The 56133-nt window shown below is 68.0% G+C and carries 50 protein-coding genes and 1 pseudogene (2 of these 51 only partly in view); 13 read left to right on the plus strand and 38 right to left on the minus strand.

Features of this window, described 5'->3' with window-relative positions; all coding sequences use genetic code 11:
- Nucleotides 1–487: the beginning of a mechanosensitive ion channel family protein gene (locus tag SZ55_RS05720; RefSeq protein ID WP_044402710.1), read on the minus strand. It extends 635 nt beyond the left edge of the window; the window shows 487 of its 1122 coding nt (coding positions 1–487); its start codon is at nucleotides 485–487; its stop codon lies off the left edge, out of view.
- A 239-nt stretch (nucleotides 488–726) separates the two neighbouring features.
- On the opposite strand from SZ55_RS05720, the gene SZ55_RS05725 reads away from it, so the two are divergent.
- The 3 genes from SZ55_RS05725 to metC all read left to right on the plus strand — a co-directional run bounded on the left by SZ55_RS05725 (nucleotide 727) and on the right by metC (nucleotide 2666).
- Complete coding sequence (locus SZ55_RS05725; protein WP_044402713.1) at nucleotides 727–1080, plus strand: hypothetical protein; 354 nt, start codon at nucleotides 727–729, stop codon at nucleotides 1078–1080.
- Nucleotides 1081–1199: 119 nt separating this feature from the next.
- Entirely contained in the window at nucleotides 1200–1394 is a 195-nt protein-coding gene (locus tag SZ55_RS05730; protein WP_044402716.1) for a hypothetical protein, read from the plus strand.
- Between the two features lie 93 nt (nucleotides 1395–1487).
- Entirely contained in the window at nucleotides 1488–2666 is a 1179-nt protein-coding gene (gene metC / locus SZ55_RS05735) for a cystathionine beta-lyase (RefSeq protein ID WP_044402719.1), read from the plus strand.
- A 6-nt stretch (nucleotides 2667–2672) separates the two neighbouring features.
- Here metC and SZ55_RS05740 read toward each other — a convergent pair whose 3' ends face one another.
- The 11 genes from SZ55_RS05740 to SZ55_RS05790 form a co-directional block, all read right to left on the minus strand.
- Nucleotides 2673–3113 (minus strand): anti-virulence regulator CigR family protein, encoded by a 441-nt coding sequence (locus tag SZ55_RS05740; RefSeq protein WP_044402722.1) that lies wholly within the window; start codon nucleotides 3111–3113, stop codon nucleotides 2673–2675.
- Nucleotides 3114–3115: 2 nt separating this feature from the next.
- A complete protein-coding gene (locus SZ55_RS05745; protein ID WP_044402725.1) occupies nucleotides 3116–4678 on the minus strand; it encodes a putative bifunctional diguanylate cyclase/phosphodiesterase in 1563 nt (520 codons plus the stop codon).
- 236 nt (nucleotides 4679–4914) lie between these two features.
- Entirely contained in the window at nucleotides 4915–6777 is a 1863-nt protein-coding gene (locus tag SZ55_RS05750; RefSeq protein ID WP_044402728.1) for an NAD(P)-binding protein, read from the minus strand.
- Between the two features lie 64 nt (nucleotides 6778–6841).
- Entirely contained in the window at nucleotides 6842–7318 is a 477-nt protein-coding gene (locus SZ55_RS05755; protein WP_044402731.1) for an ester cyclase, read from the minus strand.
- A 316-nt stretch (nucleotides 7319–7634) separates the two neighbouring features.
- Nucleotides 7635–9059, minus strand: a complete 1425-nt coding sequence (locus tag SZ55_RS05760) for a gamma-aminobutyraldehyde dehydrogenase (RefSeq protein WP_044402733.1) — start codon at nucleotides 9057–9059, stop codon at nucleotides 7635–7637.
- Nucleotides 9060–9129: 70 nt separating this feature from the next.
- A complete protein-coding gene (locus tag SZ55_RS05765; protein ID WP_044402735.1) occupies nucleotides 9130–9936 on the minus strand; it encodes an ABC transporter permease in 807 nt (268 codons plus the stop codon).
- Entirely contained in the window at nucleotides 9926–10876 is a 951-nt protein-coding gene (locus SZ55_RS05770) for an ABC transporter permease (RefSeq protein ID WP_044402738.1), read from the minus strand. Before SZ55_RS05770 ends, SZ55_RS05765 begins: the two co-directional genes overlap by 11 nt.
- A gap of 1 nt (nucleotide 10877) precedes the next feature.
- Entirely contained in the window at nucleotides 10878–11906 is a 1029-nt protein-coding gene (locus SZ55_RS05775; RefSeq protein ID WP_044402741.1) for an ABC transporter ATP-binding protein, read from the minus strand.
- 219 nt (nucleotides 11907–12125) lie between these two features.
- A complete protein-coding gene (gene ydcS, locus SZ55_RS05780) occupies nucleotides 12126–13271 on the minus strand; it encodes a putative ABC transporter substrate-binding protein YdcS (protein WP_044402744.1) in 1146 nt (381 codons plus the stop codon).
- A gap of 130 nt (nucleotides 13272–13401) precedes the next feature.
- Entirely contained in the window at nucleotides 13402–14856 is a 1455-nt protein-coding gene (locus tag SZ55_RS05785) for a gamma-aminobutyraldehyde dehydrogenase (RefSeq protein ID WP_044402747.1), read from the minus strand.
- Nucleotides 14857–15000: 144 nt separating this feature from the next.
- Nucleotides 15001–15912, minus strand: coding sequence for a LysR family transcriptional regulator (locus tag SZ55_RS05790; protein ID WP_044402750.1), 912 nt, complete (start codon nucleotides 15910–15912; stop codon nucleotides 15001–15003).
- 337 nt (nucleotides 15913–16249) lie between these two features.
- Between SZ55_RS05790 and SZ55_RS05795 the strand changes: the two genes are divergently transcribed.
- From SZ55_RS05795 to SZ55_RS05805, 3 genes are read left to right on the plus strand one after another with little or no spacing between them, the layout of a single operon-like run.
- The gene (locus SZ55_RS05795) at nucleotides 16250–16822 is read left to right on the plus strand and encodes a hypothetical protein (RefSeq protein ID WP_044402753.1); all 573 of its coding nucleotides are present in this window, start codon (nucleotides 16250–16252) and stop codon (nucleotides 16820–16822) included.
- A 7-nt stretch (nucleotides 16823–16829) separates the two neighbouring features.
- Nucleotides 16830–17039, plus strand: coding sequence for a helix-turn-helix domain-containing protein (locus tag SZ55_RS05800; RefSeq protein ID WP_044402756.1), 210 nt, complete (start codon nucleotides 16830–16832; stop codon nucleotides 17037–17039).
- Between the two features lie 31 nt (nucleotides 17040–17070).
- Entirely contained in the window at nucleotides 17071–17460 is a 390-nt protein-coding gene (locus SZ55_RS05805; protein WP_044402759.1) for a hypothetical protein, read from the plus strand.
- A gap of 9 nt (nucleotides 17461–17469) precedes the next feature.
- Here SZ55_RS05805 and SZ55_RS05810 read toward each other — a convergent pair whose 3' ends face one another.
- Nucleotides 17470–18522, minus strand: coding sequence for an alpha/beta fold hydrolase (locus tag SZ55_RS05810; protein WP_052807535.1), 1053 nt, complete (start codon nucleotides 18520–18522; stop codon nucleotides 17470–17472).
- 273 nt (nucleotides 18523–18795) lie between these two features.
- Between SZ55_RS05810 and SZ55_RS05815 the strand changes: the two genes are divergently transcribed.
- The 3 genes from SZ55_RS05815 to SZ55_RS27060 all read left to right on the plus strand — a co-directional run bounded on the left by SZ55_RS05815 (nucleotide 18796) and on the right by SZ55_RS27060 (nucleotide 24488).
- Nucleotides 18796–22935 (plus strand): CHASE domain-containing hybrid sensor histidine kinase/response regulator, encoded by a 4140-nt coding sequence (locus SZ55_RS05815; RefSeq protein WP_236692392.1) that lies wholly within the window; start codon nucleotides 18796–18798, stop codon nucleotides 22933–22935.
- Nucleotides 22928–23863, plus strand: a complete 936-nt coding sequence (locus tag SZ55_RS05820; protein ID WP_044402762.1) for a diguanylate cyclase — start codon at nucleotides 22928–22930, stop codon at nucleotides 23861–23863. Before SZ55_RS05815 ends, SZ55_RS05820 begins: the two co-directional genes overlap by 8 nt.
- Before the next feature lie 100 nt (nucleotides 23864–23963).
- Nucleotides 23964–24488: a DUF4410 domain-containing protein gene (locus SZ55_RS27060; protein ID WP_052807536.1), complete on the plus strand. Its 525-nt coding sequence runs from the start codon at nucleotides 23964–23966 to the stop codon at nucleotides 24486–24488.
- Here SZ55_RS27060 and SZ55_RS05830 read toward each other — a convergent pair whose 3' ends face one another.
- From SZ55_RS05830 to SZ55_RS05930, 21 genes are all read right to left on the minus strand, one after another.
- Nucleotides 24489–25550, minus strand: a complete 1062-nt coding sequence (locus SZ55_RS05830) for a hypothetical protein (protein WP_044402765.1) — start codon at nucleotides 25548–25550, stop codon at nucleotides 24489–24491. It lies immediately after the preceding gene.
- 12 nt (nucleotides 25551–25562) lie between these two features.
- A complete protein-coding gene (locus SZ55_RS05835; RefSeq protein WP_044402768.1) occupies nucleotides 25563–27389 on the minus strand; it encodes a hypothetical protein in 1827 nt (608 codons plus the stop codon).
- A 4-nt stretch (nucleotides 27390–27393) separates the two neighbouring features.
- Nucleotides 27394–28659, minus strand: coding sequence for a hypothetical protein (locus tag SZ55_RS05840; protein WP_044402771.1), 1266 nt, complete (start codon nucleotides 28657–28659; stop codon nucleotides 27394–27396).
- Nucleotides 28660–28677: 18 nt separating this feature from the next.
- Complete coding sequence (locus SZ55_RS05845; RefSeq protein WP_044402774.1) at nucleotides 28678–29610, minus strand: hypothetical protein; 933 nt, start codon at nucleotides 29608–29610, stop codon at nucleotides 28678–28680.
- Nucleotides 29611–29683: 73 nt separating this feature from the next.
- On the minus strand, nucleotides 29684–32020 hold the full coding sequence (locus SZ55_RS05850) for a hypothetical protein (RefSeq protein WP_044402777.1): 2337 nt from the start codon (nucleotides 32018–32020) through the stop codon (nucleotides 29684–29686).
- Between the two features lie 12 nt (nucleotides 32021–32032).
- Nucleotides 32033–33181: a hypothetical protein gene (locus tag SZ55_RS05855; protein ID WP_044402781.1), complete on the minus strand. Its 1149-nt coding sequence runs from the start codon at nucleotides 33179–33181 to the stop codon at nucleotides 32033–32035.
- Nucleotides 33151–34596 (minus strand): alkaline phosphatase family protein, encoded by a 1446-nt coding sequence (locus tag SZ55_RS05860; RefSeq protein ID WP_044402784.1) that lies wholly within the window; start codon nucleotides 34594–34596, stop codon nucleotides 33151–33153. Before SZ55_RS05860 ends, SZ55_RS05855 begins: the two co-directional genes overlap by 31 nt.
- Nucleotides 34589–35806, minus strand: a complete 1218-nt coding sequence (gene eboE, locus SZ55_RS05865; RefSeq protein WP_044402786.1) for a metabolite traffic protein EboE — start codon at nucleotides 35804–35806, stop codon at nucleotides 34589–34591. Before eboE ends, SZ55_RS05860 begins: the two co-directional genes overlap by 8 nt.
- Nucleotides 35803–36687 (minus strand): TatD family hydrolase, encoded by an 885-nt coding sequence (locus tag SZ55_RS05870; RefSeq protein WP_044402789.1) that lies wholly within the window; start codon nucleotides 36685–36687, stop codon nucleotides 35803–35805. The genes eboE and SZ55_RS05870 overlap by 4 nt, the downstream gene beginning before the upstream one ends.
- A gap of 29 nt (nucleotides 36688–36716) precedes the next feature.
- Entirely contained in the window at nucleotides 36717–37475 is a 759-nt protein-coding gene (locus SZ55_RS05875) for an EboA domain-containing protein (protein ID WP_044402792.1), read from the minus strand.
- Nucleotides 37472–38356 carry a UbiA family prenyltransferase gene (locus tag SZ55_RS05880; RefSeq protein ID WP_044403194.1) on the minus strand — a complete coding sequence of 295 codons (885 nt, stop codon included), beginning with the start codon at nucleotides 38354–38356 and terminating at the stop codon, nucleotides 37472–37474. The genes SZ55_RS05875 and SZ55_RS05880 overlap by 4 nt, the downstream gene beginning before the upstream one ends.
- Nucleotides 38356–40233, minus strand: a complete 1878-nt coding sequence (locus tag SZ55_RS05885; RefSeq protein WP_044402794.1) for a 3-dehydroquinate synthase — start codon at nucleotides 40231–40233, stop codon at nucleotides 38356–38358. The genes SZ55_RS05880 and SZ55_RS05885 overlap by 1 nt, the downstream gene beginning before the upstream one ends.
- 467 nt (nucleotides 40234–40700) lie before the next feature.
- On the minus strand, nucleotides 40701–41660 hold the full coding sequence (locus tag SZ55_RS05890) for an aldo/keto reductase (protein ID WP_044402797.1): 960 nt from the start codon (nucleotides 41658–41660) through the stop codon (nucleotides 40701–40703).
- Between the two features lie 11 nt (nucleotides 41661–41671).
- Nucleotides 41672–43288 carry a gamma-glutamyltransferase family protein gene (locus tag SZ55_RS05895; protein WP_044402800.1) on the minus strand — a complete coding sequence of 539 codons (1617 nt, stop codon included), beginning with the start codon at nucleotides 43286–43288 and terminating at the stop codon, nucleotides 41672–41674.
- A gap of 17 nt (nucleotides 43289–43305) precedes the next feature.
- Complete coding sequence (locus tag SZ55_RS05900; protein ID WP_044402802.1) at nucleotides 43306–44397, minus strand: polyamine ABC transporter substrate-binding protein; 1092 nt, start codon at nucleotides 44395–44397, stop codon at nucleotides 43306–43308.
- Between the two features lie 14 nt (nucleotides 44398–44411).
- On the minus strand, nucleotides 44412–45191 hold the full coding sequence (locus tag SZ55_RS05905) for an amino acid ABC transporter ATP-binding protein (RefSeq protein WP_044402805.1): 780 nt from the start codon (nucleotides 45189–45191) through the stop codon (nucleotides 44412–44414).
- A 1-nt stretch (nucleotide 45192) separates the two neighbouring features.
- A complete protein-coding gene (locus SZ55_RS05910; protein WP_044402808.1) occupies nucleotides 45193–45963 on the minus strand; it encodes an amino acid ABC transporter permease in 771 nt (256 codons plus the stop codon).
- A gap of 14 nt (nucleotides 45964–45977) precedes the next feature.
- Nucleotides 45978–46787 carry an ABC transporter substrate-binding protein gene (locus SZ55_RS05915; RefSeq protein ID WP_044402811.1) on the minus strand — a complete coding sequence of 270 codons (810 nt, stop codon included), beginning with the start codon at nucleotides 46785–46787 and terminating at the stop codon, nucleotides 45978–45980.
- A gap of 59 nt (nucleotides 46788–46846) precedes the next feature.
- A complete protein-coding gene (locus SZ55_RS05920; RefSeq protein ID WP_044402814.1) occupies nucleotides 46847–47515 on the minus strand; it encodes a GntR family transcriptional regulator in 669 nt (222 codons plus the stop codon).
- 273 nt (nucleotides 47516–47788) lie between these two features.
- A complete protein-coding gene (locus SZ55_RS05925; protein WP_044402817.1) occupies nucleotides 47789–48247 on the minus strand; it encodes a GNAT family N-acetyltransferase in 459 nt (152 codons plus the stop codon).
- 171 nt (nucleotides 48248–48418) lie between these two features.
- Nucleotides 48419–48646, minus strand: coding sequence for a DUF3079 domain-containing protein (locus tag SZ55_RS05930; protein WP_044402820.1), 228 nt, complete (start codon nucleotides 48644–48646; stop codon nucleotides 48419–48421).
- Between the two features lie 183 nt (nucleotides 48647–48829).
- On the opposite strand from SZ55_RS05930, the gene ubiU reads away from it, so the two are divergent.
- The 4 genes and pseudogenes from ubiU to SZ55_RS05950 all read left to right on the plus strand — a co-directional run bounded on the left by ubiU (nucleotide 48830) and on the right by SZ55_RS05950 (nucleotide 52255).
- A complete protein-coding gene (gene ubiU, locus SZ55_RS05935; protein WP_044402823.1) occupies nucleotides 48830–49819 on the plus strand; it encodes a ubiquinone anaerobic biosynthesis protein UbiU in 990 nt (329 codons plus the stop codon).
- A gap of 8 nt (nucleotides 49820–49827) precedes the next feature.
- Nucleotides 49828–50715 carry a U32 family peptidase gene (locus tag SZ55_RS05940; protein ID WP_044402826.1) on the plus strand — a complete coding sequence of 296 codons (888 nt, stop codon included), beginning with the start codon at nucleotides 49828–49830 and terminating at the stop codon, nucleotides 50713–50715.
- Nucleotides 50712–51173 carry a ubiquinone anaerobic biosynthesis accessory factor UbiT gene (gene ubiT, locus SZ55_RS05945; RefSeq protein WP_044402829.1) on the plus strand — a complete coding sequence of 154 codons (462 nt, stop codon included), beginning with the start codon at nucleotides 50712–50714 and terminating at the stop codon, nucleotides 51171–51173. The genes SZ55_RS05940 and ubiT overlap by 4 nt, the downstream gene beginning before the upstream one ends.
- A 117-nt stretch (nucleotides 51174–51290) precedes the next feature.
- A pseudogene (locus SZ55_RS05950) lies at nucleotides 51291–52255 on the plus strand (GNAT family N-acetyltransferase).
- Nucleotides 52256–52535: 280 nt separating this feature from the next.
- Here SZ55_RS05950 and SZ55_RS05955 read toward each other — a convergent pair.
- The 4 genes from SZ55_RS05955 to SZ55_RS05970 all read right to left on the minus strand — a co-directional run.
- The gene (locus SZ55_RS05955; protein ID WP_052807537.1) at nucleotides 52536–53264 is read right to left on the minus strand and encodes a BPL-N domain-containing protein; all 729 of its coding nucleotides are present in this window, start codon (nucleotides 53262–53264) and stop codon (nucleotides 52536–52538) included.
- A gap of 150 nt (nucleotides 53265–53414) precedes the next feature.
- The gene (locus SZ55_RS27065; RefSeq protein ID WP_052807538.1) at nucleotides 53415–54185 is read right to left on the minus strand and encodes a hypothetical protein; all 771 of its coding nucleotides are present in this window, start codon (nucleotides 54183–54185) and stop codon (nucleotides 53415–53417) included.
- A gap of 131 nt (nucleotides 54186–54316) precedes the next feature.
- Complete coding sequence (locus tag SZ55_RS05965) at nucleotides 54317–54721, minus strand: hypothetical protein (RefSeq protein ID WP_044402832.1); 405 nt, start codon at nucleotides 54719–54721, stop codon at nucleotides 54317–54319.
- 111 nt (nucleotides 54722–54832) lie between these two features.
- Nucleotides 54833–56133, minus strand: partial view of an LLM class flavin-dependent oxidoreductase gene (locus SZ55_RS05970; protein ID WP_044402836.1) — the 3' portion only. It continues 37 nt past the right edge of the window; only the last 1301 of its 1338 coding nucleotides appear in the window; its start codon lies beyond the right edge, outside the window — the gene reads right to left on this strand; the stop codon is at nucleotides 54833–54835.

Here is a 56133-nt window from a genome sequence, read left to right on the forward strand (position 1 = left end):
CCAGCTGCCGGGCGGTGGGGAAGGTCATCAGCATGCAGGCCACGCCGAACAGCACCACGAAGAAACTCAAGGTGCGTACCAGCACGCGGGTCTGGGTCTGGATGCGGCGGGCTTGCAGGTTGTCGGCGATGTCCACCGGGTGGCGCAGCAGGATCACCTGCTGCACCGCGTCCACCGCGCGCAGGCCGAGCCAGGTGAAGGTGCCGATCAGCACCAGGGAGGTGAGGCGGCGCAGCGGCTCGATGAACAGCAGGTCGTCCGGCGCGGAGCTGAGCACCGTCTGCACCCCCAGCAGCGGCAGCAGCAGGTACAGCGGGCGGCGCACCCGCTGCAGCAGCTCGCGCAGGAACAGCACGGGGCGGGTCAGGCGCTCGAACACCCGCAGGACAGCGCGGGACACCAGGGACAGGGCGAGGAAGACGGCGAGGACGGTGAGCAGCAGGCGCAACTCGGGCCAGGGCAGGTGGGACAGCCAGGCTTCGGGCATGGGGCACTCCTGGAACGGCGGGTTTTCGATGGCCGGGGCGCTCGGCGAGGCAGCGACGCGTCGGGCCAACGCTTGGGGATTCCCTGTTAGTGACCCGGTGAGGGGGAGGGGGTTCGGGTGAATCGCCCTGGCCGTTCGTCGTCCTTACACAACCTTTACCCGGGCGCTGCGATCCGTTTTTCGCCGTTGCGGTCTGAACAGGCATCCCGGCACCTGTCCCGCCGGGCAGGAGGAAAACCATGTTTCGTCGTTTGCCCCAGGTGGCCCTGTTGGTGGGAGCCGCCGCACTGGCCGGCCAGGCGTCCGCCCATGGGCATGATGCCGGCCCGGCGATCGTCGGCGCCGTCATGGGGGCCGTGGTCGGCGGAGCCATCGTCGCGTCCCGTCCGGCGCCGGTCTATGTGGAACAACCCGCTCCGGTGTATGTGCAGCCGGCCCCCGTCTACGTGGCACCGCCGCCACCGCCGCCGGTCTACGTCTACCCGGCACAACCGGTGTATTACCAGAGCGTGCCGGTGTACGCCCCGCCGCCGCGCTACTACGGGCCCCGCTACTACGGCCCGCCTCACCGCTGGGGTGGCCCGCACTGGTAACCCTTGCCAACGAGCCCCACTCCGGTGGGGCTCGTTGCGTCTGGCGACCGTTCGGCGGCTGGGGCGAACGCACAGCGGCACGGGGCTTCCAAGCTCCATCGCCACCCGAGGGAACACCCATGGAACGCCCGATCGCCGCAGCGGATGCCTACCGGTTCGGAACCACCTGTGAACGCGCCGTACGCCCCGGCACCCGCCCGGAAGGCTCGGGCAGCCTGGCCCGTCGCGACGAACCCGCACCGGGCAGCCTGCTCATGGAGCGCAGCGCCGTCACCGTCGAACGACGGGGCGAGCCGGGTGGTTCACGGGGCTGAGGCTCGCCCGGGCTGCCGGCGGCGAGGGGGAATCGGTTAGCATCGCGGCCTTTGCCCGGCCACGTGCGCCGGGCCCCGACAGGCTGCAGGCACATGAACAGAGACGACATCCCTTCCTTCGGCATCGGCACCCAGCTGTCCATGCTCGGGCGCGACCCTTCCGAGCAGTACGGCTTCGTCAACGGCCCGCTGTACCGGGGCTCCACGGTCATCTACAAGACCCTCGACGACATCGAGCAGCGCCGCGCGCGCTTCTCCTACGGCACCGCCGGCACGCCCACCATCGCCAACCTGGAAGATGCCTGGACCCAACTGGCCGGCGCCGCTGGCACAGTGCTTTCGCCCTCGGGCCTGGGCGCGGTGTCCCTGGCGCTGTTCAGCACCACCCGCGCGGGTGACCACATCCTGGTGCCGGACAGCGTCTACCGGCCGACCCGGCATTTCTGCAACCACATGCTGGCCCGCTACGGCGTCACCACCACCTACTACGACCCGATGATCGGCGCCGGCATCGAGGCGCTGATGCGCCCCGAGACCACCACGCTGTTCCTTGAAGCGCCGGGCTCGCAGACCTTCGAAGTGCCGGACCTGCCGGCCCTGGTGGAGGTGGCGCGGCGGCGCGGGGTGCGCACCCTCCTCGACAACACCTGGGCGACACCGCTGTTCCTGCGGGCCCATGACCTGGGCATCGACCTGACGGTGGAGGCGGGCACCAAGTACCTGGGCGGGCATTCGGACCTGCTGCTGGGCCTGGTGACGGCCAACGCCGAATGCTGGCCGGCCCTGCGCGCCACCTACGACAGCCTGTCCATGCTGCCGGGGGCCGAGGATTGCGTACTGGCGCTGCGCGGCCTGCGCACGCTGAAGCTGCGGCTGGAAGAGGCCCAGCGCCGGGGCCTGGAAATGGCCCACTGGCTCAAGGCCCGGCCGGAGGTGAAGCGCGTGCTGCACCCGGCCTTCGAGGACTGCCCCGGGCATGCGCACTGGAAGCGTGACTTCACGGGGGCTTCGGGGCTGTTCTCCATCGTTCTGGAGGACCGCTACAGCCGCGAGGGCCTGGCGGCCATGCTGGACCACCTGCGGGTGTTCAGCATGGGCTTCTCCTGGGGCGGCTACGAGAGCCTGGTGATCCCCTTCGACTGCCGCAGCTACCGCACCGCCACGGCCTGGACGGAGCCGGGCTTCTGCCTGCGCCTGCAGATCGGCCTGGAGGACATGGACGACCTCAAGACCGACCTGGCCGAGGGCTTCGCCCGGCTGGCGGCCTGCTGAGGCGGTTCAGTCCAGCACGTCGTGCAGGACTTCCTGGATGAGCCCGGTGGCCACGGCCACCAGCAGCAGGTCGGTCCCGGCCTGCACCCAGTCGTAGCCGGGGTAGGACGGCAGCCTCTGCAGCAGGCGGCCGTCCAGCTTGCGGGCGATGCCGGGCGGCAGCGGCTTGCCCCGCGCGAGGTTCTTGCGAATGCCCGGGGGCAGCGAGGCGCCGGGGCTCCAGTAGTCGCGGTTGTCCTGCAGGACGATGCGGATGCCGCCGATGTCGATGCTCGGCCCCGCCGACTGGGTGGCCGCATTGCCGTGGCCGCCATGGCCGTTGCCGTTGCCATGACCGTTGTTGCCCTTGCCGTTGCCATTGCCGGGCGACGCCAGGGCGGAGGCGCTCGCGCCTGCCAGCAACAGGGCGCAGGCGAGCAGCAGCGGGCGGTGGTTCGGGGTGTGCATGATCAGGACTCCGTGGAGTGGGGGTGGGCGGAAGGCCGCGGGACCGGCCCCAGCAGGCAGGGCCCACGGGCCACCATGGCGGTGGCCTGGGCGGTGGATACCGGCGGGCTGAAATAATACCCCTGGCCTTGCCGGCAGCCGACGCTCTGCAGCCATTCCAGCTGCCGCTGCGTCTCGATGCCTTCGGCAACGGTGGGGATGCCGAGTTCCTGGCTGAGGCCGAGCATGGCCCGCAGGATGCTTTCGTCCTTGCTGCCGTTGTCCAGCGCGGCGACGAACTGGCGGTCGATCTTGAGCTTGTCGAAGTTGTAGCGGCTGATGTGGGCGAGGGACGAGTAGCCGGTGCCGAAGTCGTCCAGCGACACGCGGATGCCCATGGCCTGCAGCGCCTGGATGTTGGCGTTGGCCCGCTCGACATGGTCGATCACGGCGGTCTCGGTCACCTCCAGCTCCAGCCGCCGGGGCGGGAAGCCCACCTTGTTGAGGATGCGCGAGACATGGAACGGCAGGCTTTCGTCGGCCAGGTCGATGGCGCTGAGGTTGAACGAGAGGAATACGCCGTTGGGCCACTGTCGGGCTTCCTGGCAGGCGCGCTGGAGCAGTTCGCGGGTGATGCGGGTGATGTAGCCGAGGCGCTCGGCTGCGGGGATGAACTGCGCCGGCCCCAGGCGGCCGGCCTCGGGGTGGTCCAGCCGGGCGAGGGCTTCGAAGCCGAGGATCTCGCCGCTCTCCAAGGCGACGATGGGCTGGTAGTCCACCCGCAGGTAGCCGGCCTTCATGCCGTCGTCGAGCAGCTTCACCAGGCGCGTCTGCTGCTCCAGCTCGGTGTCGTTGCCGGGCTCGTAGAACACCGCGGTGTTGCGTCCCTCGCGCTTGCCTGACTGCACGCAGAAGGCGGCGCGGGCCATGAGTTCGTCCAGGCGGCGACCGTCGTCCGGGTAGCGGGCGACGCCCAGGGTGGCGCTGACCTCGATGCGTGCGTCCTTATGCAGCACCGGCTGGCGGATCAGCTCCAGCAGGGCGCCCAGTAGCGCATTGGCAGCGGTGTGGCTTTTCTGGGAGTGCAGCACCAGGGTGAATTCGTCGGCACCGCTGCGACCGATCAGGTCGCCTTCGGGCAGCGCCGTGGCCAGCCGGCGGGCCAGCACCTGCAGCAGGTGATCGCCGGCCTCATGGCTGTGCAAGTCGTTGACCAGGCGGAAGCCATCCAGGTCCACCAGCACGAAGTAGAACGGTGAGTCGGACACCCCCAGGTAGGGCTCCAGGTGGCTGCGCAGCCCCCGGCGGTTGGGCAGGCCGGTGAGCATGTCGCGTTCGGCCAGGCGCGTGACCTTGAGTTCCGCGCTGCGCCGGGCCTGGGCTTCCCAGCGCATTTCCATCAGCCGGCGCACGCCGAAGATGAAGCCGCACCAGCCCACCAGGCTGAGCATCAGCAAGATCTCGTCCAGCTCCCAGTGCTCATGACGCCAGGCGGCACGCTGCAGCATGTCGCCCACTTCGAAGCGGGTCAGCAGGGCGAGGCTGACCAGGGCGAACAGCAGGATCAGGATGATGTCGCGCTTCATCCGGCCGGGACGAGGACGAGGACGAGGACGAGGCGGGCGATCTTGGCTGTTGGGCATGCGGGGGAAGCACTCCGAAGCCCCCGGCCAGGGCTTTCGCCAGGGATACGGAAAATATAGACGTGCCTGGTGCCGGTGGGTGCCTGCCGAATCTGCCGGGGGCGACGCGCCCAACCCGGGCGGGCCGTGGGGCGCATGGCCGGGTGATGGCGCCAGCACCATCACCCGGCTGCGTTCGCTCAGCCCAGCTCGCGCACCGCGCGCCAGGCTTCGTCGATGGCGGCGTGGGCGTAGGCGCTCCAGGCCGCGTCGGAGTTGGCGATGGCGACGTTGCCCAGCTTGCGGCGGGCGAGGTTCATCAGCTTCTCGCTCTCGTCTTCGTCGTCGAACAGGCTGTTGGAGAAGTAGGCGTAGCCGTGGGACCAGCGGTTGACGGTGATGGCGAGGATGTCCTTCTCGTGGTCGAAGCCGGCCGGGCCGAGCATGGCCTGGAGCTGCTCGCGGATCATCGTTTCCATCTGCTCGAAGCTCATGGCGTAGAGCTTGCCGCGGCCGACCCGGGCCTGGGTGCGGGCGTCCATGCCCATGCCGGGGCTGGTGGGCACGTAGACCATGTGCAGGCCGATGGGCTGGGCCGGGTCGCGGGGGTGGCGGTAGCCGCCGATGTCCACCGGGTAGTCGAGCTTGACGCGGCTGTAGGGCTGGCTGGGGGCGTAGATCTCGTGGACGCCGAGCTTGGCGAAGCTGTGCCAGTTGCGGATCACCACCTTGGTGTACACCAGCGGGAACTTGACGTTCTGCGCCAGGGCGTGGGCCTGCGGGGCGGGCAGGTCGCGGAGCAGGTAGGGAATCATCATGTTGTAGCAGGCCAGCACGCAGTGCCGGGCGCGCACGCGGTGCAGCTGGCCGCCGCGGCTGTAGCCCACGTCCACGGCACCGGCGCGGTTGCGCACGCTGACGGCGGTGCTGTTCAGGCGCAGGCGCACGGCGTTGGAGGGCAGGTCGAGGCGGGCGTAGTCGAAGTCGGCGAGCACGATGTCGTCCATGCCCTTGCCGGCGGCCACGCCCGGGATCAGGCTGCGCACCAGCAGGCGCGCCACCGAGGCGTTGCCGTCGGGGAAGTGGTAGATGTACGGCTCTTCCATCTCGGCCTTGGCTTCCTCGCTGATGGGCGAGAGGTCCATCGCGGCGAAACCGGGGAAGCCGACGGCGTAGGCATCCGCTGCGGCGACGGCGTCGATGCTGAGGGCGGAGAAGTCGTTGGTGCGGCTGAGGAAGTAGCGGGTGGCGGCTTCGCTCAGGCCGACGTCCTTGCGCAGGAAGTCCTGGTAGCTGGTCTTGGCCAGGTGGGCTTCCTTCTCCTCGCGGCTCTTGCCGGCCAGGTAGTCACGGGGCGCTTCGTGCAGGGCGATGAGGGCCTCGCGGTCGGCCTCGGGCAGCGGGAAGTCGTTGATGAAGGCGCGCCAGCTGCGGGCGTTGAGTTTTTCCGGGGCGATGTCGTCGGCCACCATCGGTGTCGGGTCGCCGGTCACCAGCTTGTCTTCACCGAAGCCGGCCTTGTCGAAGAACACCCCGCGGGACAGCCCGAGGCCGGGGTAGAAGTCGCGGTCGAAGGCGGTCTCGAAACGGTCGATGTCCACCCCCAGCTGCTTGAGCAGGCCGTTCACCTGGCTGCTGTAGAGGTGCTTGGGCGACTGGAAGGCTTCGCTGCCGCCGTAGCCGAGAATCATCCGGCCGCCGGCCTGGAATTCGTTGCGCTTGGCGTGGCCGCCGAAGTCGTCGTGGTTCTCGACGATGAGGATGCGTGCGTCGGGGTTCTGCTGCCGGTAGAACCAGGCCGCCGAGAGGCCGCTGATGCCGCCGCCGACCACCACCAGGTCGTACTGCTCTTCGATGGGCAGGCCGTCGGTGTCGAACACCTTCTTCTCCCAGCCCATCTGGTGCGCCACATCGAAGGAGCCGGGGTGGCTGCCGCGCAGGCCGGTGAGGGCAGGGGGGTAGTAGCGCCCGGAGGGGGCTGCGCGCAGCAGCTGCAGCGGGGTGAGGCCGAGGCCGACGGTCAGGGCGGCGCCGTTGAGGAAGTCGCGGCGGGTGATGCTCATGGTGTACCTGCAAGGCGTTTGTTGTGGGTGCGGGCGCCCGGATCGTTGCCGGGCCCCCGTGGGCTTACCAGCCCAGTTGCTTATTGAAGCCGAGGGCGTCGTAGTAGTCGCCCTGGTAGACGATCTTGCCGTCCTTGATACGGACGAAGCTGACCCCTTCGAACTTCAGGGGCCTGCCGGTGGCCGGGGTCTCGGCGCTCCAGGCGCCGCTGTTGGTGCCGGCGAATTCCCACTGGAAGGCGATGCCGTCGGGCCCGACGATGGGCGCGCTGGTCATCTTCCAGGTCAGGTCCGGCACGGCGCCGATGAACACCTTGATGACGTTGTCGCGGGCCGCTGCCTTGCCGTTCTGCGGCGTGCCGACGGTGGCGTCGAAGTACACCGCGTCGTCGGCGAGGAAGGTGGCGGCCTTGTCGGCGTCGTGGGCGTTCCAGGCGGCCATGTAGCCTTCGACGACGGACTTGGCGTCGCTGGCGGCCTGGGCGAGACCGGCGGCGGTGCAGAGCAGGATGAAGCTGAAACTACGCAGGGTGGTTCGCATTTCGGGTTCTCCTGGGGTGGGTGCAGCGGTGGTGAAGCCTTGCTGGGAACAGGAACCCGTGGGAGCGAATTCATTCGCGAAAGCCGCGCAGCGGCCAGCCGATCATGGGCCGGCCCTGCGGGCCGGATCGCGAATGAATTCGCTCCCACAAGAGCGGGCGAATGAATTCGCCCCTACAGGGGGTGCATGAAGGGCTGAGCGTCGAGCGCGCAGGCCGGGCTAGGCGAGAAGCGCGGAGAAAGCGGAATGTACTGCAGTACATGAGCATTTCGACGTGCTTCTCAACAACGCCCGGGCCAGCGAGCGGCGCTCAGGGTCAGTGTTTGAACATGACGTGGCGGATGGCGGTGTAGTCTTCTAGTCCGTACATCGACATGTCCTTCCCGTAGCCCGACAGCTTCACGCCGCCGTGGGGCATTTCGCTGACCAGCATGAAGTGGGTGTTGACCCAGGTGCAGCCGTACTGCAGGCGGGCGGCGAGGCGGTGGGCGCGGCCGACGTCGGCGGTCCACACGGAGGAGGCCAGGCCGTAGTCGGAGTCGTTGGCCCACGCCAGCGCCTGGGCTTCGTCGTCGAAGGCGGTGACGGAAACCACCGGGCCGAAGATCTCGCGGCGCACCACTTCGTCGTCCTGGCGGGCATCGGCCAGCACGGTGGGCTCGAAGAAGAAGCCGGGACGGTCGGCACGCTTGCCGCCGGTGACCACGCGGATGTGGCTCTGCTGGCGGGCGCGTTCGACGAAGCCTTCGACGCGGGCCAGGTGCTGTTCGGTGATCAGCGGGCCGAGTTCGGTCTGCGGGTCGTCCTGCTCGCCGTAGCGGATGCTGGCGACGGCGGCGCCGAGCTTCTCGACGAACTTCTCGTAGATGCCTTTCTGGGCGTAGATGCGGCAGGCGGCGGTGCAGTCCTGGCCGGCGTTGTAGAAGCCGAAGGTGCGGATGCCGTCCACGGCGGCGTCGATGTCGGCGTCGTCGAAGATGATCACCGGGGCCTTGCCGCCCAGCTCCATGTGCATGCGCTTAACGGTGTCGGCGGTGCCGGCGATGATGCGGCTGCCGGTGGCGACCGAGCCGGTGAGGGAGACCATGCGCACCTTGGGGTGGGTGGTCAGCGGCTCGCCGACGCTGGGGCCACGGCCCACCACCAGGTTGACCACGCCGGCGGGGAAGATCGAGGCGATCAGCTCGCCCAGGCGCAGGGCGGTCAGCGGGGTCTGCTCGGAGGGCTTGAGGACCACGGTGTTGCCGGCGGCCAGGGCCGGGCCGAGTTTCCAGGCGGCCATCATCAGCGGGTAGTTCCAGGGGGCGATGGAGGCGACCACGCCCACCGGGTCGCGGCGGATCATCGAGGTGTGGCCCGGCAGGTACTCACCGGCGGCGGAGCCCTGCAGGCAGCGGCTGGCACCGGCGAAGAAGCGGAACACGTCGGCCACGGCCGGCAGTTCGTCGTTCAGTGCGGCGCTGAAGGGCTTGCCGCAGTTCTGCGATTCCAGGCGCGCCAGCTCTTCGGCGTGGGCGTCGATGGCGTCGGCGAGCTTGAGCAGCAGCAGGGAGCGGTCCTTCGGGGCGGTCTGCGACCAGCCGTCGAAGGCGGCATCGGCGGCGCGCACGGCGGCGTCGACCTGGGCCGGGGTGGCTTCGGCGATTTCCACCAGGGTGCTGCCCAGGGAGGGGTTCAGGACGGCGAGCTTCTCGCCTTCGCCAGCGACCAGTTGGCCATTGATCAGGAGCTTGGTTTGCATCGTTGAAGTCCTCTTGTTCTTGAACGGGGAACGTCGTCGTTCGGCTGGGGTTCGGGCTGGGGGCGAGCGGCTATTTGCCGCTGCCGGCCACGCCTTCGCCCCCTTTGGTCAGGTAGTAGGCGCCGAGGATCGGCAGCATGGTCACCAGCATCACCAGCATGGCCACCACGTTGGTCACCGGGACGTCACGCGGGCGGCTGAGCTGGTTGAGCAGCCAGATCGGCAGGGTGCGCTCGTGGCCGGCGGTGAAGGTGGTGACGATGATCTCGTCGAAGGACAGGGCGAAGGCGAGCATGCCGCCGGCCAGCAGGGCCGAGCCGAGGTTCGGCAGGATCACGTAGCGGAAGGTCTGCCAGCCGTCGGCGCCCAGGTCCATGGAGGCCTCGATGAGGCTGTTGGAGGTGCGGCGGAAGCGGGCGATGACGTTGTTGTAGACGATCACCACGCAGAAGGTGGCGTGGCCGATGACGATGGTCATCAGGCCGGGCTCGATGCCCAGGGCCTTGAACGCCGCCAGCAGCGCGATGCCGGTGATGATGCCGGGCAGGGCGATGGGCAGGATCAGCATCAGCGAGATGCCTTCCTTGCCGAAGAACTCCCGGCGGTATAGCGCGGCCGCGGCCAGGGTGCCGAGCACCATGGCGATGAGCGTGGCGATGCTGGCGACCTTGAGCGACAGGACGATGGATTCGATCACGTCCTGGCGCTCGAAGGCGACGCTGAACCAGTGCAGGGTGAAGCCCTGGGGCGGGAAGCTAAACGCGGCGTCTTCGGTGTTGAAGGCGTACAGGAAGATGATGAGGATCGGGAAGTGCAGGAACACCAGCCCGCCCCAGGCGGCAGCCTTGAGGCTCCAGGAAGCGTTTTCAGAGTGCATCGAAGGCCCCCAGGCGTTTGACGATGGACAGGTACACGGCGATCAGCACGATGGGCACCAGGGTGAACGCGGCGGCCATGGGCATGTTGCCGATGGCGCCCTGCTGGGCGTAGACCATGCTGCCGATGAAGTAGCCGGGCGGGCCCACCAGCTGCGGCACGATGAAGTCGCCCAGGGTGAGGCTGAAGGTGAAGATCGAGCCGGCGGCGATGCCGGGCACCGACAGCGGCAGGATCACCTGCATGAAGGTCTGCCGCGGGTGCGCGCCGAGGTCGGCCGAGGCTTGCAGCAGCGACGGCGGCAGGCGCTCCAGGGAGGCCTGGATCGGCAGGATCATGAACGGCAGCCAGATGTAGACGAACACCAGGAAGCGCCCGAAGTTGGAGGTGGACAGGGTGTTGCCGCCCACGCCGGGGGTCGCCAGCAGCAGGTTCAGCAACGGCTCCAGGCCCAGGTGCTGGACGAACCACATGGCGACGCCGCCCTTGGCCAGCAGCAGGGTCCAGGCGTAGGCCTTGACGATGTAGCTGGCCCACATCGGCATCATCACGGCGATGTAGAAGAACGCCTTGGTCTTGCCGGTGGTGTAGCGCGCCATGTAGTAGGCGATGGGGAAGGCCAGGGCGGCGCTGGCCACCGAGACCGCCACGGCCATCACCAGGGTGCGCTGGATGATGTCGAAGTTGGCGGCCTGGAACAGGGCCTGGAAGTTCGCCAGGGTCAGGTCGGTGGAGACCGCCATGGTGAAGTCATCGAAGGTGTAGAAGCCCTGCCACAGCAGCGTCAGCAGCGAGCCGAGGTAGACCGCGCCGAACCACAGCAGCGGCGGCACCAGCAGCAGCGAGAGGTACAGCGTCGGCTTGCGGTAGAGCAGGTTGGACAGGCGCCGCATCGGGCCCTTGGGGGCCTGTGCGCGGGCGGCGTTGAGTGTCAGTTCCATCTCAGGCGCCCTCGTTCAGCAGCACCATCGCCTCGCGGGCCCAGCGCAGGGTGACGCGCTGGCCGCTCTGGTGGGCGAGGTCGATGGCTTGCCATTGGTCGTTGGCCTGGCTGACGCAGAGGTTCTGGCCGTTGTCCAGGCGGATCTCGTAGCGGGTGGCGGCGCCCTGGTACTGGATGTCGTGCAGCAGGCCGCTCAGCTCCACCTCGCCGCTGGCGCAGGCGCCCTGGGCGAAGCGGATGTGCTCGGGGCGGATGGAGAAGGGTTGCGGGTTGCCGGTGAGCTGGCGGGCCAGGTCGTCGCGCAGGACGTTGGAAGTGCCGACGAACTCGGCGACGAAGGGGGTGGCCGGCTTCATGTAGAGGTTGCGCGGGGTGTCCACCTGCTCGATGCGGCCCTTGTTGAACACGGCCACGCGGTCGGACATGGACAGCGCTTCGCTCTGGTCGTGGGTGACGAAGATGAAGGTGATGCCCAGCTGGCGCTGGAGCTTCTTCAGCTCGCTCTGCATCTGCTCGCGCAGCTTGAGGTCGAGGGCGCCGAGGGGTTCGTCCAGCAGCAATACGCGGGGGCGGTTGACCAGGGCACGGGCCAGGGCCACGCGCTGGCGCTGGCCGCCGGACAGTTGCACCGGCTTGCGGCCGCCGTAGCCGCCCAGGGCCACCATGCCCAGGGCCTCTTCGGCACGGGCCAGGCGCTCGGACTTGGCCACGCCCTTGACCTTGAGGCCATAGGCGACGTTCTCCAGCACGCTCATGTGCGGGAACAGGGCGTAGTCCTGGAAGACGGTGTTGACGTCCCGCAGGTAGGGCGGCAGGCCGGCGGCCTCCTCGCCGTGGATGCGGATGGACCCCGCGCTGGGCTGCTCGAAACCGGCGATCAGGCGCAGGCAGGTGGTCTTGCCCGAGCCCGATGGGCCGAGCATGGAAAAGAACTCCCCGTCCTGGATATCGATGGAAACCCGGTCGACAGCCTTGACCTCGCCAAACTGGCGGGAGACCTGGGTGAATTGAACGGCGGGAGTGGTCATGGTGCGTGCTCCAAGGGGCCGGCGCAGAGGTGCCGTGCCCGTGAATCTGAGATACGAGTGAATCGGTGCAGGGAAGGAAAAGTCGTTCAGGGGGCGTCGCGAGCAGGCCCTCAGCCGCGTCCGGCCAGCGCGCAGGAGCCGCAGCGTACATCTGTACGTGAGGACTCCGAGCACTGCCCGGGCGCGGATCAGGGCCGCGCAGCCGCTACCTAACGACTTTTAGCGGCCGCCCATGATCGCGATGTAGTCCTGGGTCCACTTGCTATAGGGGACGAACTTGCCGCCCTCGGCCTGCGGGGTCTTCCAGAAGGCGATCTTGTCGAACTGGTCGTAGCCGTTGGTGCTGCAGCCTTCGGCACCCAGCAGGGCGCTGGCCTTGCAGCCTTCCGGCGCGGCGGGCACGGAGCCGAACCAGGCGGCGACGTCGCCCTGGACCTTGGGCTCCAGGGACCAGTTCATCCACTTGTAGGCGCAGTTCGGGTGCTGGGCCTCGGCGTGCAGCATGGTGGTGTCGGCCCAGCCGGTGACGCCTTCCTTGGGGAACACGGTGGCGATGGGCTGGCCTTCGGTCTTCAGGGCGTTGGCCTGGTACGGCCAGGCGCTGGAGGCGACCACGCCTTCGTTCTTGAAATCGCTCATCTGCACGGTGGTGTCGTGCCAGTAGCGGTGAATCAGGTCGTGCTGCTTGCGCAGCAGGTCGAGCACGGCGGCGTACTGCTTCTCGTCGAGCTGGTAGGGGTCGGTGATGCCCAGGTCGGGCTGGGTGGCCTTGAGGTAGAGGGCGGCGTCGGCGATGTAGATCGGGCCGTCATAGGCCTGTACGCGGCCCTTGTTGGGCTTGCCGTCGGGCAGGTTCTGCGCTTCGAACACCACGGACCAGCTGTCCGGGGCCTTGGTGAAGGCCTGGGCGTTGTACATCAGCAGGTTGGGGCCCCACTGGTAGGGGGTGCCGTAGGTCTTGCCGGCGACGGTGTACCAGGGCGCGTCCTTCAGGCGTGGGTCGATGTTCTTCCAGTTGGGGATCAGGTTGGGGTCGATGGGCTGCACGCGCTTGCCGTAGATCAGGCGCAGCGAGGCGTCGCCGGAGGCGGTGACCAGGTCGTAGCCGCCCTTGGCCATGAGGCTGACCATCTCGTCGGAGGTGGCGGCGGTCTTCACGTTGACCTGGCAGCCGGTGTCCTTCTCGAACTGGCTGACCCAGTCGTAGTTCTTGTCGGACTGGCCGCGTTCGATGTAGCCGGGCCAGGCGACGATGTCGAGGCGGCCTTCGCCGGCTCCCACGGCGGTGATGGCGTCGGCGGCCTGGAGGCTGGCACTGGCGAGCAGGCCGGTGGTGATGGCGCTGAGCAGGGTGATCTGGCGCATTGGTGTCTCCCTCGTTGTTGTCTCTTTTGGTAGGGCAGCTTCAATGGGGTGCAGCGTCCCGCGTGCGGCCGGGATGAGCGGTCCGCCGGGGTGTCTTGTTGTGCGCCGGCAGCGTGCCACCGGCGTTCGTTCAGTCCTGTAGCTGGCCGTGGCAGGCCATGATGTGGCGCACCACGCTGTAGTCCTGCAGCGAGTCGCTGGAGAGGTCCTTGCCGTAGCCGGAGCGCTTCAGCCCGCCGTGGGGCATCTCGCTGGCCAGCATGAAATGGGTGTTGATCCAGGTGCAGCCGTACTGCAGCCGGTTGGCGATCTGGAAGGCGCGGTCGAGGTTCTGCGTCCACACCGAGGAGGCCAGGCCGTATTCGGAGTCGTTGGCCCAGTCCACGGCCTGTTCCAGGTGCTCGAAACGGGTGACGGTGACCACCGGGCCGAAGACTTCGCGCTGGACGATCTCGTCCTGCTGCTTGCAGCCGGCCAGCAGGGTGGGCTGGTAGTAGAAGCCGGGGCCGGAGTGCACGGCGGCGCCGGTGACGCGTTCGATGTGGGGCTGGCCGAGGGCGCGTTCGACGAAGCTGGCGACGCGGTCGCGCTGGCGGGCGCTGATCAGCGGGCTGATCTCGTTGTCGGCGTCGCGCTTGCGGGCGAAGCGGATGCTCGCCACGGCGTCGCCCAGTTCGGCCACCAGGCGGTCATGGATGCCGGCCTGGGCGTAGATGCGGCAGGCGGCGGTGCAGTCCTGCCCGGCGTTGTAGTAGCCGTGGGTGCGTACGCCCTGGACCACGGCGGCCAGGTCGGCGTCGTTGCAGACGATGACCGGGGCCTTGCCGCCCAGCTCCAGGTGGGTGCGCTTGAGGGTACGGGAGGCGGCCTGGAGGATCTTCTGCCCGGTGACGATGTCGCCGGTGAGGGAAACCATGCGCACCTTGGGGTGGCTGACCAGGTGGCTGCCGACGCTCTCGCCGCCGCCGCAGACGATGTTGAGCACGCCGGCCGGCAGCAGGTCCACCAGCAGCGGGGCCAGGGCCAGCACGCTCAGCGGGGTGTGCTCGGAGGGCTTGAACACCAGGGTGTTACCGGCGGCCAGGGCGGGGGCGATCTTCCACGCGGCCATCATCAGCGGGTAGTTCCAGGGGGCGATGGAGGCGACCACGCCCACCGGGTCGCGGCGCACCATGCTGGTGTGCCCGGCGACGTATTCGCCGGTGAGCTGGCCCTGCTGGCAGCGCACGGCGCCGGCGAAGAAGCGGAACACGTCGGCGGTGGCCGGCAGGTCGTCCTGGCGGGCCAGGTGCAGGGGCTTGCCGCAGTTCAGCGATTCCAGCTGGGCCAGTTGCTCGGCCTTGTGTTCGATGGCATCGGCGATCGCCAGGAGGGCACGGGCACGGTGGGCGGGGGTGGTGCGGGACCAGGCGGGGAAGGCGCGGTGGGCGGCAGCGATGGCCTGTTCGACCTGGTCCTGGGAGGCATCGGCGATGCTCACCAGGGTTTCGCCGGTGGCGGGGTTGATGATCGCTTCGGCCATGCCTTCGCCGGTGACCAGTTGGCCATCGATCAGAAGCGCGGTGTGCAAGGTCGGGCCGGTCATCTTCGTGGTTCTTCTTTTATCGGTCTTGTTATCGGGCATGCGGGGCTCCGTGGACGGGCCGGGCGCTGACCTTCTGGTATAGCGACAGAGACTAGAGCCCGGGCCTGGGGTCGACAAATTCTAAATAACGAAAGGCGCGTTCGATTAAATCGAAGGCCGCTTGGTGTTCGGATGCTCCCGGGCGACGGTGAGGAAGGGGTCCACCATCGGCGGTCGGGTGGTGCCCCGGCGCCAGGCCAGGCCCACGTCCAGGGGCTCGCTGAGGTCCACCAGGGGGCGGGCTTCGATGATGTCGCCCTCCAGGGACCAGGGGCGGTAGGTCATGTCCGGCTGGATCGACAGGCCGAGCCCGGCGGCCACCAGGCTGCGCACGGCCTCCACCGAGGCGGTGCGCAGGGTGACCTGGGGCGTGAGCCCGGCGCGGGACCAGATGCGCTGGGTGTGCAGGCCCATTTCGTCAGCGTTGAGCTGGATCAGCGGCTGCCCGGCGACGTCCGCCAGGCTGATGCTGTCGCGCTCCAGCAGCGGGTGCTGGGCCGGCAGCCAGAGGCGGTGCGGGGAGTGGGTCAGCACCTCGGTCTGCAGGGCGTGGCGGTCCTCCAGGTTGGAGAGGATGAGCACGCCGACGTCGATCTCGCCACTCACCAGCAGGTGTTCGATGTAGGGGCGTTCATCCTCCACCACGCGGGTCTGCACGTTGGGGTAGGCCCGCTGGAAGCGGTTGATCAGGTCCGCCAGGTAGTAGCCGGCCACCAGGCTGGTGACGCCGATGGTGAGGCGGCCGGACACCTGGTCGGTGCTCTGCTGCAGGCTGCGCTTGGCGTTCTCCACCGTCGCCAGGATCAGGTGCGCCTGGCGCAGGAACTGATGGCCCTGGTGGGTGAGGGTCATGCCCTTGGCGTGGCGGTCGAACAGGCGCACGCCGATCTCGTCCTCCAGCTGCTGGATGGCCAGGGTCAGGGTGGACTGGGAAATGAACACCGCCTGGGCTGCAGCGGAAATCGAGCCGCTTTCGGCCACGGCAATGAAATGACGGATCTGGCGGAGGGTCATCATGGGAGAGGGTCAGCCATGGAATGGGGTGTTTTAGGAAAAGGAAGCGGCGTTTTTAAGAAAATGCATGGTTGCATTCTTTTTTATAGAACAAAACCCATCGTGCCCAGGCGTTCGCTCGGATCGGCGGGCCTCAACCGGGGTGCGACATTCGCGCACGTGCCGTGGGCACCCATGGGAGCGTCCCCGTCCGGGTGGGCATGCCGCCGAACCTCAACGAATGAATGCGCCTGAATTTTAGGGTTGATCGATCCGCTTTTTTTGCATTACTTTTTAAAAAGTTATCGCGAGACGATAATTTATTAATCCGAAATGCAATTGAACCCAGGACGGTTTCCCTATGCAACACCTTCCCTTGCTGTCTTCCTTCAAGCGCCTCAAGTGGGCCGGGCTGGCCACCGCCGGCCTGGCCTGTGTCATGGCCCTGAGCGACATCATCATCAACACCGCCATGTGGCACAGCGGCCTGATCAGTACCGGCTACCTGGAATTCTGGGGCGAGAGCATCCCGCTGCTGCTGGCGGAGGACTACCAGCTCCCTACGCTGAACCTGGTGCTGCTGGTGGCGCTGGACTATGTGCCGGTGCTGATCTCCAGCCTGGGCCTGCTGCTGACCGGGCTGTTCTTCCTGCGGCTGTCGCGCCGCGAGCTGTGGTCCACCCGTAATGCGCGGCTGCTGATGACCATCGGCGGGCTGTCGATCCTCGGTCTTGTGCTGCAACCAGTTCTCTACACCCTGACCGGTCTAGTACTATCGCTCGGCCTTCCCCCGGGGGAGGGTCTCCTGGCGGTTTCCGTCGGTTTCAATACCGAATCCATGTCCGAACTCCTCAAGGCGGTCTTCGTCTGCTCGTTCGGTTTCATGATGAATGAAGCCCGCTCGCTCAACGAGGAAGTCAAGGCGTTCGTATAACGGCACCATGAGCATCATCATCAGGCTGGACGTGGTCCTGGCGCAGAACAAGGTTCGCTCCAAGGAACTCGCTGAAATCATCGGCATCACCGAGCAGAACCTTTCCCTTCTGAAGAACGGCAAGGTGAAGGGCATTCGCCTGGAAACCCTCGACCGCATCTGCCGGACCCTCAACTGCCAGCCTGGCGACATCCTTGAGTACCAGCCGGACGACTGATCCGGCCCCACCCCAACCCCGGTGATTCCCCTTGAAACGACTCCTGTCCCTGGCAGGCGCGGCGGCTGCGCTCGTCCTGCTTTCGGCCTGTGGCCCCTCCGGCCGCTACCAATACGACCTCCCCAAGGATGGCTACGCCCAGGCCTGCGTCGCCCAGTGCCGCATGCAGAAGCAGCAATGCGGCTACCTGGACGACAGCAAGCGGCGCCTGCAGGAAGCCCGCATGGACGCCTACCACTACTGCGTGGCGGGCAAGGACAAGCGCCAGGCCCGCAAGGACTGCGCCTACCCCGGCACCTACGGTGACTATGGCAGCTACGGCGGCGGCTACAGCGCCTTCAGCTCCTGCGCCGACGACTACGACCAGTGCTTCACCAGCTGCGGCGGCACCATCCGCTGGATACCGGCGCCGACGCAGTAGGCCGCGCCCTCAAGGGCCGGTGCGTTGCCAGGCGCAGATGTCCAGGGTGGCGCCGCGCTTGAGCAACGGGCCGGCCTCGCGGGTTTCCACCAGGCGCGACTGCCCGCGCCAGCACAGCAGCGTGCGCCGCCCGCCGTAGGCCAGGTCCGCGAGGATCTGCCCCCAGTGGCGGTACTGCACGTCGTGACCCTCGCCGGGGTACAGGCGGGTAGCCACGACGTTGGCGTAGTGGCTGCGCCAGAAGGCGGCGTGGGCCGGCACCACCGTGGTGTCGGCCTCGCCGTGGTAGATGAACACCGGCGCGGCCACCGCCGAGACGTCCGCCACCGGCTGGCTGCAGTAGAGCTTCAGCTCGTGCACCAGGGGTTGCAGGTCGAAACCGGTCGAGCCCTTGCCATAGAAGAAGCGCGCGCCTTCGTCGGCGGCCTCGTCGAGGAAGCCCGGCACCCGGTTCACTGCGGTGTTCGGCCCCAGGTCCCACCACACCGAGGGCACGTCGTAACGGGCGGCCAGGTAATTGTCGATGATCTGCTGGTCACTGAGCGCGCAGGACGGGGAGGGCGCCGCCACCCCTGCGTTCTGCGAGATGGCCGTCGCCAGGTGCACCGAGCGCAGGCGTGTCGGCAGGCGCGAGGCGATGGCCGCGCTGTAGGGCCCACCGCCGGAAATCGCCACCAGGGAGAAACGCTGCACGCCCAGGTGGGCCAGCAGCGCCTCCACCTCGGCGGCGTAGCTGGCGTAGTCGCCGCTGGGGTCGAAGGCGGTTTCGCCGAAGCCGTTGCGTTCCAGGGCGATGAAGCGCAGCCCCAGGGATTGCCGCAGGCTGCGCAGGAAGTCGGTCAGCGCCAGGGCCCGACCACTGGTGCCGTGCCCGCTGACCAGTACCACCGGGATGCCGTTGCGCGGGCCTTCGTCCAGGTAATGCAGGGTCTTGCCGTTGCCATCCACCCAGCGCTGCATCGCCGGGCCCATGTAGTCGAAGTCGTTCTGCACCTTCACATCCGCCAGCGCCGTGCCCAGGCTCAGGGCAAGGGCCAGCAGCCATCCGAAGCAACCCTTCATGGGTGTTCTCCTGTTCGTCGTGGTTTCGTCCCATCCACCGCATCCCGACTGCCAGGCCACCTGGGAAACGGAGCGGCACCAGTGTAGGAAGACCCCGGGCATCCGTTTTGACGTGGAGCGACGCTTTCTCGGACGGTGACGACTCCACACGGCGTGCCTGTGCCGGCATTCGGCCTGCAAACACCCGACCAGCGTCTACGCTGTCGAAAAGCAGCCGCCGGGGCGTCAAGACGTCTTGCCCCGGCTGTTCGGGACAGACGCCGGGAACGAAGGATGATCAGAAGGCAGGCCGTGATCGTGGTGGCATGGATGCTGGTAGTGCTGGGTGCCGGGCTGCTCGCCAGCCTGCTGGTCAGCCAGCACCAGGCCAATCGCAACCAGAGCTTCATCCACCAGATGCTGCTCAACGACGGCAAGCTGATCGAGCACGAGCTGATCGGCCGGCTGGACATCTACACCTACCGCCTGCGCAGCATCCGCGGCGCGATCTACATGCTGCAGTTGCCCAACGTCACCCGTGATCTGCTGGCGCGCTTCGGCCGTGTCCGCGACATCGAGAAGGAGTTTCCCGGAGCCCGGGGCTTCGGCTTCATACGCCGCGTCGCGCCCGAGGATGAAGCTGCGTTTCTCCGTCGGACCCGGGCGGACGGCATGCCGGACTTCAGCATTCGCCAATTCGCCGCCCACGCCGGCGAGCGCTACGTGATCGAGTTCGTAGACCCTGCCCAGCGCAACCAGGCCGCTTTCGGCCTCGACATCGCTTCCGAAACCCGCCGTCGCCTCGCCGCCGTCAAGGCGATGAATACCGGCCAGCCGACCCTTACCGCGCCCATCACCCTGGTGCAGGAGTCGGTCGAGCCCTCGCGCGCCTTTCTCCTGCTGTTGCCGGTCTACGCCACGCCGGATACGCCGCCCACCGTCGAAGAGCGCCAGCGCAACACCCTGGGCTGGGCCTATGCGCCCCTGTCCATGCAGGAAGTGATGCGCTCGATGACCTACCCGGCCAGCGACCTGCACCTGACCCTCTACGACGTTGTGGACAGCAACACCAACCACCTCATCTACGACTCCTTGCCCGACCATGTGGACGACGGGGTTGCCAGCGCCAGCTTCCAGCGCGAGGTCTACGGGCGCACCTGGCGCTTCGAGATCAGCCCCCACGCCAACTACATCCAGCGCCTGGAGTTGCCCAGCCCGGAGCGCGTGTTCGGCATCGGCACCCTGGCCAGCCTGTTGCTCACCGGCATGACCGGTGCCCTGCTGGTCTCGCGGCAGCGGCAGAGGACCATCTCCGCGCAACAGGCGCGCCTGGCCACCATCATCGAGAACTCCCGGGACGCCATCATCGGCGAGGCCCTGGATGGCACCATCGTCACCTGGAACCCCGCCGCCGAGCAGATGTTCGGCTACCGCGCCGATGAGGTCATCGGCCGCCCCCTGGCGCCGCTGCTGGTGCCCCCCGAACGCTTCTCGGAGGACGAAGACCTGCTCGAACGGGTCTCGCGGGGCGAGCTGGGTTCGACCCTGGAGACCCAGCGTCGGCACAAGCAGGGCCACCTGATCGACGTGGCCATCACCTGCAGCCTGATCCGCGAGCCGGACGGCACGATCCTCGCCGCTGCCAAGCTGATGCACGACATCAGCGACCGCCTGCGCGCCGAGAACTACCTGCGCGAATTCAGCGCCAAGCTCGAACTGGAGGTGAGCCAACGCACCGCCGAGCTGTCACGCCTTGCCGGCCTGCTGCAGGGCGTGCTCAACGCCTCCTCGGAGGTGTCCATCATCGCCACCGACACCCACGGCCGGGTGGCGATCTTCAACCGGGGCGCCGAGCGCCTGCTGGGCTACCGGGCCGACGATGCGGTGGGCCTGCTGTCGATCCTCTCGCTCCATGAGCAGGGCGAGATCAACCGGCGCGGCGAAGAACTCAGTGCCGAAGCCGGGCGCAGAGTTCAGGGGCTGGAGGTGCTGTGCCTGAAAGCCGACAGCCAGGGCGCGGAAACCCGTGAGTGGACCTACATCCGCCAGGATGGCAGCGCGGTGCCGGTGTCCATGGTGATGACCGCCATCCGCACCACCGGCGGCGAAGCCATCGGCTACCTGAGCATCGCCCAGGACATCACCGAGCGGCGGCGATCCAGCGAGGAGCTGCGTGCCGCCACGGTGGCAGCCGAACGCGCCAACGCGGCCAAGAGCCTGTTCCTGGCCAACATGAGCCACGAGATCCGCACCCCGATGAACGCCGTGATCGGCGTCGCCCACCTGCTGCAGAACACCCCGCTCAACGAGGAGCAGCGCAACCTGCTAGGCAAGCTGGAGATCGCCGGGCGTTCGCTGCTGGGGATCATCAACGACATCCTCGACATCGCCAAGATCGAGGCCGGCGAGATGCGCCTGGAGAGCCGCCCCTTCAGCCTCCGCCAGCTGCTGCAGGAGCTGGGCGAGCTGTTCTCGCCCCAGGCCGAGGCCAAGGGCCTGGGCTTCACCCTGGAGGGCCTCGACGAACTGCCGGCGCAAGTGCTGGGGGACTCCCTGCGGATCAACCAGATCCTCATGAACCTGGTGGGCAACGCGCTGAAGTTCACCGCCACCGGGCAGATCACCGTTCGTGTCGCCTGCCGGGAGGTCGATGCCGAACAGGTCCGGGTGACCCTCACGGTCGTCGACACCGGCTGCGGCATCGCCGCCGAAGTAGTGGACCAACTGTTTTCGCCCTTCACCCAGGCCGATGCCTCCACCACCCGTCGCTTCGGCGGCACCGGGCTGGGGTTGTCCGTGGTGCGTGGCCTGGCCGAGCAGATGGGCGGCAGCGCCGGGGTGCGCAGCGTACTGGGGCAGGGCAGCGAGTTCTGGGTGGAGATTCCGCTGGAAATCGCCCAGACCGATCTGGACGCCACCGCCACCGCCACCGCACGCAGCCTGGAAGTGGTGGTGGTGGACGACAGCGAAGCCGACCGCCAGCAACTGGCGCGCCATTGCCGTGGGCTCGGCTGGCGGGTGCGCATGCTGGACAGCGGCGAAGCCCTGCTGGACCTGCTGCGCGAGCGCGTGCAGCACGGCTTGCAGCTGCCCGACGTGCTGCTGGTGGACTGGCAGATGCCAGGGCTCGACGGCGTTGCCGTGCTGGAAGAGAGCGCACGTATTCTCGCCCCGACCCGCCTGCCCAGCAGCCTGCTGGTCTCGGCCCACGAACTCGACGGCTATGTGCGGGAGAGTGGCGGACTGGTGGACCAGGCCCTGCGCAAGCCGGTGGACAGCTCCAGCCTGTTCAATGCCGTCAACTCGGCAGTGGTCCGCCATGTCGGCAACACCGAGAAGGTGATGCTCGGCACCGACCTGGATACCCGCTCCACCCGCTGGCTGGAGGGCACCCGCCTGCTGCTGGTGGACGACAGCGAGATCAACCTCGAAGTGGCCAGCCTGCTGCTTGGGCAGCAGGGCGCCGAGGTGGACACCGCCATGAACGGGCGCGAGGCGGTGCAACGTCTCGAACAGGCACCGGATCACTACGACGCGGTGCTGATGGACGTGCAGATGCCGGAAATGGACGGCTATGAAGCCACCCGCACCCTGCGCGGGAAGCTCGGCCTGACCCGCCTGCCGGTGATCGCCCTGACCGCTGGTGCCCTGGCCGAGGAGCGCCGCCAGGCCGAGGCGGCCGGCATGAACGAGTTCCTTTCCAAGCCCCTGGAGCCGACCTCGCTGATCCGCACCCTGCGTCGGCTGATCGAGCAGTTCCGCCTGGAACCGCTGCCCGTGCGCAACCTCTCCGCCCGCCTGGAGCAGAAAGACGAGCAGGCCTGGCCGGTAATCCCCGGCATCGACGCCCGGGAGGCGGCGAACCGGCTGGGAAACGACATCGACCTCTTCCTCGGGTCGCTGAACAAGCTGTTCAACGAATTTGCCGACCTCGAGGACACCCAACTCGCCCAGCAACTGCTCAGCCGTGATGCGGCGACCCTGGCTGGCAAGCTGCACAAGCTGCGAGGCTCCGCCGGTCTGCTGGGGGCCATGGCGCTGCACCGGGCCTGCGGCGATGGCGAGTCGAGCATCCGCAGGCCGGCCGGCAGCGCCGAGCAGCGCCTGGCCCTGCAGCAGGTGTCCGAAGCCCTGGTGGCCCTGCGCGCGGCCGCCGCACCTTATCTGGAGACACAGCTGAGTACCCCGGCCTCCGGACCGCAGGACGCCGGCGAGGCCGAGCAGGCCCTGGAGAGGTTGATCACCCAACTGCAAGGCCGTGACATGGCGGCCATCGACACCTTTCCCGACGCCGTGGCGGCCCTGCTGGCAAAAGGCGGCCAGGCATTGGCGGACGCGGCCTGGAAGGCGGTGGACGACCTGCAATTCGACCAGGCACTGGACGTCCTGGCGGCCCATGGACTGATTGACGACGAGGGAAGCGAGCATGCATGACGCCATCATCCTGCTGGTGGATGACGACACCCTGGCCATCCGCGCCCTGAGCAAGGCCCTGAACGGCCTGGGCCAGATCCGCTTCGCCACCTCCGGGGAGGAGGGGTTGCGCATTGCCCGGGAGAGCTTCCCGGATTTGGTCATCCTCGATTCGGAGATGCCCGGCATGAGCGGCTTTCAGGTCTGCGAGGCGCTGAAGAAGGACCCGGTGCTGGAGGCCATCCCGGTGATCTTCATCACCAGCCACACTGAAGGCGACATGGAGGAGGCCGGCCTGGCCCTGGGCGCGGTGGACTTCATCGCCAAGCCCATCCGCCCGGCCATCGTCGCTGCCCGGGTGCGCACCCACCTCCGGCTCAAGCAGGCCCTCGACCGCCTCAATGTACTGGCCCAGACCGACGGCCTCACCGGGCTGTCCAACCGCCGCACCCTCGATGCCGCCCTGGAGCGCGAGTGCGTTCGCGCCAGCCGCAGCGGCAGCGCGGTGTCCCTGGTGTTGCTCGATATCGACTTCTTCAAGCGCTACAACGACACCTACGGCCACATCCAGGGCGACCAGTGCCTGGTGTTGGTGTCGGCGGCCCTGCGTCGCTGTGCCAAGCGCGCAATCGATGTGGTGGCTCGCTACGGCGGCGAGGAGTTCGCCCTGCTGTTGCCGGACACCGGGCCGGATGGGGCCTGGGAGGTTGCCGAGCACATCCACCATGAGGTGGCTCGGCTGGGCATTCCCCATGCCGAAAGCGACAAGGGCCAGGTTTCTGTCTCCATCGGCGTCGCCAGTTTCGTGCCAGCAGAACCGACGTTGCACCCGCACCTGTCTCCGGCCGACCTGCTCAAGGCGGCGGATGCGGCCCTCTACGAGGCCAAGACGGCTGGGCGCTCCTGCAGCCGCCAGCGTGACGTGCCCGGCGAGCCCGCAACCGGATAATGCCGTTCATTCCGCTCGTGCCGCGCTTCGCCGGGTCGCCCTCGACAGGGCGCCCGGCCCTGGTCCAGGCTGCTTCCCCCAGTTCCTACAGGGTTCCTTCATGCGCTCGATCCTGCTTGCCGCTGTCCTGCTGTTGCCCGTCGCCACGTTCGCGGCGGAGCCGGCGCTCTACCTCACCGACTTCGTCGCGCAAGACCCAGGCGATGCCCAGCAGCGCGAGCGAGCAACCCAGCTGGGCGTCGCGTTGCAGCAGGCCCTTGGCGCACGGCAGGTGCAGGTGTCGCGTCTGGATGAGCGCCAGCCCCTGCCGCAGAGTGGCTGGCTGATCCAGGGCCAGGTCGCCAGCCTGGGTGGCCGGCGCCTGGTGCGCACGGCGGTGGGGTTCGGCGCGGGTGCCAGCAGCGTCGAGGCCCAGGTGTGGATCAGCGACCTGGCCGCTGGCGAACTCCGCCAGCTGGCCGCCCAGGACCGTTCCGGGCGCCTGCCGGGTGCGCTGGTGTCACGCAATCCCCAGGTGGCAGCAGCCAAGTTCCTGCTGGAGCGCCGGGCACTGGAGCGCAACCTGGACGAGGTCGCCGCCGAACTGGCCGACGAGATCGTCCGGGACCTGGCCACGGCGCGCTGATCAGCCCAGTCCGGTCAGGGGAATGCGGCGGATGCGGCCGTCCAGCGGGGCGGTGCCCGCACCCGGCGTCGGCAACGGTCGACCGCTGAGCCCCATGCCTTCGCTGACCAGCACCGCATCGGGCAGCAGGCAGAGGTTGGACGGCGTATCCAGCCCTTCGGCCAGCACCGCGACCGTGCCACGGCTCAGGTCGCAGTGCAGCAGGCGCCCGCTGAAGCGCTCGAACCCGCCGTGCCAGGCGGCGCCGGCCCAATCCGGGGTCAGCGGTTGCAGCAGTCGTTGGCACAGCTCCAGGACCAGCAGGTTGCCGTCCTTCGTCAGTGCCAGGCCGGTAGGCAGCTGCAAGCCGAACACCACCGTCTCGATGCGGCCGTCTTCGGGCCAGACGCGGATCACCTGCCCGGCGTGGTCGGCGAACTCCACGCCGCGCAGCGCCGGGTCGCGGCGCAACTCACCGGAGAACAGCGTCACCAGCAGCGCACCGGTGGCCGGCTCGTGCACCAGGGTCACCGGCACCGCCTCCTGGCCCTGGGCAAGGTCTGGCAACTGGACCAGCACCCGCTCGTCATAGCCCTCGACGAACTCCACCACCTGGTTGGTATCCGGTTTGACCGACAGCCAGCTGCGGCGCCCCGGGTGGTAGCACAGGGCGTTGAGGTTGCCCCGGCTGCGGAACAGCGTGGCCGGAGGCGATTGGCCGAGGTCGAGGATGCGCGAGCCGTCCACGTAGTCGGTGAGGCTGGCCAGGCAGCGCCCACCGGCGCAGCACACGTCGGACAGCCCCATGATCTCGTCCCGCAGCATGCGCACCTGCATGTTCATGGAGCGGAAGCCCTCGGCGATCACCTCCGGCGCCTGGTAGTGGCCGGAGGTGCCCGGCGCCGGGCGCAGCCGGCTGATGCGCCCGCTGAGGGGCTGGTCGGCGTGCCCGGAGCCGGCCTCCACCAGCAGCAGGCTGCCGTCGGGCTCCAGGCACAGGCCCCGAGGGTTGAGCAGGCCCTCGGCGATCACCGTGCCGCTACGAACGGCGTCGCGGGGGTTGAAGGGGATATGGATGGTCATGGCTGCTGCTCCTCAGGCTGCCGGGGGTTGCCAGGGGCTGCTGGTGAGGTAGGCCTTGAGCAGCGCCCGCTGGCACGGCGACATGGAACGCACCACCGGCATGTACAGCGTGGTGCCTTTGTAGGCGTCATCGGTGCGCGCGAGGATCGCCTGGCGCGCATTCCAGATCGCGTCCTGCTGGTTCAGCGGGATGAAGCGGGACATGGCGGGGAAGGCCAGGTAGTGGAAGCGCAGCACAGCCGGGTAGACCTGGTCCCAGGTGACGGTGCTGCCGGCGGGGATGCCGAAGTCGGTGTGGGAGTAGAAACGGAAGTTGGTGAAGCCGGTGGACTTGCCCAGGGTGTACGACAGGGTGGTGTAGCCGGCCTGGGCGGCCGTGTTGGGCTTGCGTGAGAGCGCCACCTGCACTTCGGTCTGCCCAGCCGGTGCCACCACCGGGTCCTCTGGGATCTGCAGCATGTCCCAGGTGGAGCGGTCGTCCAGGTTGCCGGCCGGGCCGGTGTCCAGGCTGATGGGCTTGGCCAGGGGCAGCGGCCCGCCCAGGTAGCGCACCTGCAGGGTCAGGGTCAGGCCGTCGGGGTAGTCGTCCATGTACAGGTTGCGCTGGTCGCTGTAGATGCGCAGCGGGGTTTCGCTGACCTTCAGCTGGGTGCCGGCAACCATGTTGGGTGCATGCATGCCCAGGGCCGTGGTGCTGGCCAGTTCACAGGCCGGGTGGGTCAGGGGAATGTCCACCAGGCCACCGTAGACGTAGTACTGCTGCAGCAGCGCCGAGTCGGCGGGCAGAGTGGCCAGGGTCAGCCCCCCGGCGGTGATGGTCACCGGGCCGTAGTCGGCATTGGGGCCGATGGGGCTGGTGATGTCGGTGCGATCGGCGCGGAAGGTGGCCTTGGGGATCAGGTTGACCATGTCCAGGCTCAGCCAGCCGCAATGGCCTGGCGCGCTGGCGGGCACCACCTGGGCATAGCCCGCGCCGCCGGTGTCGGCGTTGAACAGCGAACGGCCGGCCGGGCAGATCTGCGGTTCACCGGCGAACGCCGGGGCCAGCGTGCCGATGACCCGGCCGATGCTCGGGTTCGGCGTGTAGCGGCCGGCGGCATAGTCCGCGTCCAGCTGGGCAGTGGTCATGCCCGGGCACATCTCGAACATCACGAAGCGCAGCACCAGGCCCGTGGCACCGGGTGCTTCGATCAGGCTCTTGAGGGCCGCGCTGTTCTGGTTCCAGCTGACGATGGCGCTCAGCGGGAAGGTGACCTGGAAGGTGCCGCTGATGACGCAGGAGCCCGGCGCATCGGCAATACCGGAGAGCAATCGCTTGGCCAGGTCGAAGCTGCTGGCCACCACATTGGCGTGGATCACCAGTTGCGGGTCGGTGGTGCCGCCGATCTGCAGGCCGCCCATGTAGATCTGGGTCGTGGTGGTGCCGGTGGGGTCCAGGTCCACCATCATCGGGCCGGACACCGGAGCCTGGCCGGTCACCGGGTCCACCGAGCCGAGCAGGTACACCGGCTGGCCCACCAGGTCACCGGTGGTGCTGATGGCACCGGGCGTGCCCTGGGAGCTGATCAGCACGTTCTGCATGTCCACCACATGCTGGCCGTAATGGTTCCAGCCCCCAGCGGTGTAGTAGTCCTTGAAGGGAGCATTCATCAGGTCGTTGAGTTCGTCGTCGCTGTAGCCCTGGGCCTGGGTGGCCACCTGGGAGTTGGGGATGTCGAACAGGTCGAGGGTCTGCGAGTCGTCGGTGCCCATGGGAATGGTCGGCGAGTTGTTGGGCAGGCTCACGTCGGTGCGGATGCCGCCCCAGAAGTTCAGTCGGGGTCCGTTCAGGATGCTCATGGGGTCATTCCTCGTCCTTGTTGAGAGCGGCCGAGGCGGGCGCCTTGGCGAATTTGAACAGGTAGGAGAAGTCGGACTTGTAGGGGCTGTTCTTCGCCGTGGCCATGGAGTGGCAGTTCATGCAGCTGCTATTGGGCTGGATGTAGCTCTCCATGGTGACGTTGGCGGACAGCGCCGGGGTCGGCTGGCCCAGCGGGTTGCCCGGGTTGTCCGGCATCAGCGGGCGCTGGGTGGTGACCAGTTGGTAGTAGCGCAGCACGCTCTGCTGCACGTTCTGCTGGTACTGGGCGTTGACCGCCGCCGTGTCGCTGGCGATGGGGGTGACGCGGGTCAGCGGGTCGGGGGTCTGGAAGGTGGTGCCGGGCTTGGGAACGCAGATCAGGTCACTGCCCTGCTGCTGCCAGGTGCAGGGCGACTGGTTGACGTTGCTCGCCGGGGCGCTGGCGTCATAGTAGCTATAAGGGCTGGCGCTGCCGCTGCCACCGGGCACGTTGTCCACCTGCTCGAAGGTGGACCAGACCCACTGCGGGTAGCCCGGCGCCTTGACGATGATGTGCAGCCCCACCAGGCCCAGGGTGGCCTCCACTGTGGTGCCGGTGGCGACGCCCTGGCTGTTGAACTGCGCCACCTGGGCACGGGTGGTGAAGTAGCGCGCGGCATTGTCCTGGGGCGTCAGCACCCGCCAGGCAGCCTTGATCTCGGTGGCCTGGGCGGGGAAGGCGATGTTGCGCGCCTGGCTCACCACGCTCAGGTCATAGAAACGGTTCTGCACGATGTAGTCGTACGAGACCTCGTTGGCGGCGATGTCGTAGTAGGTGGGGTTGCCGCGCTGGTCGATCAGCCAGCCGCCCACGGCCTGGTCCACCGCCTGCACCACGGAGGTGTTCTTCAGCGCGGCGATGTTGATGAGGCCCAGGCTGCGGGCGCTCATCGGGGTGTTCCAGGGCCCAGGGTTCTGGCCGTTGGGCAGGAATATCTCGTTCACGTCCTTGTAGCTCTGCCAGACGGTGGGCCCGGGGGCGCCCAGGGGCTGGCTGCAGTCCGGCTGGCCGCGCTGGCCGGCCTGCACCGGCCAGTTGAGGGCGATGAAGAGCTGCCAGCTGTAGCGGTCGAAATCGGCCTGGGCGGCAGTGGGGGCCGGCGCGCTGGTGGGCGGCTGGCAGGCGGGGGTGGTGCCGGTGACGGCGGCCTGGGGCTGCTCACGGGCCTGGCAGGCGAGGGCACTGGCCAGCAGCAGGGCGGAGCCGGCGTAGCGGAAGGTCGGGTTCATGGGGGCGCTCCTTGCCGATCAGGGCTGGATGGATTTCAGCTGGTTCCACTGCGCCTTGGCCCCGTTGGCCTGGGGCGCCGGCGGGTTGAACAGCTGGCAGGGCTCGGGGTTGACCGGGCACTTCTTGGCCACCTGGTCCCAGGTCTTGGCCGGGTCGGGCTTCTCGATGCGGAAGTTCACGTAGTTCTGGCTGACGATGGGCGCGTTGGCGACGCTGGCGTCCCCGGAGAAGTAGAACGACTGCGGGTGGCGGAACAGCGGCTGGCCCGGTGCTGCGCGGGTGGCGTCCTTGTAGAAGGCGTAGCCGAACAGGATCGGCCCCTGGGGCGACTGCACGTCCAGCGCATAGGCCTGCACGCTGCCGCCCAGGTTCTGGCTGCGGGTCGGGCTGTAGGGCAGGTGCTGGACGAAGTCCTGCCGCGCCGGGTGGTTCATCGGCGAGAAGGCGCAGCACTCGGGCATGGTCTTGGGCCGGTCCTCGTAGGTGAGGAAGTAGGCCTTGTTGCCCAGGGAAACGAAGGAGCAGGTGTAGTTGTTGTCCTTGATCGGGAAGATCGGCAGGCAGTACTTCTCGTAGTGCTCCATCATCGCGCCGTAGCCGTCGCCATCGGCGGGGATGTAGGTGGTGTCGTAGTAGCTGGTGCCCTTGGAGACGGTGTAGTCGGCCGGCTTGAGGGTGCTGGGCGGGTTGCTGTAGGGCGGCGGGTTCTTCTCGTAGTTCTGGGTGACGCGGAACATGGTCCAGTCACTGACCCAGGTGGCGGGGAAGAACGGATCGCTGGGCTCGCCGGGCTTGCGCGTGGCGATGCAGTTGCCGTTGCTGGCGTCGCAGCCGAGGGTGTTGTGCACGCCGTTGGTGAAGAACACGTCGCCTTCGTCATCGGCGGCGAGGGCGGGTTGGCCGAGCAGTGCGAGGGGCAGCAGCCAGGCGAGCAGTCGGGTTTTCTTCATGGGGACTCTCCTTCGTAACGGCAGGGCGGGCGAGCGGTGCCGGCCCGCCTGCGGGTTCCAGGTCAACGACGGTTCAGGTCAGGGGCCGGGGCGGGTAGTTGAGCTTCACCAGCTCGTTGGCCCAGCGTTCCAGCACCGCGCGCCGGCTCTGCGGCAGGTCGCGGGTGATGGGCATGGCAAGGGTGCTTTCCTCCTGGTAGGGCTTGCTGACCAGGAGGATCAACTGGTCGATGGCGCCCTCGATGCGCTGCAGGGAATTCAGCGGCATGTACTTGTCCATGATCGGGTAGAGGTAATAGAACGGCTCGAAGATGCGCGGGTAGATGAAGCCCTCCCAGATCAGCACCCGTGCGTCCGTCTGCTTGCACACCTGGTTCCAGGCCGTGACGAACTCGTCCATCAGCCCGGGCTCGTCCGGCAGCACTCGCAAGGGTGCGAGGAAGTCGGTGTAGGCCTCCATGTAATCGAAGCTGAAGGGCACCGCAGGCGCCGCGCCGGGGCCGTCCTGAACGAAGAAGCGCAGGGTCGGGAAGCCGGCAGCGATGGCCTTGACCGTCACCTGGGCGATGCCGTTGGCGTCGGTGGTGATCTGGGTGAGGCTGTAGTCCACCCTGGCGCCGTTATCCAGCACGCCGGAACGCGGGATGGACGGGATGAACTGCAGGCAGGGTGCCAGGCTGAGACCGGCCGGGGTTTTCAGGTAGGTCTGGTAGCGGATGGGTACGAAATCATCCTCCGGGGCCTCGTCAGTGGCACGCAGGCTGCGCCCACTGCCCTCGTTGATCACGGCCCCCGGTGCCTGGGTACCGAGAAACTGCGGCATACCCGGTTTGTTGTCCTTGCGGTGGGTGGGGTGGTCCTTGATCAGGGTGAAGTCGATGTCGTTGCTGAACGCCAGGTAGTAGTTGCTGGTGGTCAGCATGAAGGGGTTGTTGTACTCCGCCACCCACAGGGTGGTGCCGGCCGGTGCGGGCAGGCCGTCGTACTGCACCATGATCTGCAGGGTGCGGGTGTCCCCGACGTCGATGAAGGTGCCACTCTCGACCACCTCGGCGGTCCACATCTGCTGCTGGGCGGCGAGCATCGGGCTGCTGCCCTGGGTCTGCAGGGCCAGGGTGCCGACCTCGGTCTTGGACACGGCATCCGTCACCGGCAGGTCCACCAGGCCTGCACGCTTGTCGAAGGCGGCCTGGGCGTACTGGGCGAAAGTCAGGTCGGCCAGGGGCTGGAACTCGCCGTTCTGCTGGATGCCGACCTGGAAATCACCCAGTTGCAGCTTCTCGCACTCCGGTACCGTGTTTTGGCTGTTCGGCAGGGGGGCGAAGGGGAAACCGGTGCCCAGGTCCAGTGACAGCAGGTCGCCCTGGGCCTGGGCGGAGATCACCCCCAACTGGATCGTTGCCTTCGGGTTCCCGCCCGGGATCGGGAATTTCCCGGCCGGCTCCAGCCGGCGACCGGCCGGGGCGGTGGGGTACTCATCGGCGAACCACAGGCCCAGCACACCCGCCGTGCGGCTGTAGGCGGGGTTGAGGACGATGTCGGCCACGTTGTCGAGGCCGGCCTGGTAGATGCCCTGAAGTGCCTCAAGGGCTTTAAGGCTGTTGCTGCGCGTGTTGACCGGTGGGTAGTCGTTGAAGATGCCGTTGCGGTCGTAGTAGGTCAGGTAGGTGGTGAAGCGGAACATCAACCCCTGGGCGTTCTGCGCGTCCATCTGTTGCTGCAGGACCTTGAGCAGGGCCGAGTCGCCCAGTTGCCACTGCAGGTTCTCGCGGGGGAAGCAGGTCTGCCAGGCGGTGGTGACTGTGTTCAGACCCTGCACGGCCCCCCAGTTGAAGTTGAGGAAGCGGTCGAGCATGCGGTAGGCGCGGGTGGCCGTCAGCCCGCAGGTGGCGTCGCCCAGCACAAGGCGGTCGAAGTACAGCGCGGTGAAGGTGTTCTGCCAGGGGCTGATGTCGACGAAGCGCGCCGGGGTGGGCTTGTCGCTGCCGAAGGGGTTGCCCAGCAGCTGGTAGCCCTTGCCCACAATGGGGTCCTGCTCGATGTAGCTGTTGGCCTGCAGTTCGCCGCCGATGATCAGCGAGCGGATGTCGTTGTAGTCCACGGTGCCGCAGGCGTTGTCACCGAACAGGTCCCATTCCGCCGGCATCATCGGGTAGCCGCTGGGGCTCCCGTTGCCCGGCACCTGCAGCACGTAGTCCGGGACCTGGTCATAGGGCAGCGCACTGATGATCCAGGGCAGCAGTTTCGTGCGGGCGTTCTCGGGATGGATCCCGTAGTGCGACAGGAACGGCCAGTTCAGGTCCATCTTCACCGCGTCGTAGAGCGGGAGGACGTCGTTGTTGTTGGCCGTGGGCGGGTTCCAGAAGAAATGCCCGTTCATGTAGAGCCGTGGGAAGTTCAAGACGCTCATGGTTCGTCCTCCTTAACGTTTCCACTGGGCGCGCTTGAGCGACCAGACGTAGTCCAGCTGGTTGTAGCCGGCGAAGGCGCTCTCCGGCAGCGGCTCCACGGGGTAGGCGATGCCGTCCTGGGACGGCAGGGCGAACTTGAAGTAGCCACTCTTCGCCGAATAGGCCGCCGTGCCATGGCAGGCCAGGCATGAGGATTGGCTCTGGAAGGCCGACTCCAGCTGCGAGTTGGCCAGCAGCTTAGGCTCGCCGCCGGCGATGTACTGCACGCCGATCAGCTCGTACTGGCCCAGCGCGGCGTACTGCGGCTGGAACTGGGCATTGGCGGTCTGGGCCGCCGGGGTCGGGCCGGTGCTGTTGGTCATCGGCTTGGGCGGGATGTCGTTGGTGACGGTGTACTTGCCGTTGTTGCGGTTCTCGAAGGTGGTCCAGACCCAGTCGGGGGTCAGCTTGTTGATCACGTGCATGCCACTGAGGGCGGCGTAGCCCACCTCGTACTGGCTGCCGTTCTTCAGGTAGTAGGCCTGGGCGATGTAGTAGCCGTCGTTCTCCAGGGTCTTGCGGAAGGTGGCGTCGGTGCCGATCCAGATCCACGCCGTCTTCACCTCCCAGGCGTTGGCGGGGAAGGCCAGGTTGGCGGTCAGCGCGGCCTGGCCGTCGACGTTGTAGACCTGCTTGTCGACGATGTAGTCGAAGGTGCCCTGGCCCATCAGCAGCTGGAAGCGCACCGGCTTGCCTTTCTGCGCCGCCGGCACCTGGCCGCCCATTTCCAGCACCAGGCCGTCCACCTGCTGGATGCTGTCGAGGTTGTGGAAGGTGGCCTTGGTGTCCAGGCCCAGTTGCTCGGCCTGTTTCAGCACCGTGGTGGGGGTGGGTTCGCGCTCGTTGTAGGGCAGCGGCTTGCCGCCGTTGGGCAGGAACACCTGGTCGGTGGGCTTGAGGCCCTCCCAGACACGGCTGGTGCTGCCCTTGACTTCGGGCTGGTTGAGGCAGACGAACCAGTTCCAGGCGGTGACTTCCGGTGCGCCGGTGAACTGCGTTCGCAGGGCATCGGCATGGCCGCCGTAGTCGAAGAAACCGGTGCAGTCGAAGGAGGGTTGGCTCTGGGCCTGGGCCGAACCGGCCAGGATGCTCAGGACTGCAAGGGAGAGGGCTCGTTGCATGGGGTCTCCTTGGCCGAAGCCTTGTCGAGAGTGCGGTGCCCCAGGAAGTACTGCAGGAGCAGGTGTTTTACCGAGGTGACCGGCAGGCGGTCCGGTAAGGGGAGGTCGCAATCGGTGATCAGCAGCGGCCCATCCTGGTCGCTGGCGGGAAGACGGCCGTGGCTCCCGCGCACCAGGCGGGTGTCCAGGGGGATCAGATCCATGTAGTAGCGGAAGCCGAGCAGCTTCTGCGCCAGGCGCCGCGCCACCCGCAGGCGCGGGAAGGCGATGGCGGGGTCGACGAACAGTTCCAGCGGGTCGTAGCCGGGCTTGCGGTGGATGTCCACGGTGCGGGCGAAGTCCGGCGCGAGGCGGTCGTCGAACCAGTAGTAGTAATCGAACCAGTAGCCGGGCGCGGCCATGGCCACCAGGTCGCCGGCGCGGGGGTGGTCCAGCTGCCAGGCGCGCTGCTCGTCACGGTCCAGCACCCGCTCGATGCCCGGCTGGCGCGCCAGCAGCGCCTTGACCCGGCGCAGCTCGCGGGGCTCGCGCACGTAGACGTGGGCCACCTGGTGGTCGGCCACGGCAAAGGCCGCGCTGGCGCCGGGGTCGAGCAGCTCCCAGCTCAGCGAGCGGCGCACCTGCAGCCAGCCTTCGGCCCGCAGCAGGCGGTTAATGGAGATGGACTGCTGCACCGGCTCGATGCCGTACTCGGACACCAGCATCACCGCGGCGTCCTGGGTGCGGGCGAAGTCCAGCAGGCGGCCCACCTCGGCGTCGATGGCGCGCACCTGCGCACCGATCTCCGGGTGGCGTGGGCCGAGGCGCTGCAGGTCGTAGTCCAGGTGGGGCAGGTAGACCAGTTGCAGGTGCGGTCGGTTGAGGTCGAACTCGGCCATGGCGCAGTCGACGATCCAGCGGCTGGAGCCGATGCCGGCCATCGGGCCCCAGAAGCTGGGGAAGGGGAAGGTGCCGATGCGCTGCTCGATCTCCGCGTGCAGCGAGGCGGGGGACGAATAGAGGCCGAACACCTTGCGCCCGTCGGCGGGGTAGTGCGGGCGCGGGGTGATGGAGGCGCTGACGTCGGCGTACATGTTGTACCACCAGAACAGCTGGCTGCAGCGGAACTCCGGCCACTGGCGGGCGATGGCCTGCCAGACCTTCTCGCCCTGGACCAGGGCGTTGGGCTGCAGCCAGAAGCGCACCTCGGCCTGGTCGCGGAAGTACCAGCCATTGCCGACGATGCCGTGCCCCGACGGCGGCAGGCCGGTGAGCATAGAGGCCTGCACGCTGGTGGTGACGGCCGGGAACACCGGCTGCAGGCCGGCCATGCGCCCGCGCTTGAGCAGGGCGTTGATGTGCGGGGTGTTATCGCCGAGCAGGGACGGGGTCAGCCCGACCACGTCCACCAGCAGCAGGGGCCTGGGATCAGCCATGGCGCACCACCCGCCGGCGCAGGGCCGGGCCGAAGCGCGAGACCAGCTGGTCATCGACCCAGGCCAGTTCCGCGGCGATGCCCTGGGCCAGGGCGGTTTCGCTGGCCGGGCGCAGGGCCTCGGGCAGCACGTTCCAGCTGTAGGTTTCCACCTCCAGCACCGGGTGCAACCCGGGGTGCGCGGCCAGGGTGTCGAAGACGGCATGCAGGGCCGCCTGGGTGCCGTGCAGCTCCGGCCACTGGAAGCGCTCGGTGAACAGCGGTACGTGGAAGTGCACGCGCAGCTCCACGCAGGTGTGCAGCGCCGGGTCGGCCAGGGCCTGGGGCAGGTCGGCCCAGCTGCTCAGCCCGCCGTCGTGACGGCGGCCCTTCACCTGGTGCAGGTAGACGCCTTCGGCGAAGCCGGCCAGCCGCTCCAGGGCCAGGGCACGGGCGCGTGCCTGGATCGGCAGCTGGCAGGCGAGGGCGTTGGAGAGCTGGATCTTGCCCACCGGGATACCGGCCTGGTGCAGCTGCACCAGGGATTCGCCCACCTCCTCGAACAGCACCGCCTGGTGGCACACGTCGACGCACAGCGCCAGGTAGCGCCAGTTCGGGTCCGTGTCGCGCCAGCGGGTGAAGAACGCCAGGGCCTCCTCGGTGCGCTCCAGCACGCAATCCGGCTCCATCTCCAGGCACAGGCGGATGTGCTTGCCGGTGCGCTGGCGCAGCTCGGCCAGGCCCCGGGTGAGCTGGCGCAGGCGGTTCTCCGCGTGCTGCTGGCGGGCCGGCGTCCAATGCGCGCGGTAGCCCAGGGGCACGCTGGAGATAACGCCCTGGTTGCAGTCCTCCGGCAGGGCCTCGGCCAGCAGCTCCGCCAGTTGCAGGCTGTAGGCCAGGCGCCGGGGATCGGCCCAGTCGGGCTGGTACACCTCGGCCTTGACCGCCGCACCGTGGAAGCGCCCGAAGGGGAAGCCGTTCAGCGAGGTCAGGCGCAGCCCGCAACGCCGCAGCAGGGCGAGGAAGGCGCGGCGGCGGGCCGGCACCTGCAGTTCGCTGGCAGCGTGGGCGCTGATCCACAGGCCGCTGTCCTGTTCGGCCAGGCCACGCTGCCGGCGCACCGCCTGGAACGGCCCGGCGATGGAGGCACAGAGTGCCTCCAGGTCATGGGCCGGGTGGACGTTGCCGCAGTAACCCAGTTGCGCTGGGGTCCATCCCATCGCGCCGTTCATTTCACCACCGGTTCCTGGCCGCGCAGGGCCGAGTTTTCCTGCCAGAGACGGCGTTGATCGATGGGCAGCAGGCTGCCGACTTCGGCCTTGTCCAGCTGGCCGCTCTGGGCGAAGAAGTCCACCGGGTTGTCGAACAGCACCTGCTCCACCTGGGCCTCGCTGAAGCCGGCCTGGCGCATGGCTTCGCCGGTCTTGGGCACCTTCAGCGGGTCGCTGACGCCCCAGTCGGCGGCGCTGTTGACCACCATCTTCTCGGTGCCGTACTGCTGCAGCAGCGCCACCATGCGCTGCTCGGACATCTTGGTGTTGGGGTAGATGGAGTGCCCGCGCCAGCAGTCGCTCTCCATCACCAGGGGCAGGGTCAGCTCGTTGAGGTGGTCGATCAGCACCAGGTGCTCGGGGACGCCCACCTCGCGGATCACCGAGAGGGTGCGGCGGGTGCCGCCGATCTTGTCGCGGTGCGGGGTGTGCACCAGCACCGGCAGGTTGAAGCGCTTGGCCAGGTCCAGCTGGCGGGCGAAGAAGTGCTCCTCCTCGGGGGTGATGTCGTCGTAACCGATCTCGCCGACGCCCACCACGCCTTCCTTGACCAGGTAGCGCGGGAGAATGTCCAGCACCTCGTTGGCCAGGGCCATGTTGTTGGCCTCCTTGGGGTTGAGGCCGATGGTGCAGAAATGGTGGATGCCGAACATGCTGGCGCGGAAGCGCTCCCAGCCCACCAGGGTGTCGAAGTAGTCGATGAAGCTGCCCAGGTTGGTGCGGGCCTGGCCCTGCCAGAAGGCCGGCTCGATGACGCCGGTGATGCCGGCGTCGGCCATGTTCTGGTAGTCGTCGGTGGTGCGGCTGACCATGTGGATGTGCGGGTCGAAGTACCTGGGCATGGGGGCGTCCTTTCTCGGTGTGCGGGGAATCAGGTGCGGGGGAAGTCGGCGGGCAGCCAGCCGGGCGGCAGCCGGCCGGCGCGGGCGTGGGCCTGCAGGTTGGCGATCTGCGCCGGGCTCAGCAGGGGCCAGGCCAGCAGCTGGGCAAGGCCGGGCAGGGCGCTGCGGCCGGCGGCCAGGCGCTCGTTCAACTGGTCCAGCACCAGTTGGTTGAGCGCCCCGTTGCGCCGCGTCTCCAGCCCCTGTACGCGGCGCATGTCCAGCTCCATGGCGACGCCCTTGAGCATCAGCTGGTGGAAGGCGCGCTCGGGGAAGAAGCGGGCGGCGTAGGGGTTGTCCAGGGCCAGGGCGGCGAACACGTCGCTGCTGTTGGTGCGGGTGGCCTGCTGGGCGAGGTCCAGGCAGATGCCGTCGCCGTCGAGCCAGTCCAGGGCCTTGAGCAGGGCGGCCTTCTCCAGGTCGTCGCCCCAGGCGAAGTAGCGCTTCAACAGCGCTTCGCGGGCGCCTTCGGGCTGGGCTTCCAGTGCCTGGGCCAGCAGCAACGCGCGGCCAAGCTCACCGCGCCGCCAGTGCAGGCCCGGCACGTACTGCTCGCCGAGCTGGCGCCGCAGGCGGCCACTGAGCAGGGCCAGGGTGTCGCCATCGGGGTGTTCGGCCAGGCGCTGGCAGGTCAGCTCCCAGGCCGCTCGCGCGTCATCGTCCAGGGCGGCGACCAGAGCCTGGTGCAGGTCGGCAATCCGTGCGGTGTCGAGGCGCAGGTCGGGCAGGAGGCAGGCAATGTGATTCATGTCGGTTTCACCCAGCGTTGCAGGCGCGGCAGGAGCAGGAACACGCCGATGCACAGAAGGCTGCCCAGGGGCACGTTGGCCAGCGCCAGGACCATGCCGTCGTACAGCGGCAGCGCACTCAGCCCGGCGCCGATGAAGGCCCGCACGTTGCGCTGGTCCGGTCGTGCCAGGTGCTGGCGGTAGCTCTTGCCCAGCCAGCCGAGCCAGAGCAGCAGCATCAGCCAGAACATCAGGCCTTCTCCGCGGAAGGCCAGCAGCAGCGGGCTGAGCATCAGCAGCAGCGGAACCAGGCTGGTGAGCCGGTTGAGGTGCTCCTGCCGGGCCACGTAGGTGAGGCCGCTGATGTAGGTGCCCAGCAGCAGCGCACAGAGCCACAGGGACGCCGACGGGGCGCCGAGGCTGGCGGCGGCCGTGAGGTACAGCGCGACACGGCAGCCGCCCATCAGCCACACGCTGTGCAGGTTGTGCTTGTGCAGCAGGTTGTAGGCCAGGATCAGCCCGGCCAGGGCGGCGGCGCTGGCCAGCAGCCAGAGGGGCTGCATGGCGAGGCGGCTGAGCAGGAGCACGGCCAGGGCCGCCACGCCCAGCAGCCCGGCGCTGGCCAGCAGCACCTGCTGCCGGCTGGCCTGGCCGAGGGCGATGGGGCGCGGGTTCTGGTGCTGGCTGTCCCAGTCGGCGTCGAACAGGTCGTTGAGCAGCATGCCCGCCAGGTAAAGCGCGGACCCAGCCGCCAGCAGCAGGAGCCAGCCCAGGGAGGAGGGCGGGGCATAGGGCCCGGACGCGCTGGCGATCAGCGCGGCGGCCAGGACGTTGGTCCAGACCGTGGGCAGGTTGGAGACCCGCCCCAGGGTCAGCCAGGTGTGCAGCGAGCCCTGGGCCATCATGACGGGGCGCCCTCTGCAGGGGCGAAGGCCTGGTGGCCGAAGCCGGCGAGGCGTTCGATGGCCTGCTCCATGCGCAGGTCGTCGATCTGGTGCAGGTCCACGGCGTGGCCGATGCGGTCGAGCATGGGGATCGACAGGGCGCCGCCCAGGTGCTGGCGGAAGTCCTCCAGCCCTTGCAGCACCCGCAGCTGGCCCTGTTCATCGCGCAGGGTCAGCTCCGCCGGGGAGAGGTCGAAGCCCAGGCCCAGCAGCAGGTGCAGCAGGCGCTCCAGCTCGGAGGTGGGCAGCAGCCCGCTGGCCTGGGCGTAGAGCGCATCCAGGGCCATGCCGACGGCCACCGCTTCGCCGTGGCGGAGCCGGTGGCGGCTGAGTTTCTCCAGCTTGTGGGCGGCCCAGTGGCCGTAGTCCAGCGGCCGGCCGTTGCCGCGCTCGAAGGGGTCGCCGGCGCGGGTGATGTGCTGCAGGTGCAGCTCGGCGCAGCGGTGGATGGCGTGGCGGCTGGGGGCGTGCTCGAAACGGGCGAGTGCGTCGGCGTGCTGCTCCATCCAGGCGAAGAAGGCGGCGTCCTTGATGGCGGCGACCTTCACTGCCTCGGCCAGCCCGGCCAACTGGTCGCGGCGCGGCAGGCTGAGCAGCAGCTGGAAGTCGTTGAGCACCGCATCGGCGGGCTGGAAGGCGCCCAGCAGGTTCTTCTGCTCGAAGGCGTTGATGCCGTTCTTGACGCCGATGCCGGCGTCGTTCTGGGCCAGCACGGTGGTGGGGATGCGCACCAGGCGCACGCCCCGGTGGAAGGTGGCGCAGGCGTAGCCGACGCTGTCCAGCAGCGCACCGCCGCCCAGGGCGAGCACGTAGCAATGACGGTCCAGGCCGTGTTCGAGCATCTGCGCGTAGAGCCGCTGCAGCACCTCGGCGGTTTTCGCCGCTTCGCCGGCCGGCACCGGGATGGGCGCGGCCAGCAGGCGCAGGTCCCCGTGGGCCTGCACGTAGCGGGTGATGCGTTCGCCGAGGCCGGGCGCGGCATCGAGCAGGCCCTGGTCGGCGAAGGCCAGCAGCGAGACGGGGGCGCTGCCGCGCTGGGTCAGTTGCTCATGCAGGCAGGGGTTGGCGGGGTCGAACAGGTGGTCGGTGAAGCGCACCGGGTAGTGGTAGGCCACGGTGAAGCGGCCATCCAGGGTTTCGCCGGCCTTGGCGGCACGGGGCTGGCGACGGGCCAGGGCGCCCTTGCCGAGCAGGAACAGCCCGGGCAGGACCATGCTGGCCATCACCGCCCAGAGCAGCACCTGTTCCTCGGCGACGACGCTGCCCAGGGCGCTGTACACCAGCGCCAGGCCGGCGTTGGCCAGGGTGGTGATGACCAGGAAGCGGCGCAACGGGTAGCGCTGCATGCCGGCGGCGAGCACGGAGGTTTCCGCCAGCACCGGCACGCCGCGCAGGCAGATCAGCGACAGGGTGTTGATGCGGTTGGCCAGGCGGCTGGCCTTGTCCCAGTCGGCGAGGTTGAGCCAGCCCGAGAGCAGGCGGATGTAGCCGGCGCCCAGCCAGTACCCCAGCAGCGAGCCCAGGCACAGCCCGGTGAAGATCGCCAGGTAGCCGCCGACGGCGCCCAGGGCCGCCACGGCGAGCAGCGAAACCATGCTGGAGGGCACCGGCAGCACCACGTCCAGGGCCAGCAGGGCCACCAGCAGGGCGGCCAGGCCCAGGCTGCGCAGCGGGTCGGTCGCGGTCGGGCCGAGGCCGTCCAGCCATTGCTGCAAGGGGGCTTCGAGCAGCAGGAAGCTGACGATCACCAGGCCCACGAAGAGGGCGAGCGATAGGCAAAGGAATTCCGTACGGCCTCTGCGGGAGAGGACGTGAGTCATCAGGCCACGTTTCATGCGAAGTCCTTGTTCTTATGGCGGATTTCCGTATCCCGTCTGTCTCAAGGCGCGCTGCCGGGCAGCGGATTCAGCGGGGCCGACACACTTCCGGATGGGTCGGTTGGGAGAAGGCTTACCTGTGCTGTGGTTTTGCTATCAACGTAGCCAGCGAAGGGGTATTTGCAAGGTGCGCGCCCAGCCCCGTCCGAGACCGGGAAGGCCCGCACCAGGGCGGTGCGTTGTGCTTGGGGAAGGGGCTGAAAGCCGCGCCGGGCGAGGGCTTTGCCGCATCGGCGGGCAGGGGCTGCGGCCGTGCATCCAAAGCCTTTGGTTATGGATGCACGGCCTTGTGATGAAGAAAGGCTCTAGCCGGCGGTGCCCGGCGATGCAGGGTCGACGACGGACGAGCCGGTCAAGGCAGCCACTGGGGCCGATACCCTGCGGGCTGTTTTTGGTAGACGGGGCGGTGGGCGCCGCCCTCGTCATCAGGCGCCGGGTCGGCTGGCCGCATCGAGCCGGGCCAGGCCCTCGGCGTCCAGGGTGAGCCGGCCCGCCCGCACCAGGCTGGCCAATTGGGCTTCGCTGGTGGCGCTGGCGATGGGGGCGGTGACCCCCGGCTGGTGGCGCAACCAGGCCAGGGCCACTTCGCCGGGCGCGGCGTCGAGGCGTTCGGCCTCGGCGTCGAGGGCAGCGAGGATGCGCATGCCCCGGTCGTCGAAGTACTTCTCCAGGTCTTCGCGCCGGGCGCTGTCGCCCAGGTCGGCCAGGCGGCGGTATTTCCCGGTGAGGAAGCCGGAGGCGAGGCTGAAATAGGTGGTCACCACGCAGCCCTGCTCGGCGGCCAGGGGCAGGTCGTCGGCCTCGCAGCGGGCACGGTCGTAGAGGTTGTATTCCACCTGCAGCGCCGAGTAGGCCGGCAACCCGGCGTGGTCGGCGCTGGCCCACGCCGCGCGCAGTTGCTCCGGGCTGAAGTTGGAGGCGCCGATGGCCCGTACCTTGCCGGCGCGGATCAGTTCCTCGTAGGCCCGCAGGGTTTCTTCGTGGGGCGTTTCCGGGTCCGGATAGTGGGAGAAGTAGAGGTCGATGTAGTCGGTGCGCAGGCGCCGCAGGGAGTCTTCCACGGCCTGGTTGATCCAGTGCCGCGAGAGCCCCGTGCGGGTCGGCGAAAGCTCGGCACCGACCTTGGTGAACAGGGTGATGCGGTCGCGCTCGCCAGGCCGGCTGGCCAGCCAGTTGCCGATGATGCATTCGGACTCGCCGCCGCTGTTGCCGCTGGCCCAGGCGGAGTAGAGGTCGGCGGTGTCGATGCTGGTGAGGCCGGCATCGAGGCTGGCGTCCAGCAGGCGCCGGGAGCGCGCTTCGTCGAGGGTCCAGCCGAACACGTTGCCGCCGAGCACGATCGGGGAGATGGTCAGCGCGCGGGCATGGGTGGGGTGCAGGGACATGGTCGCTTCCTTCAGCAGACGGCGATGTGGGAGTCGGCGCGGGGCTCGGTGCCGCCGCAGAGCACGCCGGTCTGCGGATCGCGGACGATGATCTGGCCACGGCCGAAGTCCGTCAGGTCGCAGGCCACCTGCACCTCGTGGCCCCGGCGGGCCAGGGCGAAGGCCAGGTCGCGGGAGGCGGCCTGCTCGATGCCCACCTTCAGCCCGCCCAGCCATTGCCAGCGCGGGGCATCCAGCGCGGCCTGGGGGTTGAGGCCGAAGTCCACCAGGTTCATCACCATCTGCACGTGGCCCTGGGGCTGCATGTAGCCGCCCATGACGCCGAACGGCCCGACGGCGACGCCGTCCTTGCTGAGGAAGCCGGGGATGATGGTGTGGAAGGTCTGCTTGCCCGGGGCCAGTGCGTTGACGTGGGTGGGGTCGAGGCTGAATTCCGAGCCGCGGTTCTGCAGGGCGATGCCGCTGTCCGGCAGGACCACGCCGGAGCCGAAGCCGTGGTAGGCGCTCTGGATGAACGACACCATGTTGCCTTCGCCGTCGGCGGTGGCGATGTACACGGTGCCGCTGGCGTCGGGGTTGCCGTGCCGGGGCGGGGCGGCCTGCTCGCCGATTTCGCCCCGGCGGCGGGCGGCATAGTCGTCGGCCAGCAGCGCGGCGGTGCTGACACGCATGTGCTCGGCGTCGGTGATGAAGTGCAGGCCGTCGGCGTAGGCGAGCTTCATCGCCTCCAGCTGGCGGTGCCAGGTGAGCTGGCTGTCGCGGTGGTCGAAGTCGAAGCCCTGGAGGATGTTGAGGGTCATCAGGGCGATCAGGCCCTGACCGCTGGGGGGGATCTCCCAGACGTCATAACCCCGGTAGTTGACCTTGATCGGCTCGACCCAGCGCGGCCGGTAGCCGGCCAGGTCGGCGCTGCCGAGGTGGCCGCCGCTGGCGGCGGCGTGGGCGGCCAGGCGTTCGGCGAGGGCGCCCCGGTAGAAACTCTCGCAGCGGGTCTCGGCCAGCTCGGCGAGGGTGCGTGCCTGGGCCGGGTTGCGGAAGAGCTGGCCGGCACGTGGCGCCTGGCCGTCCACCAGGTAGGTGTCGAACCAGGTTTCCAGCGCCGGGTGCTCGGCGCGGCTTTCCTGGTATTCGCGGCGTGCCACTTCCCACTGGTGGGCCACCACCGGGGAGACCGGGAAGCCGTCGCGGGCGAGGGTGATGGCCGGTTGCAGCAGCTCGGCGAAGGGCAGCCGGCCGAAGCGCGCGGACAGCTCGGCCCAGGCCGAGGGGCAGCCCGGTACGGTGACCGGCAACCAGCCGTGCACCGGCATCTGGGTGTGCCCGGCGGCCTTCACTGCGTCGATGCTAAGCGAGGCCGGTGCGCGGCCGCTGGCGTCGAGGCCGTGGAGTTGGTCCTTGACCCAGACCAGGGCGAAGGCATCGCCGCCGATGGCGCAGCCGGTGGGCTCGACCACGGTGAGCGCCGCCGCCGTGGCGATGGCGGCGTCGATGGCGTTGCCGCCGGCGCGCAGCAGGCTGATGCCGGCTTCGGCGGCCAGGGGCTGCGAAGTGGCGACCATGCCATTGCGGGCGAACACGCTCTGGCGCTGGGAGGCATAGGGGTATTCGTGGGCAGAGAAGCTCAGCATGGAAAACTCTCTTCGGTTCAGCGGTCGGTCTTGATGCGGGTCCACTCGCGGGTGATCACGCGCTGGATCTTCGGCGGCAGGTCGGCGGAGACGTAGAGCTTTTCGATCACCGCGTCGCTGGGGTAGATGCCGGGGTTGTCACGCACCTTGGGGTCGAGCAGTTTCGTGGCGTCCGGGTTGGGGTTGGCGTAGCCGACGTAGTCGCTCACCGGGGCGATCACCTCGGGGCGCAGCAGGTAGTTCACCAGGGCGTGGCCGCCCTTGGGGTTCTTCGCGTCACGGGGGATGGCGAGCATGTCGAACCAGAGGTTGGCGCCTTCCCTGGGGATCACGTAGCGCACGTCGATCTGCTTGCCGGCCTCCTGGGCGCGGGTGCGGGCCTGCATCACGTCGCCGGAGTAGCCCACGGCCACGCAGATGTCGCCATTGGCGAGGTCGGTGGTGTACTTCGAGGAGCTGAAGTAGGTGATCGACGGGCGCAGTTTCTGCAGCAGCGCGGAGGCCTTGGTGTAGTCGTCCGGGTTGGTGCTGTTGGGGTCCAGGCCAAGGTAGTGCAGGGCCTGGGGGATGATCTTCACCGGCGCGTCGAGGAAGGCCACGCCGCAGCCGTGCAGCCTGGCCAGGTTCTCGGGCTTGAACACCAGGTCCCAGGAATCCAGCGGGGCGCTGTCGCCCAGGGCGGCCTTGACCTTGTCGAGGTTGTAGCCGATGCCCACGGTGCCCCACATGTAGGGCACGGCGTAGCGGTTGCCGGGGTCGGCGGCTTCCAGGCGCTGCATCAGGCGGGGGTCGAGGTGCGTCCAGTTGGGCAACTGGGCGCGGTCCAGGGGCTGGTAGACGCCGGCCTTGATCTGCTTGGTGAGGAACTGGCTGGAGGGCACCACCAGGTCGTAGCCGGAGTGGCCGGACAGCAGCTTGGCCTCGAGCATTTCGTTGGTGTCGAAGACGTCGTAGCGGACCGGGGTGCCGGTCTCCTTCTCGAAGTTCTTCAGGGTGTCCGGGGCGATGTAGTCGGACCAGTTGTAGAAGCGCACGGGCACTTCTTCGGCCTGGGCGGCGAGGGCGCAGGCGATCAGGGACGTGCTGGCCAGCAGGGGGAGGGCGCGCATGGGGTGTCCTTGGGTCAGAGAACGCGGCTGAGGAATTCCCGCGTACGCGGGTGGTGGGGGTTGCCGAAGACCTGGGCCGGCGGGCCTTCTTCGATGAGTTCGCCCTGGTGCAGCACCACCACGCGGTCGGCCACTTCGCGGGCGAAGCCCATTTCGTGGGTGACCACGACCATGGTCATGCCGTCCTCGGCGAGCTCCTTCATCACCTGCAGCACCTCGCCGACGGTTTCCGGGTCGAGGGCGCTGGTGGGTTCGTCGAAGAGCATCGCCTGGGGCTTCATCGCCAGGGCGCGGGCGATGGCCACCCGTTGCTGCTGCCCGCCGGACAGCTGGCTGGGGTAGTGCCCGGCCTTGTCCGCCAGGCGCACCCGGGCGAGCAGGCGCTGGGCCTCTTCGATGGCCTCGGCGCGGGGCACGCCGAGGACCTGGGTGGGGGCCTCGATGATGTTCTGCAGCACGGTCATGTGGGGGAACAGGTTGAAGCGCTGGAACACCATGCCGATGTCGCGGCGGCGCCGTGCGATGTTGCGTTCGGAGTCGCGCACCAGGCGGCCGTCGGGGCGTTCCCGGTAGCCCATCAGTTCGCCGTTGACGCGGATGCTGCCGCCCTGGATGTCCTCCAGCAGGTTGATGCAGCGGATGAAGGTGGTCTTGCCCGAGCCGGAGGCGCCGATCAGCACCACCACTTCGCCCTTGCGCACCTCCAGCGAGACGCCCTTGAGGATCGTCAGGTCGCCGAAGGCCTTGTGCACGTCGCGGGCCTGGATCACCACGTCGTTCGTGGTCGGGATCATGTCAACGCCCCCTCAGCAGTTTCAGGGCCTGCTGGCCGAACAGGCGCCCCGAGGCGGCCGGCGCCGGGGACTCGGACCGCCCGAAGCGCACTTCCAGCCAGCGCTGGAAGACGCCCCAGAGGGTGGTCAGCAGCAGGAAGTACAGGGCCACCACCAGGTACAGCTCGAACACCCGGAAGGTGGCGGAGGTGACCATCTGGGTGCTGAGCAGCAGCTCCTGCACGCCGATCACGCTCACGAGAGTGGTGTTCTTCAGCATCACGTTGAACTCGTTGCCCAGCGGCGGGACGATCACGCGCAGCGCCTGGGGCAGCACGATGCGCCGCATCAGCCGTGGGAAGGTCATGCCCAGGGAACGCCCGGCTTCGTACTGACCCTTGTCCACCGCGCCGATGCCGGCGCGGATGATCTCGGCCATGTAGGCGCCTTCGTTGAGGCCCAGGGCGATGATCGCCGCCTGGATGTTGCCGGGCAGGACGAACAGCCCGAGGTCCAGGTCCTCGAAGCGGAACACCCCGCCGGCGGCCAGTGCCGTGTAGAGGAAGACGATCTGCACCAGCAGCGGCGTGCCGCGCATCAGCCACACGTAGAAGCGCACCGGGTATTGCAGCACGGGGTTGGTGGACAGCCGCATCAGCGCTGCCAGCAAGCCCAGCGCGCAGCCCAGGAGCATGGCGCTGACCGCGATCACGCAGGTCAGCCAGAGCCCGTACAGGTAGATGTCGCTGGGCCTGAGCAGGTACTGCCAGAACACATCCCAACTGAAGTTCATGGGGTCACCTCGGCTCAGTCGAGCTTGTCGCCTTCGATGTGCCATTTGGCGAGAAGGGCCTGGTAGCTGCCGTCGGCCTGCATGTCGCGGATGATCTGCTGCACGGCGGCGCTCAACTGCGGATCGTCCTTGCGGATGCCGACCCCGGTGAGGATGCGGGCGAAGGCCGGGACGCCGATCTCGAACAGGTCGGGGGCCATGCCCTGGTAGTAGCCGGCGGTTTCCAGGGTGGTGCCGTAGGCGTCGGCCTGGCCGACCCGCAGGGCCTGGAAGGCGTCGGTGTCGGTGTTGTAGACGACGATCTTCATGGGCGCCTTGCCGGCCTGGGCGAGCACTTGGTTGTGGGCGTCGAGCAGGGTGCGGATGGTAGAGCCGTTGAGCACCGCGACCTTGCGCCCGGACAGGTCGTCGAGGCTGCGAATGCCGCGAGGGTTGCCCTTGCCGACCACCACGGCCTGGCTGGAGTACATGTAGTTGACCATGTCGATCACTTCACGCCGCTCGGGCTTGTCGAACAGCTGGTCGACGAGCATGTCGCACTGCCCGGCGAGCAGGGCGGGGATCAGCCCGGAGAAGGGCGTGACACGCCATTCGATGGCCTTGTTGCCCAGGCGTTGGGCGAAGGCCTGGCCCAGCTCGACGGTGAACCCGGTGGGTTTCTGCGCGCTGTCGTAGAAGCCCATGGGCGGCGAGTCCATGCCGCCGCAGAACACCAGTTTGTCGGTGTTCTTCAGGCGGTCGGGAATCTTCACCGTGTCGGCCTGGGCCAGTGGAGCGGCCAGGCAAAGGGCAAGAAGGCACTGCGGGATCCTGCGTACGAACATGATCAGCTCCTGTGGGCGGGGTTGCCGAGGCAGTTCAGGGGAGGAATGAAGGCCGGGTCTCAGGCGCCCGTTGCTTCAAGGAATTCCAGCAGCGAGGGCACGGTGCCCTCGATGTGTTCGCAGATCACCTGCTCGGCTTCGCGGGCATCGCCGGTGCGCAGGGCGTCGAGGATCACCGAGTGTTCCTCGCGGGCGCTCATGGGTTTGTCGACGTGCTGCAGCCAGAGGCGCATGTGCGGCTCGATCACCGAGTAGAGGGCGTTGATCTGGCGCATCAGCCGTGGCCGCTCGGCCAGGCTGCAGAGGTATTCGTGGAAGGCGCGGTGGCGGCTGACCCACTCGGCGCTGTCGTCGCGGTAGTCGTCCATTTCGTCCAGCTGGCGTTCCAGGCGGGCCAGGTGGCACTCGGTGAGCTTGGGCACGGCCAGGCGGATGGCCAGGCCTTCGAGGGCGCTGCGCATTTCGAAGACTTCGCGCATCTCCTCGATGTTGAGGCCGCTGACGATGGCGCCGCGGTTGGGGCGCAGGGTCACCAGGCCTTCGGCCGCCAGGCGGCGGAAGGCTTCGCGCACGGGCATGCGGCTCATGCCGATGTCAGTGGCGATGTCCTCGGCGATCAGGCGGTCACCGGTGCGGTACTGGCCTTTGCAGATGGCGTCCAGCAGGTAGCTGTAGGCCTCTTCTTCGGCGGTGGCGGGGGCTCGCTCGTAGTTGGGGACCAGGCGCATCGGGGTGGCTCCGTTTGTATTTTTGGATCCAATTATCCATGCATGCACTAATGCACGTGCTGTGCCAAGGCGCAGCGGCAACGGACAAGTGATTGATGCGCTAGGAATTATCCGGTCGAGAACCGGCTGTGCAGGGGAGGAGGGTGGGGCCGGGCGTAACACCGGGAGGGCGCAGGATGCTTCCTCATGGTGCGGGCTGTAACCGCTGCGCCCACTCGGTGAGCAGGCGCAGGTGGGGAAGAGGGGAGCGAGGCGGGACCTCGCTCCGGGGCGTCACAGCGCCATGCGGTATTCGATCACGCCGGGCTTCTCGGCGATCCAGTCATACAGGCGCTGGGCGGTGTGGTTGGTCTCCTGGGTGTGCCAGTAGAGCCGGTCGCAGTGGCGGCCACGGGCCTGGCGCTGGACGTGTTCGATGAGCTGCTTGCCGATCATCCGCCCACGGGCTTCGGGGGAGACGAAGAGGTCCTCCAGGTAGCAGAAGTCGTTCTGCCCCCAGGTGGAGCGGTGGAACACGTAGTGGACGAAGCCGAGCACCCGCTCGCCCTCGACGGCCACGGCGCACTCCACCGGCTCGGCCGCGTCGAAGAAACGGGCCCAGGTGCGCCGGGTGATCTCCGGCCCCAGTTCCACCTTGTAGAACACCTGGTACTGGTCCCAGTACGCCTGCCATTGCTCGAAGTCCGCTTCCGTCACGGGGCGAACGGCTACCACCTGCTGCATCGCTGTCATGGGTATGAATCCTTGCTGGTCTTGAAGGCCTGGGTCGGCAACTGCCAGGACCCAGGCCGGGATTTATACCGAGCGAGTGGAGGGCGGAGTCGGTCCAATCCGGGGCAGATGGGCAGACCACTTGGATGGCGGTACGGTCCGTGAGGGCGAGGAGGGCGCTGGGGGATCGGATCAGAGGCTTGCGGCATTGCGGGCCCCGGCTTCGGCGTTGTCTTCGGCTTCCGCGACGTCGATGCCCCAGTCGCCGTGGCGGTACCAGTCATCGCCCAGCATCTCGACCGGGTGCATGGTGCGGTCGGCGCCGTTGCCGCAGGCCAGGGAATCCGCCGGGCAGTAACGGTCGCAGCCCCAGCAGATGCGTTCGGGGTGGCGGGGGTGCAGGGGGAATTTCTTGGCCATGGCAGCGCTTCCGGTTGTCTGGACGGGATCCAGGCTAGGCCCACGGGGCGCTGCAACCTTGACGCGGATCAAGGCTGCGCAGGGTGGCGCTACGCGCCCGGCCAGGCTGCCTTGATCGTGGTCAAGGCAGCCGCAAATGCGCTGCCTAGACTGGCGCATCGCCGTTCGAGCAGGAGTCGTTTCATGCATCTGGTCTGTCCGGCGGGCAGTCTGCCCGCCCTCAAGGCTGCTCTCCAGCAAGGCGCGGATGCCATCTACGTGGGCTTTCGCGATGACACCAACGCACGCCACTTCGCCGGGCTCAACCTGGACGAGCGTCAGCTGGAGACCGGCCTGCAGCTGATCCGCCAGCGCGGCCGACAGCTCTATGTGGCGGTGAACACCTACGCCCAGCCCCAGGGCTGGACGCGCTGGCAACGTGCGGTGGACCAGGCGGCGGCGCTGGGCGTGGATGCGCTGATTGCGGCCGATCCCGGTGTGCTGGCCTACGCCAGCCGGCGCCACCCCGATCTCAACCTGCACCTTTCCGTGCAGGGCTCGGCCACCAATCCGGCCGCGCTGGCGTTCTACCAGCAGCGCTACAACATCCGCCGTGCGGTGCTGCCCCGGGTGCTGTCCCTGGCCCAGGTGCGCCAGGTGGCGGAAAAGAGCAGCGTGCCGCTGGAAGTGTTCGCCTTCGGCAGCCTGTGCATCATGGCCGAGGGCCGTTGCCACCTGTCGTCCTACGTGACGGGGGAGTCGCCCAACCTGTGCGGCGTGTGCTCGCCCGCCAAGGCGGTGCGCTGGCAGGAGGACGCCGAGGGCCTGAGTTCGCGCCTCAGCGAGGTGCTGATCGACCGCTATGCGCCGGGCGAGCCGGCGGGCTACCCGACCTTGTGCAAGGGCCGCTTCCTGGTGGAAGGCCAGCGCTTCCACGCGCTGGAGGAGCCCACCAGCCTGAACACCCTCGACCTGATCCCGCAGTTGGCGGAAATGGGCATCGCGGCGGTGAAGATCGAGGGCCGTCAACGCAGCCCGGCCTATGTTGAGCAGGTCACGCGGGTCTGGCGCGAGGCGCTGGATGCCCACGCCAGCGGCCGCTTTGCCGTGCAGGAGCACTGGCGCAAGGCACTGGACGGGCTGTCGGAAGGCAGCCAGACGACCCTCGGCGCTTACCACCGATCCTGGCAGTGAGGACCCCAATGAAACTGAGCCTCGGACCCGTGCTGTTCTACTGGAGCCGCAGCAAGCTGCTGGACTTCTATGCCGAGATGGCCAGCCAGCCGCTCGACATCATCTACCTGGGCGAGACGGTGTGCTCGAAGCGCCGAGCCCTGTCGCTGGACGACTGGCTGGGCCTGGCCCGCGAGTTGCGCGAAAGTACCCGGGCCGAGCTCGTGCTGTCGGGCCTGGCGCTGGTGGAGGCGTCCTCGGAACTCTCCAGCCTTCGCCGCCTGTGCGACAACGGCGAACTGCTGGTGGAAGCCAACGACATGGGCGCGGTGCAGTTGCTGGCGGAGCAGGGCAGGCCCTTCGTCGCCGGCCCGGCGCTCAACCTGTACAACGCTCATGCACTGATGGAGCTGCAAGCCTGCGGCCTGCAGCGCTGGGTGCCGCCGGTGGAATGCTCCGGGCGCCTGCTGGAGGACTGCCTGCAGCAACTCGACGCCTTGCAGGCACCGCGCCCGGAGGTGGAGCTGTTCGCCTACGGCCATCTGCCGCTGGCGTATTCGGCCCGCTGCTTCACGGCGCGGGCCGAGAACCGGCCCAAGGACGATTGCCAGTTCTGCTGCCAGAACTACCCCGAAGGCATCCCGCTGCTGAGCCAGGAAGGCCAGGCGCTGTTCACCCTGAACGGCATCCAGACGATGTCCGCCGAGGTGGGCAACCTGCTGGCCGATTACCCCGGCATCGCGGGCCGTGGCGTCGATGTGCTGCGCCTCAGCCCGCGCGCCGAGGGGATGGACAGGGTCATTGGCGAATTCGCCGCCGTGCGTGACGGCGCCTTGCCGCCACTGGCGGTCAATGGTTGCAACGGCTACTGGCACGGCAAGCCGGGGATGCTGGCCGTGGAGGAGGGTGGGCTATGAGCGTCGCCAAATGGGCGTTGAAACTGGGCCAGCCGCTGCTGCCCTACAGCCGCCACGTGCCGTTCGCCATCCAGCGCCGGGGGATCGAGCTGGCTGCCGCGCGGTTGTTCGCCACGCCGCTGTCCGAGGGGGCGTTCCATCTGCTGGAAAATCGCTGGCTGCGCCTGGAAGTCAGCGACCTGGGCCTGGCCTGGTGCGTGAGTTGCAGCGGCAACCGGCTGCGGGTGGCTCAGCGCCGTTCGGTGGATGTGTGCATCCGCGGCACCTGGCGCGACTTCCTGCTGCTGGCCAGCCGCCAGGAGGACCCGGACACGCTGTTCTTCCGTCGGCGCCTGGTCATCGAAGGCGACACCGACCTGGGCCTTGGCATGAAGAACCTGCTCGACGGCCTCGATCCGGACCAGTTGCCGCCGAGGCTGTGGCAGTTCATGCAGGAGATGGGGGCGCAGGTGCGGTGAGGGCGTGCCAGCCATGCCTACAGGCCGAGCCTGCATCGGCTGATCAAGGAAAAGCGCTCAGGTCGTTCGTGATTGCTGCGTAATGCCTTAAAGTGGCCGGTCGCAGAAAGAACCGTCATGGCCGTAGCCATGAAGGGCTTTCATTCTTTACAGATACCTGTGTGGTGAAGATGAACAAGCCTTTCATTTCGCTGTGCCCTGAAATCACCCGGGCACACGCGCTGACGTTGATGGACTGGTTGGAGGATGAGCGCGTCACCTGCTACCTGAGCGATTCGCGTGATGTGTCGCGGTCCATCGAGCAAGCCATGGATCGGACCCAAGCGCCGATCCTGACCCATCTGTTCAACCGGGACGGCCGATTCTTCCTGGCCTTCGACCGGCACGACGCCCCGGTGGGCTTTGTCCGCCTCATCAAGACCGGCTCGGAGTGCGAGATCGTCCTGGCCATCGGAAACAGCGGCGAGTGGGGCCGCAACCTGGGCGCCCGTACGATCCGCGAAGGCATGAAGCTGGCCTTCCTCGACATGCGGGCCAAGAAGCTCATCGCCAAGATCCACCCGGACAATCTGCGTTCGCTGAAGGCCTTCCAGCGCAGCGGCTTCCTGCTCGAGAGCGAAACGCCGGCCTTGAAGTCGTTTTCCATGACGGCAGGGCGCTACCTGCAGTTGTTGCGCGAAGGTGCCCTTGGCGATTCCACCGGGATCTACATCACCGAGTTCGACAAGGCCAGGCTCGAGAGCCTGATCGTCCTTGAGGAAGGTCCGGCAGTCGTAGAGCTCGAACATGAGATCGAGCGAGCGACCGTGGTCACGCCGGAGCAGGTGGCGCGCGATGTCGTCACGATGAACTCCAGGGCCTTGCTGCAGGTGGACGACGAAGAGATCGAAGTGGTCCTGGTCTATCCCGAAGACGCCGACAGCCGCGCCGGGAAACATTCCGTGTGCTCCGACATCGGCGCCGCCATCCTGGGCTACCAGGAGGGTGACGCCATCGACTGGCGAATCTCAGACCGAACCCGCCGGATCGAAATCAGGAAGGTGCTTTACCAGCCGGAAGCAGCAGGCGACTTCCACCTGTAGTTGAGTGAGCAGGCACCGGCCAAACGAAACAGCCTCGACCAGCGTCTAGTGGCGGAGGTCGAGGCGATATCCAAGCAAACAAAGCGGGGCGAGTGAGCCGGCAGAGTCATCAGTGACGGCCAATCCATAATATGCGATTTAACATAATCTACATTATGGGTTAATGGCGTGTTTCCTGGCTGAGTGATTCCCCAATGCTTTCCACGCTGTGGATACGCCGGAAATCGTCCTTGGCTCGCTCTTCGATCAGTCTTTCGGTTTCTGCGTTACCACGCGGCGATCACTGCCCGGCGCGTTCCTTCATCTGCGCCAGCATGGCCACCAGCAAGTCCTGATGTTCGTCTGCGTCGGATGGCAACCCATCGGCGGCGTACCAGGAACTGTCCGCTTCGTAATGCGGGCCGATGAGGCCGACCGTGCCTTTGCCGTAGGACGAGATTCGCGCGGCGATGCGTCGGGATTTCGTGTAGTACGCCGTCGCCTCGGCGCCAGCCGGGAGCCGGCTGCCGAAATGCGGGCCGGCCTGGTAGTAGACGTCGCGCTGCTCGTGGCCTGCGGGCAGCTGGATGGAGATGAACTGCGCCGCGTTGTCCTTCGGGATTTCCTGGTCGACCTCGGCCAGCTCGATCAGTCCAAAGGCCGGGACGCCTTCCTTCTCGTCGGCATAGCGCCCAGCCAGGTAACCGCCGGCACAGATGCCCAGGTACTGGCCACCCTGGGCGACGAAGTCGCGGATGGCCTGCACCTGGCTGGCGGACAGCTCCGACAAGGTGTCCATGATGTCGTCCGAGCCGCCTGGCTGTACGTAGAGATCGGCGTCCTCGAGCACCTCGGCGCTGAGTTGGTCTTCATCCACCAGGCGGACGTTGTAGCGCTCCTTCTGCAACAGCTCGGCGACGGTCTTCGCGCAGCCGTCGCAGGTGCCGGCACCGTCGAAGATCACCGCCAGTTCGGCCTTGGCCAGCAGCGGAAACACCAGGGCCAGGGCGGTCAGTACAGTCTTTTTCATCAGCACAGTTCCTTTGTGTGGGAGTGGCACGAGCACTACATGTAGCAAGCCCGTATGGCGGTTAATCGGTGATGACAGCGTCAATTTACGCAGGCCTTGAGCGTCGACGAGAAGGGGCGCTCCCCTCCTCCCCCTGCCCGTTCACCCGTCTCAAAGGTGCGCGTCGACCTCACTGGCAATGCGCCCCAATGCCAGCCACACCGTGTACTCCCGCTGGAACGGCAGCGCCGCTTCGACGGTGATGTCCAGGGGTGTCAGCCCGGTGAGGATGTCCTTTCGTTCATCCCGGGGCAGGATGGCAACGTGCCGGAATGGCTGCCGAAAGCCCTTCGAGAGCACCAGTGTCGGGGCATCGCCAGTGATTCGAATAGGCAGGGATTCAGCTGAGGCGATGGGCTGCGCCAGGACCGAGAACACCGGGTCGATGCTCTTCTCCAACTCGACGAAGCCCACCAGGACCAGCAGCACCTGGCGTTGGCTGGGCAAATCCAGCGAGAAGACCGAGCCCACAGGCGCCGTGGTACGGACCTTCCTGGGCTTGGGTGACGACACCTTCACAGGCTTTTCCGCCGGCTGAGGGGTCGCCAGCCTGGCTGCGAGCGCTTGGAGGGTCTTGCGACGGGCCGGCACGTCCCCGGGCGCATCGCGCTCCCACACGAACAGGTCTCCGCCCGCGTGCAGCAGCGACAGCGCCTTGTCCTTGAGCGTCTCGTCCAGCCGGCCGTACTTCCAGGCCGTGTCGGCCAGGGCGACGTACACCAGGCAGGCCACCTCAGGCTCGCCCAGCCGTGCGGCGTGGCGGCCCAGGACCTTCTGGCAGGCCTCGCCGTGGGAAAGCCCGTGCTTCAGGTGCTGGACGTAGTCATCCCGTACATCACAGGTTGTGTCATCGGAATACAGCCCCGCCCCCCAGGCGCCCATGTCCTATATCTCTCCAGTAATTTGAAAGGGTTGGCGCCGCGCTGCTGGCGCGACACGACAGCACACTAAAGCAAAGGCCCAGGGCACCGCAGTGCGTTGCTCACGGATTCGGCGCGGGCCAGCAGAATGCATCACCGCCCTGCCCTCACCGACCTGGCACGCGCCCACGAGGCTCGGTCGTCACATCGGCTGCCTGAGCCGCCAGCTGTACACCAGGCAGCCGTTGCCAGCGCGTACAGCTGGTAAGGCAGGCAGGCCAGCAACAGCCAACGTGCCGACCGCTGGGCAAAGAACAGCAACGCCCCAGCAAGCATCAGGAGGAAGGCGAACAGGAAGCCCCCGGCAGCACCGAACACGGAAATCTCTCCGGCCCGCATGGCGTCCCAGATGGCTCCGCGGTTCCACAGCAGCACCAGGAACTGGACCGAACAGAACGCCAGGATCGCCAGGCGCAGCGCGAGGGATGCCGGGCTCGACGTGCTGCCGCCCTTCTCCGTGGGGACATCGGTGGTCGGGGATTGGAAAGGGTTATCCATGTGCTGCCGCTCCGTGATGAAAGCGGGAAATCTACCGCTCTTCGGCCTCGATCACCACGCCGGAGCGGAACGCCCGGATTGCAGCCCGTGGATTCCGACAGCCTGGCCGCGCTAGGCGAAATGCCGATTGGCGACGCGCTGCAGGCCGAGGTTCTCGCGCAGGGTGCGGCCTTCGTATTCACGGCGGAACAGCCCGACACGCTGCAGCTCGGGGATCACCAGGTCGACGAAGTCCTCCAGCCCGCCCGGCAGGTGGGTGAACAGCAGGTTGAAGCCATCCGCCGCGCGCTCTTCGTACCAGCAGGCCATCTCCTCGACTATCTGGCTCGGCGTGCCCACCAGCAGGCGATGGCCGCCGGCGCCGAGCGTGCGCAGCAGCTGCGCGGCGGTGGGCTTCTCGCGGCGGATCAGGTCGATCACCAGTTGCTGGCGGCTCTTGTGGCGCTCGGTGACCGGCAGCGGGTCGGGCAGTACGACCGGCGCATCCGGCGGCAGGCGCTCCAGGTCGATGCCGATGTCCAGCAGGAAGGACAGCGCCTTGAGCGCCGCCTCCGGGTCCACCAGCGCCTGCAATTCCTCGTGCTTCTCCTGCGCCTCGCTGGTGGTGCGCCCCACCACCGGGGCCAGGCCGGGGAACACCTTGAGTTCACCCTCCTCGCGCCCGGCCAACGCCAGGCGCTGGTGGATATCGGCATGGAAGGCCTTGCCCTCCTCCAGGGTCTGCTGGGCGGTGAACACCAGCTCGGCGGTGCGCGCCGCCAGGGCGCGACCGGCTTCGGAGGAACCGGCCTGGGCGATCACCGGCCAGCCTTGCAACGGCCGGGGTGCATTCAACGGGCCGCGCACGCGGAAGTGCTCGCCTTCGTGGTCCAGCACGCGCATGCGCTCCGGTTCCAGCCAGGTGCCGGAGGCCTTGTCCAGGGGGAAGGCGTCGTCGGCCCAGCTGTCCCAGAGCCCGGTGACCACCTCGAAGAACTCCCCGGCGCGCGCGTAGCGGTCGGCATGCTGCAGGTGCTCGGCGCGGTTGAAGTTCTCCCCGCCGATCAGCGCCGTCACCAGGTTCCAGCCGGCGCGGCCGCCGGACAGGTGATCCAGCGAGGCGAACTTGCGGGCGATGGTGTAGGGCTCGTTGTAGCTGGTGTTGGCGGTGGCGATCAGGCCGATGTGCTGCGTCGTCACCGCCAGCGCCGGCAGCAGGGTCAGGGGGTCCCAGCGCAGGCTGTAGGCACTGCTGCGCAGCACGCGCGGGTCCAGCTCGCCCACCGCCACGTTGTCGTTGAGGAACAGTGCATCGAAGCGCCCGCGCTCCAGGGTTTGGGCGTAGTGCCGGTAACGCTCGAAGTTGATCGAGGCGTCGGCGTCCGCCCGGGGGTGGCGCCAGCTGCCGGCATGGGCGCCGGAACCGGAGAGGA

Source organism: Pseudomonas sp. FeS53a (genome assembly GCF_000931385.1).
Taxonomy (GTDB): domain Bacteria; phylum Pseudomonadota; class Gammaproteobacteria; order Pseudomonadales; family Pseudomonadaceae; genus Metapseudomonas; species Metapseudomonas otitidis.

Bases quoted from the DNA above. Each gene is read 5' to 3' on its own strand.
- SZ55_RS05875 (WP_044402792.1), bottom strand. From the start codon at position 37,475: ATGAATCACATTGCCTGCCTCCTGCCCGACCTGCGCCTCGACACCGCA.
- SZ55_RS27065 (WP_052807538.1), bottom strand. From the start codon at position 54,185: ATGGGCGCCTGGGGGGCGGGGCTGTATTCCGATGACACAACCTGTGAT.
- ydcS (WP_044402744.1), bottom strand. From the start codon at position 13,271: ATGCGCCAGATCACCCTGCTCAGCGCCATCACCACCGGCCTGCTCGCC.
- SZ55_RS05900 (WP_044402802.1), bottom strand. From the start codon at position 44,397: ATGCGCGCCCTCCCCCTGCTGGCCAGCACGTCCCTGATCGCCTGCGCC.
- SZ55_RS05855 (WP_044402781.1), bottom strand. From the start codon at position 33,181: ATGCAACGAGCCCTCTCCCTTGCAGTCCTGAGCATCCTGGCCGGTTCG.
- SZ55_RS05740 (WP_044402722.1), bottom strand. From the start codon at position 3,113: ATGCACACCCCGAACCACCGCCCGCTGCTGCTCGCCTGCGCCCTGTTG.
- SZ55_RS05750 (WP_044402728.1), bottom strand. From the start codon at position 6,777: ATGAGCATCACCCGCCGCGACTTCCTCAACGGCGCCGCCCTGACCGTC.
- ubiU (WP_044402823.1), top strand. From the start codon at position 48,830: ATGCATCTGGTCTGTCCGGCGGGCAGTCTGCCCGCCCTCAAGGCTGCT.
- SZ55_RS05785 (WP_044402747.1), bottom strand. From the start codon at position 14,856: ATGACCGGCCCGACCTTGCACACCGCGCTTCTGATCGATGGCCAACTG.
- ubiT (WP_044402829.1), top strand. From the start codon at position 50,712: ATGAGCGTCGCCAAATGGGCGTTGAAACTGGGCCAGCCGCTGCTGCCC.
- SZ55_RS05730 (WP_044402716.1), top strand. From the start codon at position 1,200: ATGGAACGCCCGATCGCCGCAGCGGATGCCTACCGGTTCGGAACCACC.
- SZ55_RS05755 (WP_044402731.1), bottom strand. From the start codon at position 7,318: ATGCGAACCACCCTGCGTAGTTTCAGCTTCATCCTGCTCTGCACCGCC.
- SZ55_RS05905 (WP_044402805.1), bottom strand. From the start codon at position 45,191: ATGATCCCGACCACGAACGACGTGGTGATCCAGGCCCGCGACGTGCAC.
- SZ55_RS05760 (WP_044402733.1), bottom strand. From the start codon at position 9,059: ATGCAAACCAAGCTCCTGATCAATGGCCAACTGGTCGCTGGCGAAGGC.
- SZ55_RS05880 (WP_044403194.1), bottom strand. From the start codon at position 38,356: ATGGCCCAGGGCTCGCTGCACACCTGGCTGACCCTGGGGCGGGTCTCC.
- SZ55_RS05790 (WP_044402750.1), bottom strand. From the start codon at position 15,912: ATGATGACCCTCCGCCAGATCCGTCATTTCATTGCCGTGGCCGAAAGC.
- SZ55_RS05895 (WP_044402800.1), bottom strand. From the start codon at position 43,288: ATGCTGAGCTTCTCTGCCCACGAATACCCCTATGCCTCCCAGCGCCAG.
- SZ55_RS05915 (WP_044402811.1), bottom strand. From the start codon at position 46,787: ATGTTCGTACGCAGGATCCCGCAGTGCCTTCTTGCCCTTTGCCTGGCC.
- SZ55_RS05770 (WP_044402738.1), bottom strand. From the start codon at position 10,876: ATGGAACTGACACTCAACGCCGCCCGCGCACAGGCCCCCAAGGGCCCG.
- eboE (WP_044402786.1), bottom strand. From the start codon at position 35,806: ATGAACGGCGCGATGGGATGGACCCCAGCGCAACTGGGTTACTGCGGC.
- SZ55_RS05850 (WP_044402777.1), bottom strand. From the start codon at position 32,020: ATGAGCGTCTTGAACTTCCCACGGCTCTACATGAACGGGCATTTCTTC.
- SZ55_RS05725 (WP_044402713.1), top strand. From the start codon at position 727: ATGTTTCGTCGTTTGCCCCAGGTGGCCCTGTTGGTGGGAGCCGCCGCA.
- SZ55_RS05745 (WP_044402725.1), bottom strand. From the start codon at position 4,678: ATGAAGCGCGACATCATCCTGATCCTGCTGTTCGCCCTGGTCAGCCTC.
- SZ55_RS27060 (WP_052807536.1), top strand. From the start codon at position 23,964: ATGCGCTCGATCCTGCTTGCCGCTGTCCTGCTGTTGCCCGTCGCCACG.
- SZ55_RS05830 (WP_044402765.1), bottom strand. From the start codon at position 25,550: ATGACCATCCATATCCCCTTCAACCCCCGCGACGCCGTTCGTAGCGGC.
- SZ55_RS05870 (WP_044402789.1), bottom strand. From the start codon at position 36,687: ATGCCCAGGTACTTCGACCCGCACATCCACATGGTCAGCCGCACCACC.
- SZ55_RS05925 (WP_044402817.1), bottom strand. From the start codon at position 48,247: ATGACAGCGATGCAGCAGGTGGTAGCCGTTCGCCCCGTGACGGAAGCG.
- SZ55_RS05800 (WP_044402756.1), top strand. From the start codon at position 16,830: ATGAGCATCATCATCAGGCTGGACGTGGTCCTGGCGCAGAACAAGGTT.
- SZ55_RS05840 (WP_044402771.1), bottom strand. From the start codon at position 28,659: ATGAACCCGACCTTCCGCTACGCCGGCTCCGCCCTGCTGCTGGCCAGT.
- SZ55_RS05775 (WP_044402741.1), bottom strand. From the start codon at position 11,906: ATGACCACTCCCGCCGTTCAATTCACCCAGGTCTCCCGCCAGTTTGGC.
- SZ55_RS05845 (WP_044402774.1), bottom strand. From the start codon at position 29,610: ATGAAGAAAACCCGACTGCTCGCCTGGCTGCTGCCCCTCGCACTGCTC.
- SZ55_RS05860 (WP_044402784.1), bottom strand. From the start codon at position 34,596: ATGGCTGATCCCAGGCCCCTGCTGCTGGTGGACGTGGTCGGGCTGACC.
- SZ55_RS05885 (WP_044402794.1), bottom strand. From the start codon at position 40,233: ATGAAACGTGGCCTGATGACTCACGTCCTCTCCCGCAGAGGCCGTACG.
- SZ55_RS05815 (WP_236692392.1), top strand. From the start codon at position 18,796: ATGATCAGAAGGCAGGCCGTGATCGTGGTGGCATGGATGCTGGTAGTG.
- SZ55_RS05965 (WP_044402832.1), bottom strand. From the start codon at position 54,721: ATGGATAACCCTTTCCAATCCCCGACCACCGATGTCCCCACGGAGAAG.
- SZ55_RS05820 (WP_044402762.1), top strand. From the start codon at position 22,928: ATGCATGACGCCATCATCCTGCTGGTGGATGACGACACCCTGGCCATC.
- SZ55_RS05765 (WP_044402735.1), bottom strand. From the start codon at position 9,936: ATGCACTCTGAAAACGCTTCCTGGAGCCTCAAGGCTGCCGCCTGGGGC.
- SZ55_RS05835 (WP_044402768.1), bottom strand. From the start codon at position 27,389: ATGAGCATCCTGAACGGACCCCGACTGAACTTCTGGGGCGGCATCCGC.
- metC (WP_044402719.1), top strand. From the start codon at position 1,488: ATGAACAGAGACGACATCCCTTCCTTCGGCATCGGCACCCAGCTGTCC.
- SZ55_RS05810 (WP_052807535.1), bottom strand. From the start codon at position 18,522: ATGAAGGGTTGCTTCGGATGGCTGCTGGCCCTTGCCCTGAGCCTGGGC.
- SZ55_RS05795 (WP_044402753.1), top strand. From the start codon at position 16,250: ATGCAACACCTTCCCTTGCTGTCTTCCTTCAAGCGCCTCAAGTGGGCC.
- SZ55_RS05890 (WP_044402797.1), bottom strand. From the start codon at position 41,660: ATGTCCCTGCACCCCACCCATGCCCGCGCGCTGACCATCTCCCCGATC.
- SZ55_RS05940 (WP_044402826.1), top strand. From the start codon at position 49,828: ATGAAACTGAGCCTCGGACCCGTGCTGTTCTACTGGAGCCGCAGCAAG.
- SZ55_RS05955 (WP_052807537.1), bottom strand. From the start codon at position 53,264: ATGAAAAAGACTGTACTGACCGCCCTGGCCCTGGTGTTTCCGCTGCTG.
- SZ55_RS05920 (WP_044402814.1), bottom strand. From the start codon at position 47,515: ATGCGCCTGGTCCCCAACTACGAGCGAGCCCCCGCCACCGCCGAAGAA.
- SZ55_RS05930 (WP_044402820.1), bottom strand. From the start codon at position 48,646: ATGGCCAAGAAATTCCCCCTGCACCCCCGCCACCCCGAACGCATCTGC.
- SZ55_RS05910 (WP_044402808.1), bottom strand. From the start codon at position 45,963: ATGAACTTCAGTTGGGATGTGTTCTGGCAGTACCTGCTCAGGCCCAGC.